We start from the raw sequence: 55,490 nt of genomic DNA on the forward strand, positions 1-55,490 counted from the left end.
GTAGGAGATGCGGGACGTGGCGGTGGTGTAGATCAGGCCCGTGCCGCCGGGAGAGATGATCGCGTCGGCGTACAGCACCCAGGCCAGCCAGCCCAGACCGACCAGCGAGGCGAGACCCGCCCAGGGGCCGCTGATGCCGGCGTAGGCCAGGTGCGCCCAGCCCTTGGCGAAGGAGGCGTGCGGCAGGGCGCCGATGAACACGATCTGGAGCAGCAGGTAGATCACGGCGCCGATCGCGACCGAGCCGAGCGTGGCGCGCGGCAGGTCACGCTTCGGGTTGCGGCTCTCACCGGCCAGCTGGATGGCCTGCTCGAAGCCGAGCAGGGCGAAGATGATGCCGCTGGAGCTGATCGCGGTGAGGACACCCTTGGCGCCGAACGGAGCGAAGCCCTCGGAGGTGAAGTTGCCCGGGTGGAAGTTGCCGATCGCGATGATGAAGATCGCCGCGAGCGGGACCGCGATCTTCCACCAGGTGGCGGCGCTGTTGGTGTGCGCCAGGATGCGGACGCCGAGGAAGTTGACCGCCACGAACACGGCCATGAGGAGCACCGCGACGACGATGCCGCTGGTCGTCAGCGTGCCGTTGGCGTTCTGCAGCCCGTCGGCGAAGTGCCAGTGCTTGGCATAGCCGATCATGGCCTCGACCTCGATCGGCGCGACCGTCGCGGCCTGCAGCCAGGAGAACCAGCCGAAGGACATGCCGGCCAGGCCGCCGAAGGCGTAGTGCGGGTAGCGGGCGGTACCACCCGCCACCGGGAACATGCCGCCGAGCTCGGCGTGCACGAGGGCGAGCAGCACGATCGCCACCGCACCGATCATCCACGAGATGATCGCCGCGGGGCCGGCCGCCACGACGGCCTTCTCGGCACCGAAGAGCCAGCCGGAGCCGATGATGGAACCCACCGAAGCCCACATCAGGCCGATGAGCCCCACATCGCGGCGCAGGCCGCCGCCGGTGTCGCTTGTGGCTACCGGCGTAGCAGCCTGGTCGACTTTCGCCATGTCTAGTGGCCTCTCAGATCTATACGCAGCGTTAACGAGCAAGGAGGCCACAGGCTAGGGAGCCTTTCCAAGTGAGCAAAAGACTGTTAACCAAAATTTGACCCGGGATCTTCGGTGTCTTGGGCCCACACTCGGTCACGGGGTTGTCACAGGTCAGAAGCGTGGCCGGAATGTCAATATTCAACCGCCAATTGTGAGTAGAAGGAGAGATTCACTAGCCCAGAAGGGGAATTTCGATCGCCGGACACCGGTCCATGACCATGTCCAGCCCCGCCGCCCGGGTCCGCTCGTAGGCGGCCTCGTCCACGACGTCGAGCTGGAACCACACCGCCCGCGCACCCGTGGTCACGGCCTCGTCGGCCACCGCGCCGGCCAGCTCGCTGTTGACGAAGACGTCGACCACGTCGACCTCGAAGGGGATGTCCGCGAGGGACGCGTACCCCTGCTCCCCGTGCACGGTCTCGGCCTTCGGGTGCACCGGCACGATCCGCTTGCCGAACCGCTGCAGCACCTGCGCCACCCCGTACGCGGCCCTCCTCCGGTTGGTGGACAGGCCGACCACCGCCCAGGTGTCGCCCAGCTCGGTCAGGATCCTGCGGATCGTCGCTTCGTCGCCGTACACGGCCGCCTCCTCGGGGCTGCGGGAAACTGTTCCCCTGGGCAACAGCACCCCCGCGGCTCGGGATTCCCGGCCCGCCACCTCGCCACCATGTCCGAAATGGACACGAGATGCCTGCGTACGACCGTCCGCCCGCCTACGCTCAGCCCGTGCTGCGCATCCTCGACGCCCGAACCGGTGAGCCCGTCCCCGCCGCGCCCGCCCGCCGCGGCCTGACCCGCATCGAGGCACACGCCTGCGGCCTCGACCCCACGGTCCTGCGCGTGCTGCTCACCGCCGACGTCCTGGTCCGCGCCCTGGAACTGGGCGGCACCCCGGTCTGGGCGGCCCTCGCAGCACCCCATCACCCCGACGACCTCCGCACCGCCGCGACCACCCTCGCCATCCGCCCGTTCGAGGACGCCCACGACCTCGCGTCCGGTCTGGGGGAGGCGCAGGTGATCCACGTGACGGCCGAGACACCGGGTTCCTCCGGCGGGGGGCCGGTGGTGTGGGTCGCCCCGGTGGAGTGGACGGGGGAGCCGATGAGCGGGCGGGGAGTGGATGCTGCCGGCCACGCCCCCGAGGCCACCTCCGGCTCCGAGCCTCCTGCGCACCCCGCGTTCCCGATCCTCCTCTCCGACCCCTGTGCCTTCAGGCTGGCTCTGCTCTCCGTCCCGCGCGGTGAGCCCGTCCGGGTGGACCCGGGTGTGCTGGAGGAGGCCGCCGGGCGGCTGGGGCGGTGGCGGCGGGCCGTGGCCGGGTGGGCGCGGCGGCCTTCGCGGCCCGTGCCGGACGAGGTGCGGGGGCGGCTGCGCTCCGCGTGGGAGGACGACCTCGATCTGCCCGGAGTGCTGGAGGTGCTGCGGGACGTGGAGAGCGCCCCGGACCTGCCCGACGGAGCCCGCTTCGAGACGTATGTCTACGCCGACCGCCTGCTGGCCCTCGACCTGGCCCGCGACCTCGGGAGCCTGGTGTGATCGCGCGGGCGGGCACGGGGCCGCTGCGCCGGCTGGTGGTCCTGCGGCACGCCAAGTCCGCCTGGCCCGAGGGCGTCGAGGACCACCGCAGGCCGCTCGCGCCGCGCGGCCTGCGGGACGCCCCGGCCGCCGGACGCGCACTGGCCGAGGCCGACTCCCTGCCCGATCTGGCTCTGTGTTCCCCGGCCGTACGCGCCCGCCGCACCTGGGAGCTGGCCTCCGCCGAGTGGGGCACCCCGCCGCCGGTGCGCTACGACCGGCGGTTGTACGCGGCCGGCGTACCGGAGCTGCTGGAGGTGGTCCGCGAGACACCGCCCGAGGTCGAGACGCTGCTGCTGGTCGGGCACAACCCCGGTCTCGAGGAGCTCGTCCTGGAACTGGCGCGGGACGGTCTCGAGGACACGCTGGAGCGGGTGCGGACGAAGTTCCCCACCTCCGCGATCGCCGTCCTCTCCTGGCACGGCACCGGCTGGGCCGCCCTCGGCCCCGGCACGGCCCTCCTGACGTCGTTCACCGTGCCACGCGGACGAAAGGAGTAGCGCCCCGAAGGGGCGCGGCGGTATCGACATGCGGCTCCGCCGCGCGGGCGCGACCAGCCATGACGACCCCGCAGACGAACCACGCCATCAGCGGCACCACCCGTCCCGGCGCCCCCAAGGGAGCGCATACGCTTACGGGATGCAGGACGAGTACCGCACAGTCGCCCACGCGGGCGTGCACGAGATCGAGATCAACCGCTCCCGCTTCCTGTGCGCCCTCGCCCCGGCCGGCACCGAGCAGGAGGCGCAGGACTTCATCGCCTCCGTACGCAAGGAGCACGCCGACGCCACCCACAACTGCTGGGCGTACGTCATCGGCGCCGACGCCTCCGTGCAGAAGGCCAGCGACGACGGCGAACCGGGCGGCACGGCCGGCGTCCCCATGCTCCAGATGCTGCTGCGCCGTGAGATGCGCTACGTCGTCGCGGTCGTCACCCGCTACTACGGCGGCGTCAAGCTCGGCGCCGGCGGGCTGATCAGGGCTTACGGCGGCGCGGTCGGCGAGGCCCTCGACACGCTCGGCACGATCACCAGGCGCCGCTTCCGGCTGGCCACGGTGACCGTCGACCACCAGCGCGCGGGGAAGGTCCAGAACGACCTGCGCGCCACCGGACGCGAGGTGCGGGACGTCCGCTACGCCGAGGCGGTCACCATCGAGATCGGCCTGCCGGACGCGGACGTGGACGCCTTCCGCGCCTGGCTCGCCGATGCGACGGCGGGCACGGCGGGGTTCGAACTGGGCGGCGAAGCCTACGGAGATGCCTGACATACCAGACATCCCGCCCCAATTCGGGCGAATATTGCCAATGTTGACCGATCGTGCCGGCCGATACGGGAGTAACCGCCCGTGATGTCAGACCCGGCCGTTAGTCTCGGGGATCATGAGACTCCTGCACACGTCCGACTGGCATCTCGGCCGGGCCTTCCACCGGGTGAACATGCTCGGGGCCCAGGCCGAGTTCATCGGTCACCTCGTCACCACCGTGCGCGAGCGCGCGGTGGACGCGGTGGTCGTGTCGGGCGACGTGTACGACCGGGCGGTGCCCCCGCTCGCCGCGGTCGAGCTGTTCGACGACGCCCTGCACCGCCTCGCGGATCTCGGTGTGCCCACGGTGATGATCTCCGGCAACCACGACTCGGCCCGCCGACTCGGCGTCGGCGCCGGGCTCATCGGCCGCGCGGGCATCCATCTGCGCACCGAGCCGTCGGCCGCCGGCACCCCGGTCGTGCTGACCGACGCACACGGGGACGTCGCGTTCTACGGGCTGCCCTATCTCGAACCCGCCCTGGTGAAGGACGAGTTCGCGGTGGAGAAGGCCGGCCACGAGGCCGTACTGTCGGCCGCCATGGACCGCGTCCGCGCCGACCTCGCCACCCGCGCGCCGGGGACCCGTTCGGTCGTCCTCGCCCACGCCTTCGTCACCGGTGGCGAGGCCAGCGACAGCGAGCGGGACATCACCGTCGGCGGGGTCGCCGCCGTACCGGCCGGGGTCTTCGACGGCGTCGACTATGTGGCGCTCGGCCATCTGCACGGCTGCCAGACCATCACCGAGCGCGTGCGCTACTCGGGCTCCCCGCTCGCGTACTCCTTCTCCGAGGCCGGCCACCGCAAGAGCATGTGGCTGGTCGACCTCGGCGGCGACGGGTCCGTCTCCGCCGAGCGCCTCGACTGCCCGGTGCCGCGCCCGCTGGCCCGTATCAAGGGCACGCTGGACGGCCTCCTCACCGATCCGGCGCCGGCCCGTCACGAGGAAGCCTGGGTCGAAGCCACCCTCACCGACGCGGTCCGCCCCGCCGACCCCATGGCCCGGCTCACCGAGCGCTTCCCGCACATCCTCAGCCTCGTCTTCGCCCCGGAACGCGCTCCGGACGACCCCCAGGTGTCGTACGCCCGGCGCCTCGCGGGCCGCGGCGACCAGCAGATCGCCCAGGACTTCGTCGCCCATGTGCGCGGCGCCGGGCCCGACGAGGAGGAGGCGGCCGTGCTGCGCGCGGCCTTCGACGCCGTGCGCGCCGACGCCGCCGTGCGTGAGGTGGCCCGGTGAGGCTGCACCGGCTCGACCTCACCGCCTTCGGGCCCTTCGGCGGCTCCCAGAGCGTCGACTTCGACGCCCTGTCCGCCGCCGGGCTGTTCCTGCTGCACGGACCCACCGGCGCCGGCAAGACCTCCGTCCTGGACGCCGTCTGCTACGCCCTGTACGGCTCCGTTCCCGGCGCCCGGCAGAGCGGCCAGGGCATGCACCTGCGCAGTGACCACGCCGAGCCGAGCACCCGCACCGAGGTCCGCCTCGACCTGACCGTCGCCGGCCGCCGCCTGGAGATCACCCGGCAGCCGCCCTGGGAGCGGCCCAAACTGCGGGGCACCGGCACGACCGTCGACAAGGCCCAGACCTGGCTGCGCGAGTACGACAGTGCGGTCGGCGCCTGGAAGGACCGCAGCCGTTCCCACCAGGAGATCGGCGAGGAGGTCACCCAGCTGCTCGGCATGAGCCGCGAGCAGTTCTGCCAGGTCGTCCTGCTGCCCCAGGGCGACTTCGCCCGCTTCCTGCGCGCCGACGCCGAGGCCCGCGGCAGGCTGCTGGGCCGCCTCTTCGACACCCAGCGCTTCGCGGACGTCGAAAAACGCCTCGCCGAGCGCCGCCGCGCCACCGAGGCACGTGTGCGGGAAGGCGACGCGGCACTGCTGGCCGACGCCCACCGCATGCAACAGGCGGCCGGCGACGCCATGGAGCTGCCCGAGCTGGCCCCCGGCGACCCGGGGCTGGCCGGCGCCGTCCTCGGCGCCGCCGCCGTCGCCCGCTCCACCGCCCGCGAACGCCTCACCGTCGCCCACTGCCGGCTCGCCGCCGCCGAGTCCGCCCATGCCGAGACCCGACGCGCCCTGGACGACGTACGCGAACTCGGCCGCCTGCAGAACCGGTTCACCGAGGCCCGGCAGCGCGCCGAGCGGCTCCAGGAGGGGGCCGGCGCCCATCACGAGGCCCAGCGGCGGATGGAGCGGTCCCGCAAGGCGGAGTCGGTCGCGCCCGCGCTGGAGCTGCGCGAGGCCGCCGAGGAGGAGCACCGCAGGGCGGCCGCGGCCGAGGCACGCACGCGTGGCCTGCTCCCCGACTCCCACGCCGACGCGGGCGCGGCCGGACTCGCAGCCGCCGCCCGCCGGACCGCCGAGGAACTGGGCGGCCTGGACGCGGCCCGGCGCGCCGAGCGGCGGGTCGCCGAGCTGGCCGAGGAGCGGTCCGGGCTCGACCGCCAGGAGCGCGCCGACGAGGACGTGCTCCGTGAGGCCGAGACCTGGCTCGCCGCATGGGACGCCACCCGGGCGGCGCTGCAGTCCCGCGTCGACTCCGCGCAGGAGGCGGCCACCCGCGCCGAACAGCTCGCCGTCCAGCGGGAACCGATGCGCGGCCGCCTCGACGCGGCCCGTACCCGGGACCAGCTGGCCGCCGACCTGGAGGACGCACAGCACCGGGCACGCGCCTCCGAGCAGCGCGCCCTCGACGCCCGCGCCCACTGGCTCGACCTCAAGGAACAGCGCCTGAACGGCATCGCCGCCGAACTGGCCGCCCACCTCACCGACGGCGAACCCTGCGCCGTGTGCGGAGCCACCGAACACCCGGCGCCGGCCCGCAAGGTCGCCGGACACGTCGACCGCGAGACCGAGGAGCAGGCCCATCAGGCCTGGCAGCAGGCAGCTGCCCGGCACACCGAGGACGAGCGGCGCCTCGGCGTCGTCCGCGAGGCCCTGGCCGCCGCCACCGCCGAGGCCGGCGACACAGCCACCGCGCAACTCGAAGAGGCTGCTGCCGAGTTGGAGGACGCGTACGCCCGCGCACGCCGGGACGCCTCCGCGCTGCACGCCGCCCACGAGGAGCTGCGGCGTGCCGAACACGAGCGCGAGCGACGCCTCGCCGACCGCCAGCAGGCCGCCGTCCGGGCCGCCTCCCGGCTCACCCGACGCGAGGCCCTGGAGCACGAACAGGCCCAGCTGGAAATGGAGTTGACCAAGGCGCGCGGCGGCTCCGGCAGCGTGGCCGCCCGTGCCGCGCAACTGGAGCGGCAGGCCGCGCTGCTCACCGACGCCGCCGACGCCGTACGCGCCGCCGAGGACGCCGCCCAGCGCCTGAAGGACGCCGACGCGCGGCTCGCCGACGCGGCCTACCGGGCCGGTTTCGACACCCCGCAGGCCGCGGCCGCCGCCCTGCTGGACGCCGCGGCCCACCGCGAGCTGCAGCGCCGGCTGGACGCCTGGCAGGCGGAGGAGGCCGCCGTACGCGCGGTGCTGGCCGAGGCCGACACCGCGGCCGCGGCACAGCGCCCGCCCGCCGACCTGGCCACGGCAGAGCGCACGGCCGCCGCGGCCGAGCACCGGCTGCGCGAGGCGGCGTCCGCGCGCGACGCGGCGGCCCGCTGCTGCGCCGAGCTGGACCGCCTTTCCACGCACGCCACCGGTGCTGTACGGCACCTCGCCCCACTGCGCGAGGAGTACGACCGGGTCGCCCGCCTCGCGTCCCTCACCGCGGGCACCTCCGCCGACAACGAACGCAAGATGCGCCTGGAGTCCTATGTGCTCGCGGCCCGGCTGGAACAGGTCGCCGCCGCCGCGACCGCACGGCTGCAGCGCATGTCGTCGGGCCGCTACACCCTCGTCCACTCCGACGACCGCACCGGGCGCGGCCGCAGCGGGCTCGGACTGCACGTGGTCGACGCCTGGACCGGACGCGAGCGCGACACCGCCACCCTGTCCGGCGGCGAGACCTTCTTCGCCTCCCTCGCCCTCGCCCTCGGCCTCGCGGACGTCGTCACCGACGAGGCCGGCGGCGTCCGCCTCGACACCCTCTTCATCGACGAGGGCTTCGGCAGCCTCGACGACCAGACCCTGGACGAGGTCCTGGACGTCCTCGACTCCCTGCGCGAACGCGACCGCAGCGTCGGCATCGTCAGCCACGTCCCCGACCTGCGGCGACGGATCCACGCCCAACTGGAGGTCACCAAGGGCAGATCGGGGTCGGCGCTGCGGCAGCGGGGCGTCTGACAGGGCACGACCCTGGCTGGTCCCCCGGTTCCCCCGGTCCCTCCGGTTGTCACTCGGCGGGGCGTTGTCCCCGTCACCGTCTGTGGTCAAGGCCCGCTGATCTCCGCACGTGTTGCCTCCCCCGGCCGACGAACGGCAACCACCCGGGTCCATACCCCAGGACGGCGCTCGAAAGCTCAGCGGCCCAGCGCGCGCCGGGGGAGCGGAGAGGAGTACACGACGCTCGTGGTCACCGAGCCCAGCGCGCCGATCTTTCCGGAGATCTCCTCCAGGTGCGCCATGGACCGGGCGGTGACCTTGATGACGAAGCAGTCGTCGCCCGTCACATGGTGCGCCTCCAGGATCTCGGGCGTCGCGGCCACCAGGTCGTGGAACGGCTTGTAGTTGCCGTTCGGATAGCGCAGCCGTACGAACGCCAGGATCGGCAGCCCGAGTCGCTCGGGGTCCACGACCGCCGCGTACCCCTGGATCACGCCCGCCTCCTCCAGCCGCCGCACCCGCTCCGTGACGGCGCTCGGCGACATGGAGACGGCCCGCGCCAGCTCGGCGTAACTGGCCCGGCCCTCCCGCTGCAGGACCTCGAGAATGCGCCAGTCGGTGGCGTCCGGGGAATACACGGTCATCAGGGATGGATAGCAGGGAAATCCCGGCCTGGGCAAGGGTGAGGCCGTGGATTGTCACTTCAGGGAGCGCATCCGGGGCCGTAGATTTCTGGTCATGACCACCACGTCTTCCCAGAACCCCGTCCTGCGCGTCGCCCCCGCCGCCCCCGCCGAGGCGGCCGCCTACTTCCGGGCGAGCCTCGCATTCCACGCCGATGTCTCCGACGTGGCCGCAGCGCTCGCCGCCGGCGGCGACCCCGGCTTCGTGGTCATGGACTCGCGCTCGACCGAGTCCTGGGACCAGGGCCACATCCCCGGCGCCGTCCACCTGCCCACCGCGCTCGTCCCCGAGCAGGCCGAGCAGCTCCTGGACAAGTCCGTGCCCGTGGTGACGTACTGCTGGGGCCCGGGCTGCAACGGCGCCACCCGAGCCGCCCTCGCCCTCGCCGAACTCGGCTACCAGGTCAAGGAGATGCTCGGCGGATTCGAGTACTGGGCGCGCGAGGGCTTCGCCTACGAGACCTGGCAGGGGGGTGCACAGCGCGAAACCGACCCGCTGACCGGGCCCGTCGAAGGCGACTGCGGCTGCTGACCGGCACCCGTGTAGTTTCTCTGCCCATGGCTCGATACGCGGATCCAGGCGCGCTGGAGTGGGTGGAATCGGGCGGCGGCCCGCTGATAGCCGTTCCGGAGACGGTGCTGCCGTTCTGGGCGGGCGCCGACAGCGAGGAACTCGACACGGACTACGACCGGGCCTGCGAAGTCGACGGTTACGTCGGCCTGCTGCCCGTCGGCGACAGCGCGGCCCTGGTGTTCGGCGACGAACCCGCCTCCACCTCGTACCTGCCGGACCACGCCACCTTCGTACGGTGGTCCGCCGCGAACTCGGAGGCCGAACTCCTGGCCGGGGTCCCTGCCGCCCTGGACGCGGCGGTGTGGGGGAGCGAGGTCAGGTGGCGGGTGCCCGGGCCGGTGCTGCTGTTCGACTCGGCGTGGCCGGGCCGGGCGGCCGACCGCAACGAGCACCTTAGGGTGCCGCTGGAGGCGGGCACGTACACGGTGCGGGCCGCGTATGTGCAGCCCGGGCCGGAGACCTGGATCGGGCTGGTGCAGCTCAGGCGTGTCGCGCACTGACCGAGATCAACGCAGGCCGTCGAAGGCGATGGTGAGATGGCGCGGGCCGCGCAGCACCGGGTTCTGCCGGTACGGCGGCGGGTCCTCGACCAGGCGGGGGTTCTCCAGCCGCCGGGCCAGTTCGGAGAGCGCGATCTGGGCCTCCAGCCGGGCCAGCGGGGCGCCGAAGCAGCTGTGGATGCCGCTGCCGAAGCCGAGGTGCTGGATGTCCTGACGGTCCGGGTCGAAACGGTCGGGGTCCTTGAAACGCTCCGGGTCGCGGTTGCCCGCGGCCAGGACGAGCCAGATGCGTGAGCCCTTGGGAATGGTCACCCCGTGCACCTCGATGTCGGTGATGCAGGTGCGCTGCGGCAGGAGCTGGACCGGCGGCTCGTAGCGCAGCAGTTCCTCCACGATCCTGACCGACAGGCCGGGGTCGGTGCGCAGCCGCTCCAGGACCTCCGGGTGGCGCAGCAGCGTGAGCATGCCGTTGGTGATGAGGTTGACGGTCGTCTCGTGGCCGGCGATGAGCAGCAGCACCGCCGTGCTGAGCACTTCCATCGTCGTCATGGAGCCGTCCGGACCCTTGCTGTCCACCAGGTCGGACAGCATGTCGTCGCGAGGCTCCTTGGCACGCTGCTCGACCAGCCCGTTCAGATACATGCCGAGCTGCAGCCGCGCCTCCTGCGCGGTCCGCTGGGAGTCGGCGCTGGTGCGGGTGTCGGGGTCCAGGCCGGCGACGATCGGGTCGACCCAGGCACGGAAGCGGGGCTCGTCCTCACGCGGCACGCCGAGCAGCCGGCAGATCACGGTCACCGGGAAGGGGTAGGCGAACTGGTCGACCAGGTCGATCTGCCGCGCGTCCCCGAAGCCGTCGATCAGCCCGGTGACGATCTGCTCCAGGTCGCCCCGCAGATTCTCGATCCGCCGTGGCCGGTGTGGTGGCCCGAAGGAGCTGTTGGCGATCCTCCGCAGCCGGTCGTGCTCCGGCGGGTCGAGCCGGATGAAGCTCGGGGGCAGCCCCGTGGCCTCCTGCCCGGACAGCTCGTCCTCCCCGCCGGCGCTCACGTTGGCGGCGTCGGAGCTGATCCGCGGGTCGTGGAGCAGGGCCTCGATGTCGTAGTACGTGCTGACGACGTAGGGGCCGTCCTCCTCGTGGAGAACCGGTGTCCTGCGGAGTTCCTCGTAGATCGGATACGGGTTGGCGCGGTTCGCGAAGTCGGTGATCTGGCGCAACATCGACGGCATGACAGGTCCTTGGAGCGTCGGAGCCGGGCGGTGGTCAGTGGCGGGCGGGGTGGAAGAGCAGCTGCTGGTCGGAGGGCGAGTAGCCGCTGAGGGTCACCATGGGGCCGTGCGTCGGCAGGGCCGGGTCGGGGAAGTCGGCATCCACCGGCTGCCGGCCCTCGGGGCGCCGGTCCACCGTCGGGAACTCCACCGGGAACGGCGCGCCCCGCTCGATCTGCCGCTGGTAGAACTCCAGCCATCGCGTGTTGTCGAAGGCCACGGCGGCCACGATCCGGCCCTGGTAGCCGTAGACGCCGACGAACCGGCGCTCGGTCGGCGAACCCTGTGTGATCATGAGCTGCTCGCCCATGGGCGGTACGCCGACCGACTTGATGTTCACCCCGAACATCGAGGACCAGAAGGCGGGCATCCACAGGTGCGGGCGCCGGTCGGCGCCGTGGCAGATCATGTTGTGCGCGGCCGTCTCCGCCTGGGCGACGGCGTTGCCCCAGTGCTCGAGCGCGAGGAACTGGTAGCCGAACAGCGCGTGCGGGGAGCGTGCGACGTCACCGGCCACGAAGACGTCGTCGGTGACGATGCCCCGGAAGTCGAAGGCCCGGCAGCCGGCGTCACAGGCGATGCCCCGGGGTCCGGCGCCCAGCCCCGACCCGGCCAGCCAGTCGGTGTTGCGCAGCGAGCCCAGCGAGACGACCACGACATCCGCCTCGACGCGGCTCTCGTCGGACAGATGGACGGCCCGGACCCGGCCGGCCGAGTCGCCCTCCAGGCCCGTCACCGTGACGCGGGTGCGCAGATCGACGCCGTTCTCGATCTGCAGGTCGGCGGCGACCGCGCCGATCACCCCGCCGAGGGCGCCCACCAGCGGCGCACCCGCACGCTCCGCCACGGTGACGGGCAGGCCCATCTCCCGGCAGGCCGAGGCGATCTCCGAACCGGCGAAGCCCGCGCCGACGACGAACACCCGGCGCGGCCGCGCCTTCAGCCGCTGGTACAGGTCGGCCGCGTCGTCCCGGGTCCGCAGCAGGCAGACGCCGTCCAGCCGGGCCTCCTCCTCGTTCGGCCAGGGCCGGGCGCGGACGCCGGTCGCGATGAGCAGCCGGTCGTACTCCACCTCGTCCCCGTCGGCCAGCCGTACCCGCTTGGCCGTCAGGTCCAGGCCGGTCGCCGCGACGCCGAGCCGCCACTTGGCGTCGATCTCCCGGCGGCGCGGCAGCTCGGTGCGGTGCGGGGCCGCCATGCCCAGCAGGACGGACTTGGACAGCGGCGGCCGGTCGTACGGCTCGTACGGCTCGTCACCGATCAGGGTCAGCTCGCCGGCGAAGCCCTCGCCGCGCAGGGTCTCGGCGGCCCGCAGGCCCGCCAGCTGGGCGCCGACGATGACGATCCGGCCCTCGCGCCGGAGCCAGTCGACGTGGTCAGCGGGCATCGGACGCCTCCCGGGCGTCTCCCGTGTCGTCCAGCCCGTCCGCGGTGATCGCCTGCACCGGGCAGGCGGCGACAGCGCGGGCCAGGCGTTCCCGCTGTTCCTCGGGGGCGTGCGGGTTGTAGATCAGCGCCTCTTCGCCGTGCAGGGCGAAGATGTCGGGTGCGAGGAACGCGCACTGGGCGTACCCCTGGCATTTGTTGAGATCGACGACGAGCCGCATCGACGCTCCGCCCCTTCCGGTGGCCAGGTCCGGTGCGGGCCGGCCGATTCGCGCGGCATCCCCGGACGGCGGTCATGTCCCGTTTGTCAGCATGGGTCCGGTGCGCAGAGATCGCCCGTCGGGGAACCCCGTCCGGGTCGTCTGCCGCGCCGGGGCGCGCGTCTTCGCCCCATGGTGATCCCTCACGTTCGATCCCTCACGCCCGGGGCGCGGGACGTGACCGGGGACGACCGCTCGCCACCAGGATGTAGAGACTGAGCACCAGCGACCAGCCCGGGAAGACCAGCTCCGACCAGGGCACATTGCTCGCGGCGAAGAGCAGCGTCAGGGCGGTGAGGAGGCCCAGGGCGGTGAGGAAGCGGGGCAGGACCCCGAGACGGTGGCCGATCGCCGACACGACCGACACGAAGACGGCCGCCATCCGCATCCCGTACCCCACCATCATCGTGTACGCGAAATGGCGGCCGAAGTCCCAGTACGCGGGCGCGGGCGCCGTGCCGGCCGGGTGCGGGACCGAGAGCACGGCACCGGCCGCCGCTGCCGCGCCGAACAGCGTGGCCGTGAAGACCAGGCCGCTGCCCAGGAACACGGTGGCCAGGAACCTGTCCTCGGCCGCACCCACATGTGCCCGGATCGTGGCCATGAACCACAGGAAGAAGATGCCGGCGAACGGCACGAGCGCGAGGGCCGACTGCAGCGAGTCGCGCCGCTCGGAGTTCGTGAACGCCTGGGCGGTGACCGCGCCGGCTCCCTGGGGCATCCCCAGTCGGATCAGGACGATCGCCGCGGCCAGCAACAGGGCGAACACGACTCCGGCCAGCCCGGCGGCCCGCGGCGTCTCCAGCGCCCGCTGCGCCGCCCTCTTCCGCCGCATGCCGGCCCGCCTCCTCCACATCGCCCCCGGCACCAGCTAGCCCCCGCCCACCCGCCCACGCCACCGGAGACACCCGGACGGCCGAGCGCCGTGCGGCACGAGACGGGATGCCCGCGACCACGGTCGCCGGGACCTACGGCGCCGCCGGCGGCCGGGGGTCTGAATGTGGCCGGTGCGGCAGGCCGTGCTGTGGTGCTGTGGTCGGTGGTTGGTGCCTGGGGTCGGGGCGGGGCCTGGTTCCGCAGGTCGTGCCCGCCTGCCCCGGCCTGCGGAGGCTGCCTCGGTGACGTGTCGTGGCGTGCGGTGGTGCCGCCGTCGGCTGTCGGGGCGCCGGCGTCCGGTGTCAGGGTGCCGCTCGGCGGGCGACCGGCAGCCGCGCTCCGAAAGGGGCCGCATCCGCTTGTGCCGGGAGCCGACCCCCACGCGAGTGTGCCTTGTCGTCGGCCTCGGCTCGTGCCTCGGCGGGTGGTCCGATGCGGTTGCGTGCGGCGCCTGCCCCCACATCCGGAACGCCCCCACCACCCACGGCGAGGCCAGGTGTTCCCGCCCCCTGCCCCAAATTCGCTCGCGCTCCGTCCCCCTGACGCCTACGGTGTTCCGCCATGCCTGCGAATCATCTCCCCGCCCCGGAAGACCTGCGCCGCGACCCGTTGCCGCTGCGCGGCCGTACCGCCCTGGTCACCGGGGCGAGTCGGCGGGCGGGGATCGGGCACGCTGTGGCGCGGCGGTTGGCGGCGTACGGGGCGAGTGTGTATCTGCATCACCATGTGCCGCACGACGCCGCCATGCCGTGGGGCGCCGACCGTCCCGAGTCCGTCGCCGGCTCCGTGCGCGCCGCGCAGGGGGACCCCGGCGCCCGCGTCGTCTGCGGACCCGGCGACCTCGCCGACCCGGCGGAACCGGCTCGCCTGATCGACACGGTCGTCGGTGAGTTCGGCCGCCTGGACATCCTCGTCGCCAACCACGCCCTCAGCGGCTCGGACGGCACCCTGGACGAGATCGACGGCGCGATGCTCGACGCGCACTGGGCGGTCGACACCCGCTCGGTCCTGCTGCTCGTCCAGGCCTACGCCCGCTCGCGCGCCCGGCCGGCCGGCGGTGCTCCCGGCGGGCGGGTGGTGCTGATGACCTCGGGACAGGACCTCGGCGGCGGCATGCCCGGCGAGATCGCCTACGCCCTCCAGAAGGGCGCCCTCGCCTCGATCACCCGCTCCCTGGCCGGCCCGCTGGCCGAGCACGGCACCACGGTGAACGCCGTCAACCCCGGCCCGGTGGACACCGGTTACGCCACCGGCGAGGCCCATGCCGCCGTCGCCGCCCGATTTCCCGGCGGACGCTGGGGGCTCCCCGACGATCCGGCCCGCCTCATCGCGTGGCTTGCCACCGACGAGGCCGGCTGGATCACCGGGGAGGTCATCAACTCGCAGGGCGGCTTCCGGAGCTGACGCCGGCCGATCAGAGCCGGGACAGCTCGTCCACCAGGTCGTCCAGGCCCAGCGAACCCTGCGACAGCGCCGCCATGTGCCAGGCCTTCAGGTCGAACGCGTCGCCGTGCCGCTCACGCGCCTTCTCCCGGCCCAGCAGCCACGCCCGCTCACCGAGCTTGTAGCCGATCGCCTGGCCCGGAATCGTCAGATACCGGGTCAGCTCGCTCTCCACGAAGTCCGCCGGCCGGCTGCTGTGCGCACCGAAGAACTCCTGCGCCAGCTCCGGCGTCCACCGCTCACCGGGGTGGAACGGCGAGTCGGCGGGAATCTCCAGCTCCAGGTGCATGCCGATGTCCACGATCACCCGGGCCGCCCGCATCATCTGCGCGTCCAGGTAGCCGAGCCGCTCCTCGGGATCCGTCAGATAGCCCAGTTCGTCCATCAGCCGCTCCGCGTACAGCGCCCAGCCCTCCGCGTTGGCGCTCACCCCGCCGATCGTCGCCTGGTAGCGGGAGAGGCTCTCGGCCACGTGCACCCACTGCGCGAGCTGGAGGTGATGCCCCGGCACACCCTCGTGGTACCAGGTGGAGACCAGGTCGTAGACCGGGAAGCGGGTCTGTCCCATGGTGGGCAGCCACGTGCAGCCGGGCCGGGAGAAGTCCTCCGACGGAGGCGTGTAGTAGGGGGCCGCCGCACCGCCGGGCGGGGCGATGCGCGACTCCACCTTCCGCACCCGGTCGGCGAGTTCGAAGTGCGTGCCGTCCAGGTCCTCGATGGCCTTGTCCATCAGGCCCTGCAGCCACTCCCGCACCTCCTCCACACCCTCGATGTGCCGGCCGTGCTCGTCGAGGTGCGCGAGCGCCACCCACGGGGTCTCGGCGCCGGGCAGGATCTTCTCCGCCTCCTGCCTCATCTCGCCGAGGATCCGGTGGAACTCCGCCCAGCCGTACGCGTACGCCTCGTCCAGGTCGAGATCGGTGCCGTTGAAGTAGCGGGACCAGCGCGCGTACCGCTCCCGGCCCACCGTGTTCGGCCCGCCCTCGGTCGCCGGCGCGTACACGTCCCGCAGCCAGTCCCGCAGCTCCACCAGGGCGACGGTCGCCGCGCGGGCCGCCTCGTCCAGTTCCGCGCGCAGCGCCTGCGGCCCGGCGGCGGCGAAGTCCTCGTACCAGCCCCGGCCCTTGCCGTCCGTGTCCGTCCACTCGGTGAGCTGCTCAATGTACGTCGCGGTCGGCCGTGGCGCCGCGAACAGCTTGCGGTCCAGGCCGAGTTGCAGTGACTCACGGTAGCCCGCGAGCGCCCCCGGGACCGCGCGCAGCCGCTCGGCGATCGCCGCCCAGTCCTCGTCCGTCTGCGCCGGAGTGACCGTGAAGACGTCCCGCACCGAGTGGCCCGGCGTGGCCATGTTGCCGACCGCGCGCAGGTACTCGTCCGCCTCGTGCACGGCGAGTTCGGCGGTCAGCCGCTCCCGCAGCAGCCGCCCGCAGCGCCGCTCCGCGTCACTGTCCGCCCCCGGCTGCCGCTCCGCCTCGTCCAGCTTCGCGAGCGTGGTCCGGGCCAGCTCCGCGAGGGCCGCCTGGCCCGCGGGCGAGTAGTCGGGCAGCCGGCTCGAACTCTCCTTCACACCGAGGTAGGTACCGGTGACCGGGTCGAGGGCGATGAGGTCGTCCACGTACGCGTCTGCCACCTGGCGGGGCAGCGGGCTCTTGGTCTCAGACATGGACCCATCCTCGTACGAGAAGGATCATCCCGTCACCCACGTACGGGGGGATTCAGCTCTGGGCGTGGTCGGGCGGCAGCAGCGGGCCGCAGTCCCACTGCTGGAAGATCAACCGGGTCTCGACCCGCGCCACCTCGCGCCGCGCGGTGAACTCGTCGAGCACCAGCCGCTGCAGATCGGCCATGTCCGCGACGGCCACATGCACCAGATAGTCGTCCGGCCCGGTCAGATGGAACACCGTCCGAGCCTCGGGCAGTGCCCGGATGCGCTCCACGAACGGCCCGACCAGCTCCCGCCGGTGCGGCCGTACCTGCACCGACAGCAGCGCCTGGAGCCCGCGACCCAGCTTGGCCGGATCCAGTCGCAGCTGGTGGCCCAGGATCACGCCCGAGCGGCGCAGCCGGGTCACCCGGTCCAGACAGGTCGACGGCGCCACGCCCACCTGCGTGGCGAGATCTCGGTAGGTGGTCCGGGCGTCGTTCTGCAGCAGCCGCAGCAGATGGAGATCCACCGGATCCAGTACGACAGATTCGGCCATGGCCCGAACGTAGCACGGTGTTCGAAGAGACTGAACCGTTCACTGTTCACCCTTCCGCGCATGGACACAGCGAGCACCGGTGCCTACGACGGCGTACGCACCGCATCGAGAGCCCTGGCCACGGAAGCCGTGCACGCCGGCCGCGACGATCTCGCCCGCCAGGGCCTGCACGCCCCGCCGATCGACCTGTCGACCACCTACCCCTCGTACGACAGCCGCGGTGAGGCCGCGCGCATCGACGCCTTCGCCACCGACGGCGCCGACCCGGCCGGTCCGCCGGTCTACGGCCGTCTCGGCAACCCGACGGTCGCCCGCTTCGAGACCGCCCTGGCCCGCCTGGAGGGCACCGAGTCCGCGGTAGCCTTCGCCAGCGGGATGGCGGCGCTCAGCGCGGTCCTCCTCGCCCGGTCCGCGATGGGCCTGCGGCATGTCGTCGCGGTACGGCCCCTGTACGGCTGCAGCGACCATCTGCTGACCGCCGGGCTGCTCGGCACCGAGGTAACCTGGACCGACCCGGCCGGCATCGCCGACGCGCTGCGCCCGGACACCGGCCTGGTGATGGTGGAGTCCCCGGCCAACCCGACCCTCGCCGAGATCGACCTGCGGGCCGTCGCGCACGCCTGCGGTTCGGTCCCGCTGCTCGCCGACAACACCTTCGCCACGCCCGTCCTGCAACGCCCGGCCGAGCACGGCGCCCGCCTGGTGCTGCACAGCGCCACCAAGTACCTCGGCGGGCACGGCGACGTGCTGGCCGGAGTGGTCGCCTGCGACGAGGAGTTCGCGGGCCGGCTACGGCAGATACGGTTCGCCACCGGTGGCGTCCTGCATCCGCTGGCCGGCTATCTGCTGCTGAGGGGACTGTCCACGCTCCCCGTGCGAGTGCGGGCCGCCTCCGCCAACGCCGCCGAACTGGCCGGCCGGCTCGCCGCCGACCCGCGGGTGGCCCGCGTCCACTATCCGCGCATCGGCGGCGCGATGATCGCCTTCGAGGTGCACGGCGATCCGCACGAGGTCATCCCCCGGGTCCGGCTCGTCACCCCGGCGGTGAGCCTCGGCAGCGTCGACACGCTCATCCAGCACCCGGCATCCATCAGCCACCGCATCGTCGACGCGGAGGATCGCAGGGGTGCCGGAGTGAGCGACCGGTTGCTTCGCCTGTCGGTGGGGCTGGAGGACGTCGGCGATCTGTGGACGGACCTCGACCAGGCGCTCGGGGAGCCCACCCGGACACCGGTACCGCTGCGGGAGGCGGTGCGCTGAGTGGTGACGGGCGGTGGTGGGTGCGGGTGGTGGGTGCCGGTGGCGGGTCCGGTGAGTTGGGCACCCCCGGACACCGCCGTCGTGGCTGAGCGTCGTTGCGGCGCATTCATGGTGCGGCTGTCTCTAAAGGGCACCCTGGGCCCGGCCGCCGACCGTGACGCCGACCGCAGGCCCGGCCGCAGACCCGGGCTCGGTCAGCCGGTCCGGCCTCGGTTGTCGGTCTCGGGTCTGGGCCCGGTCCGGGCCGTGGACCTTGGGTGCAGCCGCAGACCTGGGCTCGGCCGCCGGTCCGGACCCCGGCGGTGGCCCGTGGCTCCAGCTGGCGACCCGGGCTCGGATGTCGGTCCCGGCTCAGCCGCCGGGGCGCTCGCTCCAAGGCCTTTCCCGGCACCGGGCCTTCCCCGGCACCGGGCCGGGGCAGGCTCGGGCGCGTAGAAGGGCCGTCGTGGGTCAGTCGCGGTGGGCCGGGTTGCCCAGGTGGCGGAGGGCGGGGTCGTAGGGGCGCCGGGCGGGGGCCGGTGCGGCGTTCAGGCGGGCGGTGATGACGAGCGTGCCCTCCTCGATCTGGTAGTCCAGGGGCAGCTCGAGGCCGCGCATCGCGGCGACCATGCCGGTGTTGGACGCCTGTGTCACGGCGTACACGCTCGCGCAGCCGGCCTCCACGGCCATCGCCACCAGCCGGCCGAGCAGTTCACCTCCGATGCCGCGCTGCTGCCAGTCGTCCTCGATCAGCAGCGCGACCTCCGTCTCGTCGCCGTCCCACAGCAGATGCCCGAGTCCGACGATGCGGCCGGAGGTGGTCTGCGCGGCCAGTGTCCGGCCGAAACGGGGACTGAGCAGGTGGTTCAGATAGCGGTCCGCGTCGCCGACCGGGCCGTGGTAGCGCATGGCGAGGGTGCGCGGCGAGCACCGCTCGTGCATCGCCCTCGCCGCGGCCAGGTCTCCGGTGTCCACCCGGCGGACGGTGATGTCGTTGCCCTCGGGCAGCGTCAGCACGTCCTTGCCGCCCGGGATCCGCGGACCGAGCCGGTTGTCGAGGTCCACCAGCGCCCTGGCCCGGGCGAACTCGGTGGGCGTGAACGGCAGATAGGGCCGCTCCACGGTCAGCACCCCGCCCTCCGGCGCCGGCAGCCGCATCACGGTGTCCTCCAGCACACCCTCGACCGGCACCGGCTCGGGCCCGCGGCCCCCGCCGGCCGGTGTCCCGGGCAGTGAGCGGATCGTGCACCGGCCGAGCAACTGCCGCAGCGCCAACGGCAGTTCGGCGGCGTCCAGCGCGGTGCGCGCGGCCAGTCCGAGCACTCGGGTGGGGGCGTCGACCAGATCGTGGGCGTCCGCCCGCTCGATCCAGGTGGACGCGCCGCCGGCCTGCGAGACCGCCCGGGTGATCTCGGCCGCCTCCAGCACGCCAGGCGCCCGCAGCAGGAACTCGTCCACCGTGCCGTCGGCGAGCGGGTGCGTCTGGAGGCTCAGGATGTCGACGCGCCGTACGGCCAGCGCCGTGCACAGCGCCGCCAGCGAGCCCGGCTCGTCCTTCACCGTGGTCCGCATCCGCCACAGCGCACCCGTGTCGGTCACGTCGTCCGTGTCGTCGCCCTGCTGCCCGGAGGGCCCGGCCGACCGCGTCCCGGCGGCCGGCCGGGCGCCGGTATGGCTGGTCGGCGGTGCGTGTCCGTGGCGCCGTGCCCACCAGGTGTGGAAGCCGGCCGTCGCGGCGAGCACGAGCGCCGAGATCACCAGCAGAGTGGGACCGCCGGGACCGTGTCCGATCAGGTTCGCCACTCCGTCGGCCACGGCGACGGCCGTGAACAGCGCGGCGAGCTCGACGACGTCCCGTCGCCAGTGGTGCACGGGGCGTCCGTGCTTCGCTCGGGTCACATCAGACATCTCTGGAGTCATGCAGCCACTGTGAAGGAACGGTGTTGCGTGATCACGAACTGATTGTGACCGATGGGTAAAGCATGCTCCGTCCGTTTTGTTGGATTTTCTACGGCCGCTCGGTCCCGTGCCGTCCGGCCCCAGATCGTGGCGTTGTCGTCATCCGGTCCTCGCGTCATACGAAAACCGTAGAGGCGGCCACTGACAATCGGCCTGACCTGTGAAAAGGGCCGTAGAGCAGAGGAGTTGGCCGTGCCGCGCCCCGTGGGATGACGCCGGCGCGCGGCACGGATCAAGGGTACGGGACCAGCCGCCCGGTCGCGCCTACTGGCCGACCCGGCCCGGCTGGAGCGTCTGCGTGAACAGCACGGTGCCGTCGTACTCGCGCAGCCGTACCGTCAGTTCTCCGCTGCCGCCGTCGATGTCGACCTCGCCGAAGAACTGGTAGCCCTGGGCGGGCGACACATTGGACGCGGTGGGCGCCTTGACGAACACCCGGTCCGGGCCGAACGTGCCGTCCAGCGCGTTGGCCGGGAAGGCACCGGCGTTCAGCGGGCCGGAGACGAACTCCCAGAACGGCTCGAAGTCCTTGAACGCGGCCCGCGAGGGGGCGTAGTGCTGCGCGGAGGTGTGGTGCACGTCGGCCGTCAGCCACACCGTGCCGGTGATCTTCCGGTGCTTGATGAAGCGCAGCAGCTCGGCGATCTGCAGCTCGCGGCCGAGCGGAGCGCCCGGGTCGCCCTGCGCGACGGCCTCGAAGTTCGGCTTGCCCTCGACCGGGTCGGGCACCACAAGGCCGAGCGGCATGTCGTTGGCGATCACCTTCCACACCGCGCGGGACGTGGCGAGCTCCCGCTTGAGCCACTCCAGCTGCTCAGGGCCGAGGATGCCCACCGGGTCCGTGGTCTGGTCGTCGGGGGAGTTCGCGTTGCGGTAGGTGCGCATGTCGAGCACGAACACGTCGAGCAGCGGACCGTGGTGGACGACCCGGTAGATCCGGCCGTCGGGGCGCTCGCTGACGGTCGAGATCGGGAAGTACTCGGAGAACGCCTGCCGGGAGCGCAGCGCCAGGTCGTCGAGCCTGGTGCCGGCCGGGTAGGGGGTGCCGGTGCCGATGACCTCGCCCGGGTACCAGTTGTTGCGGACCTCGTGGTCGTCCCACTGGATGATGTTCGGCACCTGGGCGTTGAACCGGCGCAGTGCCGAGTCCAGCAGGTTGTAGCGGAAGTTGCCCCGGTAGTCGGCCAGGGTGGTCGCGACGTGCGACTTCTCCTCGGTCGTGACGTTCCGGTAGACACTGCCGTCGGGCAGGGTCGCGGTCGCCGCGATGGGGCCGTCGGCGTAGATGTTGTCGCCGCTGCACAGGAAGAAGTCGGGGTCGACCTTCGCCATCGCGTCGAAGATGCGGTAACCGCCGATGGACTCGTTGATGCCCCAGCCCTGTCCGGCCAGGTCACCGGACCACACGAACCGCACGCCCTGGCGGCGCCGGGCGGGAGCGGTACGGAAGGTGCCGGTGACCGGCTCGCTCGTGCGGCGCGGGTCGTCCGGATCGGTGAGCAGCACGCGGTAGTGGATCTGCTCGCCCGACGGCAGGCCGTGCAGCCGGGTGGTGCCGGTGAAGTCCGTGCCGGAGCCCAGCAGCGGACCGTGCCATCTGCGCGGGTTGCGGAACGACTCGGTGGCCGAGGTCTCCACGATCATCCGGGCCGGCCGGTCCGAACGCACCCATACCAGGCCGGAGTCGGTGGTCACATCGCCCGCCTGTACGCCCCAGCTCGCCTGGGGGCGCCCGGAGCGGGCGAACGCGGGGGCCGCGCCGAGACCGACGGGCAGGGTGAGCGCCGCCGAGGCGACGAGGGAGCCGCGCAGAACGCTGCGGCGGCCAGGGAGCGGACGGTCTGACATGGCTGCGCCTCCAGGAACGGGATCCGGCCAGTGTGCAGAGCCACACCTACTGGGACGCTGCGGCGCGCGCGGAAACCCGAAGTGAACAACGGGGCTTGGGCAGGGTCCACCGAGGGGTCGCCGCGGCGGAATGGCCCGTCAGCCGTACGGCGGACCACGCGTGCACGGGAAGCCGGCCTACACGCCGGGGACCAGGATCGGCGGCACCCCCGGCGTGACCGCGACCGCGCGGTCCACCTGGCCGTGTCGTCCGTCGGCCACGGCCGAGTGGCACCGATGGCCCGGACACGTCACTCAGCGGGGGCTTGAACCGGCGGCTGCCACCCCCTGCAGCGCGGCAACAGTTGCGCCCGGCCCGCCCCACCATTAGGGCCCGACGCCGTCCGCGAGTCCCGCCGGCGGCCGAAGGCCGGCGCCCGTTGCCCGCGGCCGGCGCCGGCCCCTTCACCGAGCCAGGGCCGGTCGAGCCGCCGCCGGTGCCGACCGCGTCGGTCGGTTCAGCGGCTGCCGTCCAGGATGACCCGCGCGACCAGTGCCGGGTCGTCGTTCATGGGGCAGTGGCCGCAGCCGGGCAGCCGTACCAGCCGGGCGTGCGGGATCAGCTGCTTGGCGCGCACGCCCTGGCGGCGCACGAGGAGCCGGTCCCGGGTTCCCCAGGCCACCGTGACCGGCAGTCCCGGCAGGGCGTCGGTGAACCGGACGGCGGTGCCCGCCTGCAGCGTCGCGTCGAACCCGGTGGCCCCCACCAGCGCGAGGGTCTCGGCGACCACGGCCTCCGGGGCGCGGCGCGCGGGCCGCGCGTAGATGGTGCTCGTCAGCGCGGTACGGCCGGCCGCGGTGCGCGACAGCCGCTCCACCAGCGGCAGCGGGAGCCGCTGGGCGATGCCCCGCATCGCGAGCAGCACCGTGAAGGCGTACCGGCGCTCGGCCTCCGTCCAGAACCCGGCGGGGGAGAGGGCCGTGACGGACCGCACGAGCTTCTCCCGGCCGAGCTCCAGGGCGAGCAGGCCGCCCAGCGAGTTGCCCGCTATGTGCGGCCGGTCCAGGTCCAGCGCCTCGAACAGGGCGCCGAGCACGGAATTGGTGGTGGGCAGGTCGTAGGTGAGGCCGTCCGGCAGGCCGGGGGACGCGCCGAACCCCGGCAGGTCGACGGCGATGACGTCGCGCTCGGTGGCGAGGATGTCCACGACCGGGTCCCAGGCCTGCCGGTGATGTCCGATGCCGTGCAGCAGTACCAGCGGTTCGCCGTGTCCTACGCGCGCGTAGGACACGGTCACGTCCTTCGGGCCGTGCGAAGTGGTGACCTTGAAGGAGGCGGTGGCGGACATGGGGTGCTCCTCGTCTGGGTGCTGACGGACGCCGTAGACAGCTTGTCAGCAATTGCTACCGGCTGGTAGCCCCCGGCGAGGGTACGTCCGCGCTCCGGCGGTGGTCAGCCCGCCCGGCGCACCTCGATGTTGAAGTCCGCGGTCCCCAACTGCCGCATCATGGTGAGCCACAGCGGCAGATACATCTCCGTCGCCCGCGCGGCCTGGATCCCGCCCAGGTCCAGCACCCGCTCGGCCGGCCATCCGAACTCCCCCAGCAGCGCCGTCACCTGCTCCTTGGCCCCGGCGTCCTCACCGCACACGAACAGGTGGTGCGCACCCGGCACCCGGCCCGGATCCACCATCACCTGACAGTTGACCGTGTTCAGCGTCTTCACCACGCGCGCGTGCGGAAAGGCCCGCTGGATCTGTTCGCCCACACTGTCCGACTCCACCGGGTCCAGCCGCGGTTGGCCGTCCTCGAAGGCCAGCGGATTGGAGACGTCCACCAGGACCTTGCCGTCCAGGTGCTCCGCGCGGGCCGCCCGCAGGGCGTCGAGCGCCACCCGGCCGCCCACCGCGTTGATGACCACCTCGGCCGCCGCGGCCGCCTCCGCGAACGTGCCCGCACGGGCCCGCTCCGCCGAAGCCGTGGCCCACTCCAGCGCCGCCGGGTTGTCCTTGACGCGCGATCCCAGGGTCACCTCGTGCCCCAGCTCCACCAGTCTGCCGCCCAGCGTGCGGCCCACCTCGCCCGTGCCCAGCACCGCGTACCGCATCGGCCACCTCCCGTTGCCGGCCGCCGGCTTCCGGCGGTCCGCGGTCATTGTGAGCCGGTCCTGCGCCGGACGGGCCGATTCCGGGTGGACAGCCCCGACGCGTGTCGGATCGGATGGCACGATGACGACCGAGACCGCGACCGATGTCTTCGAAGAGCACCGCCCCCTGCTCGTGGGTGTCGCCTATCGCATGCTCGGCCGCGTGGCCGATGCCGAGGACGTGGTCCAGGACGCCTGGCTGCGCTGGTCCCGCGCCGACCGCGCGGAGGTCCGCGAACCGCGCGCCTACCTGGTGCGCGTCACCACCCGGCTGGCCATCGACCGGCTGCGCCAGGTGCAGACGCGCGGCGAGACGTACGTCGGGCCGTGGCTGCCGGAGCCGTATGTCACCGAGTTCGGCGACGCCGCCCCGGACGCGGCCGAGCAGGCCGTGCTCGCCGACAGCGTGTCCCTCGCCCTGCTGGTCGTCCTGGAGTCGCTGTCGCCGCTGGAGCGGGCCGTCTTCGTGCTCAGGGAGGCGTTCGGCTACCCGTACGCCGAGATCGCCGCCCTGCTCGACCGCGGCGAGGCGGCGGTACGGCAACTGGCCGGACGGGCGCGCCGGCACGTCGACGAACGGCGGCCGCGCTACGACGTGGACCCCGCCCAGCGACGCGAGCTGACCGAGCGTTTCCTCGCCGCCGCGGTCGACGGTGACCTGGACGGGCTCATGTCCCTGCTCGCCCCGGACGTGCGCCTGGTCGGCGACAGCGGTGGCAAGGCCCAGGCGCCCCTGCGGATCCTGCACACCGCCGACAAGGTCGGCCGGTTCCTCGTCGCCGTCGCGCTGCAGTCCGCGGTGGCCCTGTCCTTCCGCTTCCTGCAGGCCAACGGCGGCCCGGCGCTGCTGGTGCTGTTCGACGGCAGGCCCGAGAGCCTGGTCCAGGTGGACATCGCCGACGGCCGCGTCACGACCGTGTACATCGTCCGCAACCCGGACAAGCTGCGGCACCTCGCCGACCGCTGAACCCGTCGAACCACACACGCCTCGTGAGCCCCGTCCCGTGACGGGGGCTTTGCCGCGATGTCACACACCCCGCCGCGTACGAACGCCCCATGAACGCTCCGCGGCAGGACGGCTGTGCATGGCCCAGGGGATCGAGGATTGGTCTTGACCAAGGGTGAAGGCCGCCTTATGGTCGCAGAGAAGTGCAACAACCTTTAATAAACAAGGGCGCTAAAAATCGCCGGACCACGGCTCTTGCGGAGGACAGGGTGGGGACCACGCAGCTGGAATCGGTGCCGGAACCGAAGTACTGGCATCTCAGGACCGTGCTCAGCGAGGCACTGGACTCCGAGTTCTCGGTCGGTGAGATTCTGCCCAACGAACGCGACCTCGCCGCCCGGTTCGGCGTGGCCCGCGCCACGCTCCGCCAGGCCCTCGAACAGCTCGAGCTGGAGGGCCGGCTGCAGCGCCGCCGCGGAGTCGGTACGACCGTCGCGCCCCCGCGGGTCGGCCTGGCCGTCGGCACCGAGCAGCACGTGTGGCCGGGCGCCGCCTCGGACGCCTGGCAGCTCGTCGACTGCGACCAGGCCGTGCCGCCCGCCGCGGTCGCCGCGGCCCTGGAGACCGGCGCGGAGGAGCCCGTGCACACCGTGCGCCGCTCCCGGATGTCCCACGGCCAGCGGGTCGCCACCGAACTCCTCTACATCCCGGCGGCCTCGGTTCCCGACCTCACCGCGATCGACGCCCCGTCCGGCCCGGCACGCGCGCGTGCGGTGCTGCGCGAGCTCCAGCACCTGACGCTCGAGGGCCAGGACCGCGCCGTCGAACTCGGCTCCGCCCGCGCCGACGACGCCAAGGACCTCGACCGGCTCCCCGGCTCCCCGGTCCTCGTCGTCACCACCCGCTTCTTCGCCGCGGGCCGCACCACCGCCCTGTCCGTCGCCACCTACCGCGCCGACACCTGCCGCCTGACCTTCGGCGACTCCCCGGACGTGGAAATACACCACGACCCAGAACGCCAGGCGTCCTGACCACCGGCCACCTCGTCGGCGCCGAGCGGCGCCGCCAACCCCAGGGGCGCGGGGAACTGCGCGACCAGCCATAACGGCGCCGCAGCGGCGCGACGACCGCGCCTGGCATCACGTGCGCAGATCCCCGTATCTCCAGGTGGGGCCGCCGACCCCAGGGGCGCGGGGAACTGCGCGACCAGCCACGACGGCGCCGCAGCAGCAAGACGGGACCGTACCCGGCACCCGCGGCTCCCCAAGGCGCACCGCTCAGCGCCGCGCCGTCACCGAGCCGTCCACCGCGAACAGCTGTTCCTCCACGTGGTCCAAGGCCAAGCGCAGCGCCCCCGTGGCCACGACCGCCTCGCCCAGCACGGACAATGCCACCTCCGGCGGCCGCAGACAGTAGCGGGCCAGTTCGCGGCGCAGGGGCTCCAGGACGCCGTCGAGACCGGCCGCCCACCCGCCGATCACCACCAGCTCGGGATCCAGCGCCAGCACCAGCGCGGCCACGTCGTGCACCAGCCGCTGGATGAACCGCTCCACGGCCGCCCGCGCCCGCTGGTCGCCCTCCCGGGCCAGCGCGAACACCTCGGCGACCGCCTGCTCGTCCAGCGGGTGCAGCGGCTGGTCGGTGGTGGACAGCAGCGTCTCCGGGGTGGCCTCCCGGCCCAGCAGATGCAACGCGCCGATCTCCCCGGCAGCCCCGCCGTAGCCCCGGTGCAGCCGCCCGCCGATCAACGAACCCGCACCCGGGCTCAGTCCGGCCAGCACGAACACCACGTCGTCAGACTCGGCCGCCGCGCCCTTCCAGTGCTCGGCGACGGCCGCCGCGTTGGCGTCGTTCTCCACCAGCACCGGGCACTTGAAGGAGCGGCTGAGCCGCTCACCCAGCTTCAGGCCCGTCCACTGCGGCAGCGCCGTGCTCAGCCGTACCGTGCCGTCGGCCTCCACGATCCCCGGCGTGCCCACGCCCACCGCCCGCAGCGAGCCGCGCGCCACCCCGGCCCGGCGCAGCAGCTCGGCGACCGCGCCGCGCAGCCTCTCGAGCCGCTCGTCCGCCGGCGCCGTCTCGTCGACCTCCTTGGCCTGCGAGCCCAGCACCCGCCCGTCCAGGTCGGACAGCAGCGCGGCGACCCGGTGCGGCCCGATCTCCAGGCCCAGCAGATGCCCCGCCTCGGCCCGGAACCGGAACCGGCGTGCGGGCCGCCCCTGACGGCGCGCCGTGCCCTCGTCGGCCGCGGTCTCCACGACGAGCCCGCCCTCGATGAGCCCTTCGACGACACCCTCGACGGTCGGCCGGGACAGTCCGGTGACCCGGGTGATCTCGGTGAGCGTCGCGCAGTCCGTGGCCCGCAGCGCGTGCAGCACCACCGCGGAATTGATCCTTCGCAGCAGCGAGGGATCGCCGCCGGTCAGCTGCCCCACCGTCCGTCCTTCCAGCTCGCGGCCGTGTTGGGCGGATCGTACTCGGCCCGGCGCGCCCCGGCGAGTGCCGGCTTCCGCACGGCCGGCCGGCTCACCCCGGTTCCACGAACCCCGACTCGTACGCCACGATCACCGCCTGGGTGCGGTCGCGCGCCCCGAGCTTGGCCAGCACGGCGCTCACATGCGACTTGACCGTCTCCGTGCCCACGACCAGCCGGGCGGCGATCTCCGCGTTCGACAGCCCGCGCGCCATGAGCCGCAGCACCTCCGCCTCCCGCTCGGTCAGCCGGGCCCGCTCCAGCGCGGCACGGGCCGGCCGGTCGCCGTCGCCGTACCGGGCGGCGAGGCGGCGTACGGACGCCGGGAACAGCAGCGACTCGCCAGCCGCGACCAGTCGCACCGCGTGCACGATCTCGGCCGGACGGGCCCGCTTCAGCAGGAACCCGTCGGCTCCCGCGCGCAACGCCTCGTACACGTACTCGTCGTCCTCGAAGGTCGTCACCACGAGGATCTTCGGCGGGTCGGCCACCGTGCGCAGCACCGCCTGCGTGGCCTCGATGCCGTCCATCAGCGGCATACGCACGTCCATGGCGACCACGTCCGGTCGCAGTTGCCGCACCAGCGGGATGACCGCCGCGCCGTCGGCCGCCTCGCCGACCACCTCGATGTCGGGCTGTGCCTCGAGTACGGCGCGCAGACCGGCGCGGACCAGGGGTTCGTCGTCCACGAGGAGTACGGTGACCGGCATCCGGCCAGCCTAGATCAGTTGATCGGCAGCTCCGCGCGCACCTCCCAGTCGCCCGCGTCGGGACCGGTCCGGGCGGTGCCGCCGAGCAGCGCGGCCCGCTCCCGTATGCCCCGCAGGCCACTGCCCCGGCCCGCCCCTGACATCGGCCCAGACAGGGGGTTGCGCACCTCCAGGGCGAGCGTGCCGTCGCCGACCGCGACCCGGACCCGCACCGGCACGGCTCCGGCGTGCCGCAGCACATTGGTGAGCGCCTCCTGGAGGATCCGGTAGCCCTCGCGGGACACCGGCCCCGGCACGGCGTCGACCGCTCCGGTCACCTCCGCGTCGACCTTCGCCCCGGAGGCGCGCGCCGACTCCAGCAGGCGGCCGGCGTCCGCCAGCGTGGGCCGGGCGCTCACCGGCCGTTCCGTCTCGCGCAGCACCCCCAGCACGCGCTCCAGATCCGCCAGAGCGGCCCGGCCGGTCTCCTCGATCGCGTCCAGCGCCCGATCGGTGAAGTCCGGGTCGCCCGCCGCCCGCGCCGCACCGGCCTGCACCACGGCCACCGTGAGCGCGTGCCCGATCGAGTCGTGCAACTCCCGTGCGATGCGGGTGCGTTCCAGCAGTTGTTCGGTGCGCTCCTCCAGAGCCGCCAGCCGCTCGGCGGCCGACGGGCCGAGCAGCCGGCGCGCGCAGAGCGTGACGAGCTCGCCCAGGCCGACGGCCACGCCGTACAGGGCGAGCAGCGGGAGCGGCGTCAGCAACGCCCACGCGCGGTCGGGCGGCAGCCCGTCGAGCAGCGGCATCCCGGACGGCGCCCGTCCCCACGCGCAGCGTGCCAGCTCGACCGCCACGACAGGCAGCCACACCGTGGCGAAACCCGCGGGCCAGGCAAGGACCCACCGCACCTCCAGCCACAGCACCGTACGCAGCCGGTCCCGCCACGTCCGCGACGGAGCCTCGGAGATGCCCGGCCTCTGCTCACCGGGAGTCAGCAGCAGCCGCGCCTGCACTCCTTCGCCCACCCGTACGGCGGGCACGAACCCCACGGGGACGAGCACCAGCGCCGGCACCCAGGGCTTCGACATGTCGATGAACAGCCACACGCTCTCCATCAGCATGGGCACCCACAGATGCAGCAGCCGCGTGTACGTCGTCCCGCGCCGCAGCGGGCGCAGGAAGCGGAGCATGTGGACCATGACGACATCGTCGCAGGCGGCACCGACAACAGACCTCCCCCGCACGGGGGAGACGATCTCCACCGGTGGGGGAGGAGCCAACTCCCGGACCACGGCAGCCTGGAGCCATGACCACCATCGACGTACGTGACCTCACCAAGGAGTACGGTGCCCGCCGGGCCGTGGACCACCTGACCTTCAGCGTCCGCCCAGGCCGCGTCACCGGATTCCTCGGCCCGAACGGCGCCGGCAAGTCCACCACCATGCGGCTCGTCCTCGGCCTGGACCGGCCCACCTCCGGCACCGCCACCATCGGCGGCCGGGCCTACGCCGAATTCAGCGAGCCGCTCCGCCGGGTGGGCGCCCTGCTGGACGCGGGGGCCGCGCACGGCTCCCGCAGCGCGCACGACCATCTGCGGGCCCTGGCGGCGAGCAACCGCATCCCAGGCCACCGGGTCGACACGGTCCTGGAGCAGACCGGCCTCGCCGAGGTGGCCCGGCGCCGGGTGAAGACCTACTCCCTCGGTATGCGCCAACGGCTCGGCATCGCCGCGGCCCTGCTCGGCGACCCCGAGGTGATCCTGCTCGACGAGCCCGCCAACGGCCTCGACCCCGAAGGCATCGCCTGGATCCGCACGCTGCTGCGCGGGCTCGCCGCGGACGGCCGTACGGTCCTGGTCTCCAGCCATCTGATGCACGAGACCGCGGCCTTCGCCGACCACCTCGTGATCCTCGGACGTGGCCGGCTCCTCGCCGACACCCCCGTCCAGGAGTTCATCCACGCGCGGGTACGGCCTCAGGTCAGGATCCGCACCACCGACGCCGTCGCGCTCGGCGATCTGCTCGCCCGGCACGGCCACGACGCCACCCGGCACGAGGACGGGACATGGCTCGTGCGGCACGCGCGCGTGGACGACCTCGGCCGTCTGATGTCCGAGGCGGGCGTACCCGTACTGGAGCTGGCCGCTCAGGAGGGCACCTTGGAGCAGGCCTACTTCGATCTGACCGCCGCCGAAGCCGAGTTCACCGCCCAGCCCCAGGAGGCCTGACCATGCCGTTCACCCCGGTCCTGCACGCCGAGTGGATCAAGATCCGGACACTGCGGTCGCTCGTCGGCTCCCTGGCCGCCGTCCTCCTCGCCACCGCCGCGTTCTCCGCGCTCGCCTCCGCCTCCCCCGACGCCGGTGACACGGACCCGTTGTTCTCGGCGTTCTTCGGCATCAGCTTCGGACAGATCGCCGCGATCGCCTTCGGTACGACGGCCCTGTCCTCGGAGTTCCGGGGCGGCGGCCTGCGGCTGACGCTGGCTGCCGCGCCCGACCGGCGGCGCTGGTTCGCCGCGAAGGCGACCGCGATCGCGCTGCCCGTCCTCGCCGTCGGACTGCTCACGGGCGGGGTGACGCTGCTGGTGGCCAAGTCCGCCCTCGGCGCCTCCGGCCCGACCTGGGCCGAGGGACTGCGCGGCGCCGTCGGCTGCGGCCTGCAGCTCACCCTGATGGCGCTGTTCGCGACCGGCCTCGCCGCCGTGCTGCGCAGCGGCGTCGCGACCCTCTCCCTCCTCATCCCGTTCCTGCTGATCGTGTCCTTCGTGATCGGAGACATGTCCTCGGGCGTCGCCGACTTCCTTCCCGACCGGGCCGGTCAAGTGGTCCTGCACAGCAGCTACGACGGCCCCCTGGGCCCCTGGAGCGGGCTCGCGGTCAGCGCTCTGTGGGCGGCGGCGGCCCTCCTCGCCGGCGCGTGGACCATCGAGCGCCGGGACGCCTGACGGCCCGCCAATTGTCAGTGGTGCCCGCTTTACTGGATCTCATGGACATCGCTACGTGCCTGACCGTCATCGACCTGCTGTGCGCCCGGGAGTTCCCCGCGGAGCACAGCAGGACGGAGCACGGCGAGAGCGGGCCCGGATTCCACATAGCCGCCTTACAGACGAGCGGAGAGTCCTGGGACGGCGACGGCAGCGAACGGGAGGAGACGGCGGCGCAAGTTGACGCCGACCGCGTCGGACTCGCCGAGCGGCTCATCGAGCGGTGGGGGCTGCCACAGCACTTCAGCCTGTACAGCGTGCTCGAGCGGGGCACGGACGGCGAGGACATCGAGGAGCCGTGGGCCGGGCTCAGTGGTCATGTCCCGGATGTGCAGCTGTGGCGGGCGCCGGACGCGGGCCGGTGGGTCGGTCTCGGCGTTTCCCAGTGGGACGAGGAGCTGCCGTTTCAGCTGCTCGGGATAGTCACGGAGACCGACCCGCCATGACCGGTGGAGCCCGCCGCCTCGCGCAGCCGGGCGAACTCCTCCGCCATGGTCGCCGCTGTCCAGTGCGCGTTCAGCCCGCTGGGATTGGGCAGTACCCAGACCCGGCTGTCCCCGACGGTCCGTTCCTGCGGGCCCACCCGGGCCGTGCGGTCGCCGAAGGCGGCCCGGTACGCGGTCACCCCGACCACGGCCAGCCACCTCGGCCTGAGCCGGGTCACCTTCGCGGTGAGCAGCCGTCCGCCCTCGATGTACTCCTCGGCGCTCAGCTCGTCGGCCCGCGCGGTCGCCCGCGCCACGACGTTCGTGATGCCCAGTCCGTACGACAGCAGCTCCTGCTGCTCGGGCGGCTTCAGCAGCCTCGGGGTGAAGCCCGACAGATGCAGCACGGGCCAGAACCGGTTGCCGGGGCGGGCGAAGTGGTGACCGGTCGCCGCCGTCATGAGCCCAGGGTTGATGCCGCAGAAGAGCACGCGGAGGCCGTCCGCGACGACGTCCGGTACGAGACGGTCACGGGCGGCCTCCAGGTCCGCCTTCGTGAAGCGGGGAGAGCGGGGCGTGCCGGTCAGAGGATCGCCCCGGGGGTGTAACCGGCCGCCTCCGGGTGCTGCTTGACGATCTCCTCGATCCGGCCGACGACGACACCGACCTGGTCGGCGGCGGCACCGGTGAAGGACAGCTTGTCGGCCATCAGCGCGGCGAGCTGCTCGCGGTCGAGGGGCAGCCGCTCGTCGGCGGCGAGCTTGTCGAGCAGGTCGTTGCGCTCGGCGCCCTGCTCGCGCATCGCGAGCGCCGTAGCGACGGCGTTCTCCTTGATCGCCTCGTGCGCGACCTCGCGGCCGACCCCGGCGCGCACGGCGCCCATGAGGACCTTGGTGGTGGCCAGGAACGGCAGGTAGCGGTCCAGTTCGCGGGCGACGACGGCCGGGAAGGCGCCGAACTCGTCGAGGACCGTCAGGAAGGTCTCCAGCAGACCGTCGAGGGCGAAGAACGCGTCCGGGAGCGCGACGCGGCGCACCACCGAGCAGGACACGTCGCCCTCGTTCCACTGGTCGCCCGCCAGCTCGCCGGTCATCGAGGCGTAGCCCCGCAGGATGACCATCAGGCCGTTGACGCGCTCGCAGGAGCGGGTGTTCATCTTGTGCGGCATGGCGGAGGAGCCGACCTGGCCCGGCTTGAAGCCCTCGGTGACCAGCTCGTGCCCGGCCATCAGCCGGATCGTCTTGGCCAGCGAGGACGGTGCCGCCGCCAGCTGCACCAGCGCGGTGACGACCTCGTAGTCCAGCGAACGCGGGTAGACCTGGCCGACGGAGGTGAACGCCTGCGAGAAGCCCAGGTGCCCGGCGATCCGGTGCTCCAGCTCGGCGAGCTTCGCCGCGTCGCCGCCCAGCAGGTCCAGCATGTCCTGCGCGGTGCCGACGGGGCCCTTGATGCCGCGCAGCGGGTAGCGGCCCAGCAGCTCCTCGACTCGGCCGTGGGCGACGATCAGCTCGTCGGCGGCGGTCGCGAACCGCTTGCCGAGCGTGGTGGCCTGCGCGGCCACGTTGTGCGAGCGGCCGGCCATGACCAGCTCGGCGTACTCGCCGGCCAGCTTGCCCAGGCGCGCCAGCACGGCCACCGTACGGTCGCGCATCAGCTCCAGCGAGAGCCGGATCTGCAGCTGCTCGACGTTCTCGGTGAGGTCGCGGGAGGTCATGCCCTTGTGCACGTGCTCGTGCCCGGCGAGGTCGTTGAACTCCTCGATCCGCGCCTTCACGTCGTGCCGCGTGACCTTCTCGCGCTCGGCGATCGAGGCCAGGTCGACGGTGTCGAGGACGCGCTCGTAGTCGGCGATCGCCTCGTCCGGCACCTCGATGCCGAGGTCCTTCTGGGCGCGCAGCACGGCGAGCCAGAGCTGCCGCTCCAGCTTCACCTTCTGCTCGGGGGACCAGAGCGTGGCGAGCTCGGCGGAGGCGTAGCGTCCGGCGAGGACGTTCGGAATGCGGGGCTTGGCGGGCGCGGCGGAAGTCACGTGTCCAGATTCTACTGGTGATTTGTGCAGGCCAACGCCATGCCCCTGTTCGGCGGAAGCTACGAGAGGCCAGTCACATGGTCATGGCCGCGGCGCTACGCCTGAGCCTCGTACGGCAGCAGATCCGGACGCGTCGCCGGGCGGCCGTCACCGGACGGTGTGACACCCATGGCCGTCGAGCCACTCACGCTATCGAGCACCCAAGACGTCCTTTCCCGCGGGTCGTGAGGCGTGGATGTACTGGTCGGCCCAGGCGCTGATGATGTGGGCGGCTCGCTGCGCCTGCCCTCGTGCGGTCATGAGGTGGTCCGCTCCTTCGAGCGAGACGAAGCTTCGCGGGTGCCGCGCCATGCGGAAGATCTCCCCGGCGTTGGCGACGTCCACGGTGTCGTCGGTGGGCGAGTGCATCACGAGCAGCGGCCGGTCCAACTCACGGACCCGGTCGTGCAGACGGGCACGGCGGACGTCCTCGACGAAGGCGCGCTTGAGGACCAGGGTCCGCCCGCCGACGAACCACTCGTGCTGCCCGTCACTGAGCACGCGATCCACGACCGCGTCGTACTGGTGCTCCACGTGGCTGGGGTCGGCGGGCGCCCCGATCGTGGCGACGGCGCGGACGCCGGTCGCCTCGGCCGCCGCGGCGATGGCGGCGGCGCCTCCCCACGAGTGACCCACCAGCAGATCCGCCGGAGTCCCCCGCTCTGCCATCAGGTTTGCCGCGCGGACGGTGTCCTGGACCTTGACTGTGAAGGAACCGTCACCCCAGTCGCCGTCGGAATCGCCGATCCCGAGGTTGTCGTAGCGCAGCATGCCGATCCCCTCGCGGGCCAACTGCTTGCTGACCCGCGCCGCGGCCGGCGAGTCCTTGCCGAGCGTGAATCCGTGGACGAAGATCCCCCAGCCCCGGACCTCGCCCTCCGGCAGGTCGATCGACCCGGCCAGCTCGGGGCCGACGACGCTCTTGAATCTCACTTCTTCGGACACGTTGCGATCACTCCGGCCGGCTGTTCGTGGAGGTCGGCGTGGTGACGAGCAGCTCGGTGATCTCCTTGGCAAGGTGCGGGCCGAGCTCGCCCCAGCCGTCCTTGTAGCCGTAGACGCCGGCCAGGGTGCGGGCCTCGTAGTCGCCGTTCATGATCTCGATGTCATCCGCGGTGATGAGTCCCGGGTGGGCGACGCCGACAGCCGACGAGACCTTCATCAGCTCCCTGCGCAGGGTGCGCAGGTAGACAGCGGCCCGGGTGGCCTTCGAGGTCGGGTCCAGGCCGCGGGCCAGCCACTGGTTCTGGGTGGCGATGCCGGTGGGGCACTTGTCGGTGTGGCACTTCTGCGACTGGATGCAGCCGATCGACAGCATCGCCTCACGGGCCACGTTGATCATGTCGGCGCCCAGGGCGAAGGCGACCGCGGCGTTCTCGGGCAGGCCGAGCTTGCCGGAGCCGATGAAGGTCAGCTCGTCGGTGAGCCCGAGCTCGGCGAAGGTGCCGTAGACCCGGGAGAAGCCCATCCGGAACGGCAGCGACACCGAGTCGGCGAAGATCCGCGGCGCCGCCCCGGTGCCGCCCTCGCTGCCGTCGACGGTCACGAAGTCGACGCCACGGTCACCACGTGCCATCAGCGTGGCCAGCTCCTGCCAGAAGCCCAGCTCGCCCACCGCGCTCTTGACCCCGACCGGCAGACCGGTCTCGGTGGCGAGCAGCTCGACGAAGTCGAGCATGGAGTCGACGTCGCTGAACGCGGTGTGCCGCGACGGGGAGGCGCAGTCCTTACCGACGGGGATGCCGCGGATTTCGGCGATCTCCGGTGTCACCTTGGCGCCCGGCAGCATCCCGCCCAGCCCCGGCTTGGCACCCTGGGAGAGCTTGATCTCGATTGCTTTGACGGGGGCGCTCGCGACCACGTCCTTGAGCTTGTCGAGGTTGAAGCTGCCGTCCTCGTTGCGGCAGCCGAAGTACGAGGTGCCGATCTGCAGCACCAAGTCGCCGCCGCTGCGGTGGTACGGCGACAGGCCGCCCTCGCCGGTGTTGTGCATCGTGCCCGCCAGCGCCGCTCCCTTGTTGAGCGCCGTGATGGCCGCGCCGGAGAGCGAGCCGAAGCTCATCGCCGAGATGTTCACGACGCTCGCGGGCCGGAAGGCCTTGGCACGCCCGCGCGGACCGCCCAGCACCTTGGCCGAGGGCAGCGGGACCTGCGGGTCGTGCGCGTCGGGCAGAGCGCCGGCGAAGGTGCGCTGCTTCAGGTAGGCGTGCCCCTGGACGTGCTCGACGTCGACCTCGGTGCCGAACGCGAAGTAGTTGTTCTCTTCCTTCGCCGACGCGTAGATCCAGGTGCGCTGGTCACGGCTGAATGGGCGCTCCTCCTCGTTGGAGGTCACGATGTACTGCCGCAGCTCCGGCCCTATCGTCTCCAGCAGGTACCTGGCGTGCCCGATCACCGGGAAGTTCCGCAGCAGTGCGTGCCGCTTCTGGACAAGGTCGCGGGCTGCCACCAGCGCCATTGCCGTTGCGGCGACGGCGCCGATCCTTCGGGCCTTCATGAACGTTCCTCCTCGAGGCACGACTCCATCGCCATGCGGTGGAGCCCGCTTGTGTCGCATCGGGCGCCAGACGGCGCACACGGTCAAGGGCGCGCCAGCGCCATCGAAGAAAGGCGAGCCGACTCTAGAAGGCCACACGAATATGCACAGCGACGGCGATCACACCACCCAGACGACCGGGCCCAGGCCTCGCCCGCGAAACAGTGCCGGACATCGGCTTGTTGTTGAACCTCGCCGGATCTTGGTTCGTTCCTGCAGCAGGACGGCCGTTCTCCACGCTTCGAGGTGTCGGGCAACGTCGCGTCGAAGAACGACCGTTGGTGAAGAGTCTCGCGTTAGGGCCCCACCTGTCGCCAGTCCGTCACAGAGCGGGGGTTTGTGTGGTCAGCAGGGGTGACCCAGAAGGCTTTGCCCAGCTCAGCGCTAAAGTGGGCGCCTGTCCGGCCGTCACCGGAGGAGCGGCCGGTCAGGCGCCGCCCGATCCACGGCAGCAGATGCTCCCGGGCGAACCGCACGTCCGCCACCCGGCGCGTCACCCAGCCCGGCGGCACCGTGGCCGGCATCGGCACATGCCACTCGGTGTCCTCCGGCTCGTACCCGAGCGTCTGCCAGACCGCCTCGGCGACCCGGCGGTGCCCCTCCGCCGTCAGATGCAGCCGGTCCACGTCCCACAACCGGGGGTCGCCCAGCGCGGGCGCCCCGTACAGGTCGACGACGACCGCGCCGTGCTTGCCGGCCAGCTCCTCCACGCAGGAGAACAGCTCCTCCATGCGGGGCCGGAACCGCTCCAGCACCGGGCCCTGACGGCCGGGGCTGCGCATCAGCACCAGTTGTCCGCAGGACGGGGCCAGGCGCTCCACGGCCTCGGTCAGCAGACCCTTCACCCGGCCCATGTCGCACTTGGGCCGCAGGGTGTCGTTGAGCCCGCCGACCAGTGTGATCACATCGGCGTTCATGGCTGCGGCCACGCCCACCTGCTCGTCGACGATCTGCGCGATCAGCTTCCCGCGCACGGCCAGGTTGGCGTACCGGAAGCCCGGCGTGCGGGCGGCCATCCGCGCGGCGAGCAGGTCGGCCCAGCCCCGGTAGGAGCCGTCGGGCAGCAGGTCCGACATGCCCTCGGTGAAGGAGTCACCGACCGCGACCAGGCTGCTGTAAGGAGGAGGTGTGGGATTCGTCTGCATGGCGTGAGCGATGGTATCCCGGCTCCATACCCGCCGGTCGGTCACCCCCGAGACGTCCAGGACCGCACCCGGGTCCGGCGGGTTGTCCGCGAGTCACTTGTGGTCGGCTCTCGGGTTCGGCTCGTCGCCGGGAGTCGCCGCGTGTGGCTGGCTCTCGGCTCCGGCTGGGCGCCGGGAGCCGCCGGCGGCCGGCTTCCGGGCCCGATGGGTCGCCGAGAGCCACGGGTGGCCCGCTCTCGGGTTCGCCTGGTCGCCGAGAGCCACCGGTGGCCCGCTCTCGGGTTCGGCGGATGGTCCGCGAGTCACCTGTGGTCGGCTCTCGGGTTCGGCTCGTCGCCGGGGTCACTTGTGGTCGGCCCTCGGCTCGTCGCCGGTAGTCACCTTGGCCGGCGCCGGGTCCGGCTGGTCGCCCCGGAATCACCCGGATCGGACGCCGGGTCCGGCTGGTCGACCCGGAGTCGCCAGGGCCGGCTCCGACTCGGGGCAGTTCGCCCGGGGACGGCCGGCCCCGGGGGCCGGACCCGGCCGGCAACCCCGCGGGATCCGCCGGAGGCTCACGCGGGCTGACCGAACAGTTCCCGCAGCACGTCCTCCATGGTCACGAGGCCGGCCAGCCGGCCGTCGTCGCCGAGTACCGCCGCGAGATGCGTACGGCTGCCACGCATCGCGGTGAGCACGTCGTCCAGCGGGGTCCGCTCCCGTACGCGCGCGATGGGCCGCATGTCCCGCAGCCGGAACGGCACGTCCCGCGGCGAGGCGTCCAGCGCGTCCTTGACGTGCAGATACCCCACGATCCGACGGCCCACGTCGACCACCGGGAACCGGGAGAAGCCCGAGTCGGCCGACAGCCGCTCCAACTGATCCGGGGTGACGCCCATGTGCGCGTACACCACCCGCTTCAGCGGCACCACGACGTCCCGCACCGGCCGGCGGCCCAGCTCCAGGGCGTCGTGCAGCCGTTCCTGCGCCCGGTTGTCGATCAGGCCCGCCTGGCTGGCGTCCTTGACGATCTCGGCGAGTTCGGCGTCCGTGAAGGTGGCCGCGACCTCGTCCCTCGCCTCCACCCTGAGCAGCTTCAGCAGCCCGTTGGCGAACGCGTTGACCGTGAAGATCACCGGGCGCAGGGTCCGGGACAGCGCGACCAGCGGCGGGCCGAGCAGCAGCACGCTGCGCACCGGTTCGGCGAGCGCGATGTTCTTCGGGACCATCTCGCCCAGCAGCATGTGCAGATAGGTCGCCAGGGCCAGCGCGATCACGAAGGACACCGCGTGCCCCGCGCTCACGGGCACACCGAGCGCGTGGAACACCGGCTCCAGCAGATGCGCGATCGCCGGCTCGGCGACGACACCCAGGACCAGCGTGCACAGCGTGATGCCAAGCTGGGCCGCGGCCAGCAGCGCGGAGACGTGCTCCAGACCCCACAGCACGCTCTTCGCGCGCCGGTCGCCCTCCTGGGCCAGCGGCTCGACCTGCGAGCGGCGCACGGAGATCAGCGCGAACTCGGCGCCGACGAAGAAGGCGTTGACGACGAGGGTCGCCAGCCCGATGAGCAGCTGTACGGCGGTCATCGCGCCCCCTCCGGTGTCTCGTGGGCCCGCTCGTCGTCCAGCGGCGCGTGCAGCAGCACCCGCGCCGCGCGGCGGCCCGTGGCGTCCACCACGTCCAGCCGCCAGCCCGCGACCTCGACCGTGTCACCGCTCACCGGTATCCGGCCGAGCAGGGTCGCGACCAGGCCGGCCAGGGTCTCGTACGGCCCCTCGGGCACGCGCAGACCCACGCGGGCCAGCTGGTCGGTGCGGGCGGCGCCGTCGGCCGAGTACAGGGCCCGGCCCTGCTCGTCCGCCCCGGCGGGGGCGAGGTCGGGCGTCTCGTGCGGGTCGTGCTCGTCGCGTACCTCGCCGACGACCTCCTCGACGATGTCCTCCAGGGTCGCCACGCCGGCCGTGCCGCCGTACTCGTCGATGACGACGGCCATGGTGCGCTTGCCTCCCAGCCGGTCCAGCAGCCGGTCGACGGTCAGGGACTCGGGCACCAGCAGCGGCTCGCGCATCACCTGGGAGACGCGGCGGTGGCGGCGCTGGTCGGCGGGCACGGCCAGGACGTCCTTGATGTGGGCGACGCCGACGACCGAGTCCAGGCTGCCCCGGTAGACCGGGAACCGGGACAGACCGGTGGCCCGGGTCGCGTTCGCCACGTCCGCACAGGTCGCCTGCGCGTCGAGGGCGATGACCTGGACCCGCGGGGTCATCACGTTCTCCGCCGTCAGGTCGGCCAGGTTCAGCGTCCGCACGAACAGCTCGGCGGTGTCCGCCGCCAGCGCGCCCGCCTTGGCGGAGTGCCGGGCGAGCGCCGCCAGCTCCTGCGGGCCGCGCGCCGAGGCCAGCTCCTCGGCGGGCTCGATGCCGAACCGGCGCACGACGTGGTTGGCCGTGCTGTTCAGGTGCGTGATGAAGGGCCGGAAGACCGCGCTGAACCAGCGCTGCGGATTGCCCACCCGCTTGGCCATGGCCAGCGGCGCGGAGATCGCCCAGTTCTTCGGCACCAGCTCGCCGACGACCATCAGGAACACCGTGGACAGCGCCGTACCCAGCACCAGCGCCACCGAACTCGCCGTACCGCCGGACAGGCCCATGGCCCGGAACGGACCGGCGAGCAGCTTGGCGATCGAGGGTTCGGCGAGCATACCGACGACCAGGTTGGTCACGGTGATGCCGAGCTGGGCGCCGGAGAGCTGGAAGGTCAGGTTCCGTACGGCCTTCAGGGCACCCGGGGCGCCGCGCTCGCCGCGTTCGGCCGCCCGCTCCAGCTCGCCGCGCTCCACCGTGGTCAGCGAGAACTCCGCCGCCACGAAGGCGCCGCAGGCCAGCGACAGCAGGATGGCCACCAGAAGGAGCAGCACTTCGGTCATCGGGTCACCCCCGTCCCATGATCGGACAGGGCGCGACGGGACGCGCGGTGGCGTGGACCGGGAGGCTCGCCCATGGGCGGACGCTCACAACCTTTCACAGAGGGCCGAGTGCTCCCTCCATGGTAAAGGATGAGCAAAGAAAGCTCTGTGTCTCAGTCGGTGAGCGGCTTGACCCAGCGCCGCCACTGCTCCTGCGGGCCGAAACCGGCGGCGCCCCAGGCGTGGTGGGCCGTCTCGTTGCGGACCAGCACCATCGCGTCAGCGCGCCGCCCGCCGAGCCGGACGAACCGCTCCTCGGCGGCGGCCAGCAGTGCCGACCCGATGCCCTGCCGGCGCCGCTCCGGATGCACCGCGAGCCGGTACAGATGGCAGCGCCAGCCGTCGAAGCCCGCGATCACCGTGCCCACCAGTTCGCCGCCCTGCTCGGCGAGGATCAGCGCCTCGGGATCACGGTCGACCAGCCGCTCCACCCCGTCCCGGTCGTCGCTGATACTGGTGCCCTCGGCGGCCGTCTTCCAGAAGGCGAGCACCGCGTCGAGGTCGGCGCGGGCCGCGGGGCGCAGACGCAGATCAGTCATGGGGTCATCGGATCACGGGTGTGTGTCCCGCGGGGGGACTTTCCATCATGCGGACTCGGCACGCAGTCGCTCCATGACCGGCGCGAAGGCCTCCATGTACGGCTCCAGCACGGTCAGATAGGAGAAACCGAACCGCTCGCGCTGGGCCCGCACCCGCGCCACGATGTCCTCCAGCGGGCCGGCCAGCACGATGGGCAGGGCCAGTGCGGCGTCCAGGGCCAGCTGCGACTGCCGCTCCAGCAGCGGCTTGAGTACGGGCTCCGGATCGTCGGTGACCGCCACGAGCTGGATGAGCAGGTTCAGCTCCGCCGCCTCCGCCCGCTCCTGCGCCAGGACCTGGTAGCGCGCCACCCGCTCGTCCAGTTCCTCGGCGCTGAGCGGTTCCAGCGATCCCGGAGCGGAGCCCGGCCGGGCGCCGGTGAAGGCCGCGATGTCCGCGTGCTCTGCGGTCAGCCGCAGCATCCGGTCACCGTTGGCGCCGATCAGCAGCGGCACCCGGGACTGGACGGGGTGGGGCTCGTGTGCTTCGGAGCCGAGCAGCCGGTCCAGTTCCTCGACCGTGCACCGCAGATGATCCACCCGCTCGCGCGGTGAGCCGTACGGCAGCCCCGCCGTCTCGTGCTCGGCCGGCACATAGCCGGTGCCCAGGCCGAGTTCGAGGCGTCCGCCGGTGAGCGCGTCCGTGGTCGCCACCTCACGAGCCAGCAGGGCCGGGTTGTAGAAGCCCGCGTTGAGCACGAATGTGCCGAGCCGCGGCCGTCGCGTCGCCTCGGCCGCCGCGACCAGCGCCGGGAACGGAGCGGGCATCCCGAGGTGATCGGGGACGAGGATCACGTCGTAGCCCAGCTCCTCGGCGCGCCGGCACTTCGCGCGCCACTCGGCGGCGGGCGCGGGCGTGAGCAGATTGACCCCGAAGCGGAACGGACGTGACATCAACTCTCCTGGCTGGAAGGTGACTTGGGTTACCGTCGCGATTCCATCACTCGTGCGCGATCGCCGCCAGCACGTTCATCCGCGACGCCCGCAACGCCGGCAGCAGCGCGGCCACCACGCCCACCACCGCCGAGCCGATCACGACACCGACGATCGTGCTCCAGGGGAACGCCAGCGCCGTCAGCCCGCGCAGCGCCAGCACCTGCTGCATGCACACGCCCCACACGAGCCCCAGCGCCAGCCCGAGGACCGCGCCGAACACCGCGATCACCACCGACTCCAGCCGGATCATCCGGCGCAACTGCCGGCGCCCCAGCCCGATCGCGCGCAGCAGCCCGATCTCCCGGGTGCGCTCCACCACCGACAGCGCGAGGGTGTTGACCACACCGAGCACGGCGATGACGATCGCCAGTGCGAGCAGCGCGTACACCAGGTAGAGCAGGACGGCGATCTGGTCGTGCACGAGTTGCTTGTAGTCGGTCTGGTTGCGCACCTGGACCTGCGGGAACGGCCTGAGCGACCGTTCCAGGCGGGGCCGCAGGTCCTTCGGTGCGGTGCCGGAGGACGCGTTGACGTAGAGGGCGGAGTCCTGGGCGCCCGGCGCGTACTTCTCGAGCGTGGCGAGGCCGAAGTAGAGGCCGCCCTGGGCGCCGAATCCCTCGGCAGACTCCTGTTTGGTGAGTGCGGCGACGGTCAGCTCGGTGTGCCCCCCGCCCGGGAAGTCGACCGGGAGGACGCTGCCGACGCGCACGCCGTGGTCCCGGGCGTAGCCGGCGTCCATGGCGAGGTGCCCGTCCGCGAGGGCGGCCCGTGAACCGCCCTGTGCGTAGGTGATGTGCACGACGTCGTCGAGCCGGGCGCCGTACGCGGCGGCGGCCGTCGTGACCCGGGCGCCGTTCGGCAGCCGTACGGCGACCTGGGTGAGCCGCTGCTGCACGACGAGCCCGACGCCACGGGTACGGGCCAGGGTGTCCCGCACCTGCTTGGTGAACGGGGTGAAGTTGGTGTTCTGGACGATGAAGTCGGCGCCGAGCGTCTTGTCGATCTGCCGGTCGAACGACGCGGACATCGAGGCGCTCGCCACCGACATCCCGCCGACCAGGGCCAGGCCCACCATGAGCGCGGCGGCGGTGGCGCCCGTACGGCGCGGGTTGCGCAGGGCGTTGCGCTGGCTCATCCGGCCCACCGGGCCGAACAGCGCGGGGAAGGCCGCGCCCAGCACCCGGATCACCGGCCGCACCAGCAGCGGACCGGCGACCACGGTCGCGATCAGGGTCAGGGCCACACCGAGCCCGAGCAGCGAGGCCGCCTGCGCGGTCTTGGTGGCCGCCGCGCATCCGGCCAGCGCCGCCGCGCCGACCGCCCCGACCACCGCACCGACGGCGGCCCGCACCTTCAACGGCTTGCCCACGCCGGCGACTTCGGCGTCCACCAGCGCCGCCATCGGTGAGACGGCCGCCGCGCGCCGCGCGGGCAGATAGGCGGCCACGAGCGTGACGCCGAGGCCGACGACGTACGCCGCGAGGGGCGTGCCCCAGCCGATGACCATCTCGGTGGCCTTCAGGTTCATCCCGAAGGCGCTCATCAGCCGGATCAGCCCCAGCGCCAGCCCGATCCCGGCCGCGAGGCCGAGCGTGGAACCGACCAGGCCGAGCAGCAGCGCCTCCGTGAGCACCGAGCGCCGCACCTGCCGCCGGTCCGCGCCGAGGGCCCGCAGCAGACCCAGTTCCCGGGTGCGCTGGGCGATCAGCATGGAGAAGGTGTTGACGATGAGGAACACGCCGACGAGGAGGGCGACACCGGCGAAGCCCAGCATCACGTACTTGATCACGTCCAGGAACGTGCCGAGGCTGGCCGCCGCGGACTTGGCCTGCTCGTTCGCGGTCTTCAGGTCGTAGGTGCCCGTGCCGATCGCCCGGCCCACCCGATGCTTGAGCTCCGCGTCGGACACGCCCTTGGCCGCGTCCACCGCGATGCTGGTCGCCTTCGCGGCCGAGCCGAGCAGTTCGCGGCCCGCCACCGCCGGATCCAGGAAGACCAGGGCTGCGCCGGGGTTGGTGGTGGTGAACGTGGCGATGCCGACGACCCGCACCCGGAACGTGCCCGGCTGCGCCTGCACGGTCAGCGGGTCACCGATCCGTACGTGCTTCTTGCCGGCCGTGTCGGCGTCCAGCAGCGCCTCACCGGCCCCGTGCGGAGCATGGCCGGCGGTCAGCTTCACCGGGCTGCGGTGGGTGACGTACCAGGCCATCGCTATGGTCGGGGCGCCGGTGGTCGGGCCGACGGACCGGTTGTGGCCGTCGACCACGACGGCGTTCTGCACCGACACCTCGGCGCGGGCCGCCGCGACCCCGTCGACCCCCGCCACGCGGTCCCGCAGCGCGGCAGGCAGCGTCTGCACCGAACCGCTGACCCGGGCCGACCTCAGGTCCAGCTGTCGCGGCTGGACCGTCACATCGGCGGCGGTGGAGGCGAACAGCCGGTCGAACGTGCGGGTGACGGTGTCGGAGAAGATCAGGCTGCCCGCGACGAACGCCACGGACAGGATCACCGCCAGCGCCGACAGCGCGAGCCGCCCCTTGTGCGCGAGGAAACTCCTCAGGGTCGCCTTGAGCACCCGGTCAGTCCTCTCGGACGGTGTCGTCGTCGCCGAGCCGGCCCCGGACCACGTCGAACTGCTTCATCCGTTCCAGTACGGCGTCCGCCGTCGGCCGTTCCATGTCGTCCACGATGCGTCCGTCGGCCAGGAACAGCACCAGATCGGAGTGGGCGGCCGCGCCGGGGTCGTGCGTGACCATGACCACCGTCTGCCCGAGATCGTCCACCGCCTCGCGCAGAAAGCCCAGCACCTCCAGACCGGCCCGCGAGTCGAGGTTGCCGGTCGGCTCGTCGGCGAAGATCAGCTCCGGCCGGGAGGCCAGCGCCCGCGCGCACGCGACCCGCTGCTGCTGACCGCCGGAGAGCTGCGCGGGCCGGTGCGTGAGGCGGTCGCGCAGGCCGAGCGTGTCGATGACCTGGTCCAGCCACAGCGGGTCGGGCTTCCGGCCCGCGATGTCCATGGGCAGGGTGATGTTCTCGGCCGCCGTCAGCGTCGGGATGAGGTTGAACGACTGGAACATGAACCCGACCCGGTCCCGCCGCAGCCGGGTCAGCTCCCGGTCCCGCAGCCCGGTGATCTCGGTGTCGCCCAGCCACACCTGACCCGCCGACACCGTGTCGAGCCCCGCCAGACAGTGCATCAGCGTGGACTTCCCGGACCCCGACGGCCCCATCACGGCGGTGAAACGGCCCCGCGTGATGTCCACGTCCACCGAGTCCAGGGCCAGGACGGCCGTTTCGCCGGAGCCGTACGCCTTGGTCAGTGCGCGGGCGCGGGCCGCGACGGCGCCGCCCGGCGCGTGCTGCGCAGCAGGTGTGGTCAAGACTGCCTCCCGGTCGCCTGAACCGCCCGTCCCGGGCGAGCGTAGGGGACAAGCCGGTCCGGCGCACCGATCCCGCGCGCCCTTGCTTTGCTAGCGTCTCGGCGCTAGCGTCGAGGCATGGCGAAGACTCAGCTGAACGTGCGCGTGGACGAGGGCACCGCCCGCGCGGCCCGCGAACGCGCCCTGGCCCGCGGTATCAGCGTGAACCGCTACATCGAAGAGCTGGTCAGACAGGACGCCGGGGAGGCCGGCCGTACGTTCGTCGAGGCCGCCGCCGACTTCATGAAGCAGTACGAGTCCGTGTTCACCGAGGAGTTCACCGAGACCCGCGGCACCGGTTCCGGCGTCGGGGACGGCCGCTGATCCCTTGAACGAGCTCAGCATCGACCTCCCCTGGCTCCTCATGCTCGCCGAACAGAGAACCCCCGGGGACCCGCAGGTCACCGACTGGGGCGCGCTGGTCGCCGCCGTCGCCCGGCATCGAGCCGAGATATTCGGCGTGCCCGTGTACGACGACGCGTACGCCCGTGCCGCCTCCCTGCTCCAGTTGCTGATCCACCTGCCGGCGCTGGAGCGGTCCAACGCGCTGTTCGCCTCGGCGGTCGCCTACGCCTACCTGGTCACCAGCGGCGTGAAGGTGGTCACCACGCCCGAGCAGGTGCGGGACCTCGCCCGGCTGGTGAAGGAGGGCGCGGCGGGCGTCGACGACATCGCGCGCGAACTGCGCCGCTGGAGCCTGTGAGGTCTGGTTCGTCGCGCCGGGACCCGACCCGCAACCGGAGCTGCCGGGCCGGGCCTGTGTTCAGCGCGTGTCCGGCTCGTCCGGCCGCCAGGCGACCCCGAGGGTGCAGTACGACGACGGCAGCGCCGGTCCGTTCTCCGGCATGAGTACCTGCCGCTGGGGGCCGAGTGCGAACCCGGCCTCGCGCAGCGCGGCCACCGGCTGCCGGGCCAGATGGCAGCCGCCGGTCAGGGTGGGCCACAGGGTCCGGTCCAGCGTGCGCTGGGTCAGCCGCATCGCCGGGCCGCCGCCCTGGCCGTGCTCGAAGAACCGCACCTGGCCGCCCGGTTTGAGCACCCGTCGGAGCTCGCTCAGCGCCCGTGGCACGTCCCGCACGCTGCACAGCACGAGGGACAGTACGGCCGCGTCGAAGGCCTCGCTCTTGACCGGCAGCGCCTCCGCCGCGCCCGGCACCACGTCGACCGGGATCTGGGCCCGCAGGGCCGACTCCAGCGCCAACTGCCTGAGCAGAGGCTCCGGTTCGATCGCGACGACCTCCGCGACGGTGCCGGGATAGTGCGCGAAGTTCAGTCCGTTGCCCGCGCCGATCTCGATGACGCGTCCGGACAGCCCGGTGAGCAGCCGCTCCCGTATGCCGGCCATGCCCAGCCGGGTCTCCGCGGTCACGCTGTACCGGGCGTAGAAACGGGCGAACAGCGGGTGGTGGACGGGGCTCTGCGCCACCTTGTCGGAGCCGGACAGCAGCCGCATGGTGAACCTCCCGGGGGACGGCCTAGGAGGAGTTTCCCCCGTATGGCGCTTTTCGCACCCTCGCTGCAGCGCACGTCACGGGGCTCCGCCCCGAACCCCGCCAGGGGCTCCGCCCCTGGACCCCGCCTTTGCCCACCCACCACCCGACTCGGTCGGCTGGAGGGCGGACCCGTCACTCGGCTCGGTCGGCTGGAGAGACGGCACCCGGTCCACGCGCCGTCCGGTCCCAGAAGCCGCGCCCGGGATACGGCTCCTGCCGGGCCGTGGGGGCCGGCGTCGCGTCGGCTACGGGTCTGCCGGGCCGGGGGTCCGGCGTCGCATCGGCTACGGGCCTGTCGGGCCCAGGGTCCGGAGTCGGGTCGGCTACGGGCCTGTCGGACCTGGGGGTCCCGCGTCGGGTCGGCTGCGGCCTGTCGGACCTGGGGCCCCGGGTCGGGTCGGCCGCGGGCCTGCCGGGCCGGGGCCCCGCGTTGCGTCGGCTACGGGTCTGACGGGCGGGGCGGCCCCCGTGTTGCGTCGGCTACGGGTCTGCCGGGCGGGGTGCCGTGTTTCGTGGGCTACGGGTCTGACGGGCGGGGCGGCCCCCGTGTTGCGTCGGCAACGGGTCTGCCGGGCGGGGTGCCGTGTTTCGTGGGCTACGGGTCTGCCGGGCGGGGGGTCCGGCGTTGCGTCGGCTACGGGCCTGCCTGGCCGGGGTCCCGTGTTGGGTTCGGCTACGGGGTCTGGCGTACCCGGAACGCCTCCGCGTTCCACGTCCCGTCCAGTCGGGGTGCCAGCCATGTCGGGGCCGTTGTGCGGAAGTGGGCCGGTGGGAGGGTCCCCGCTCCGGAGGGGATCGCGCCGAGCAGGGGGGCTTCCGCGACCTCCGGCAGGTCCGTCACGTTGCAGCGGGTGGCGAGGTCGGGGGAGTCGGGCCAGCTGCCGATCACCAGGCCGGCCAACTCCAGGCCCCGGCGCCGTAGTTCCAGCGCCGTCAGCTCGGTGGTGTTGAGCGTGCCCAGGCCTGCCTGCGCGACCACCAGCACCGGTGCGCCGAGCAGTCCCGCTGCGTCGGCCAGGGTGCCGCCGGCCGCGTCGAAGCGGACGAGCAGTCCGCCCGCCCCCTCGACCAGCACCAGATCGTGCTCGGCGGCCAGCTTGGCCGCCCGGTCGGCCACGTCCTGCGGGTGGACGGGGGCCATGCCCGCCCGTCGGGCAGCCGTGCCCGGCGCCAACGGCTCGGGGTAGCGGGCCAGTTCGGCGGTCGTGACCGGGCCCGCCAGCCGCGCGACCTCGTCGGCGTCCCCGCGCTCGTCCGGCCGTACACCCGTCTGCGCGGCCTTCAGCACGGCCACCGAACGCCCGGCCGCGAGCGCCGCGGCGGCGACGGCGGCGGTGGTGACGGTCTTGCCGACCTCCGTGCCCGTGCCCGTGATCACCAGTACCGGCATGTCATCCCTCCCGCGCCGCGGCGCACACCGCGCGCGCGATCCTCGCCACGTCCTCGTCCGAGGTGACGTACGGCGGCATCGTGTAGACCAGGTCGCGGAACGGGCGCAGCCACACGCCCTCGCGTACGGCCGCCCGGGTGGCCGCGGCCATGTCCACCTCGTGGTCGAGCTGGACGACGCCGATCGCGCCGAGGACGCGGACGTCACGGACGCCGGGCAGGTCGCGAGCGGGTGACAGACCGTCCCACAGGCCCGCCTCGATCCGCTTGACCTCCGCCCGCCAGTCCTGGCCCAGCAGCAGCTCGATCGACGCGCAGGCCACGGCCGCAGCCAGTGGGTTGCCCATGAACGTCGGTCCGTGCGCGAGCACCGGTACCTCGCCCCGCGAGATGCCGTCGGCGATCCGCGCGGTGCACAGCGTGGCGGCCAGCGTCAGATAGCCGCCGGTCAGCGCCTTGCCCACGCACATCACATCCGGGGTGACGCCCGCGTGCTCGGCCGCGAACAGCGCGCCGGTGCGGCCGAAGCCGGTGGCGATCTCGTCGAAGACGAGGAGCACGTCGTGCGCGTCGCATGCCTCGCGCAGCACCCGGAGATACGCGGGGGAGTGGAAGCGCATCCCGCCCGCGCCCTGCACCAGCGGCTCCACGATCACCGCGGCCAGCTCGTCCGCGTGGCGGGCGATCAGTTCGCGCAGCTGGTCGGCGTACGACTCCTCGTACTCGGTCGGCGGTGCGTCGGCGAACACCTGGCGCGGCAGCACGCCCGACCACAGCGCGTGCATCCCGCCCTCGGGGTCGCACACGGACATCGGGTTCCAGGTGTCGCCGTGGTAGCCGCCCCGCCAGGTCAGCAGTCGCTGCTTGCCGGGCCGGCCGAGCGAGCGCCAGTACTGCAGGCACATCTTGACCGCGACCTCGACCGACACCGAACCGGAGTCGGCGAGGAAGACATGCTCCAGGCCCTTCGGTGACATGTCGACAAGGTGCTTCGCGAGCCGTACGGCGGGCTCGTGCGTCAGCCCGCCGAACATCACATGGCTCATCCGCCCGAGCTGCTGGTGCGCCGCCTCGTTGAGGACCGGGTGGTTGTAGCCGTGGATCGCCGACCACCAGGACGACATGCCGTCCACCAGCTCGCCCGAGCCGTCCGCGAGCCGCAGCCGGACCCCGCTCGCCGACTCCACGACGAGCGGTTCGGCGCGTCCGGGCATCGGGCCGTACGGATGCCACACATGCCGTCGGTCCAGCTCCAGCAGCTCGGGCACGGTCAGGCCGGGCAGCTCAGGCATTGGGCGCGAGGTCCGTCCCGGCGCCCCGGCGGCGAACGGCGACGAGGTCGGTACGCGGCTCCTGCGTGGCCGGCGCGGCCGTCGTGGCGCACGCACCCGCCGTGCCGCACGCGTCGCCGCTCTCGTGCGCACCCTCGTGCGAGCCGCAGACCGATCCGCAGCCGACCGTGGTCGCGGCCCGGTGCTCCGGCAGCGTCACCTCGCCGGCGCCCTCCACCTCGAACCCGGCGTCCGCGATCATCTCCAGGTCGGCCTTGCCGGCCTGGCCCTCGCTGGTCAGGTAGTCGCCGAGGAAGATGGAGTTGGCGAGGTGCAGCGCGAGCGGCTGCATCGTGCGCAGGTGGACCTCGCGGCCGCCCGCGATCCGGACCTCCACGTCAGGGCAGACGAACCGCACCATCGCGAGGATCCGCAGACAGCGCTGCGGGGTGAGGTTCCACTCCTTGGCCAGCGGGGTGCCCTCGAACGGGATGAGGAAGTTCACCGGCACCGAGTCCGGGTCCAGTTCGCGCAGCGAGAAGACGACGTCGACCAGGTCCTCGTCGCTCTCGCCCATGCCCGCGATCAGACCGGAGCAGGCGGACAGACCGGCCGCGTGCGCCTTCTGCACCGTGTCCACCCGGTCGGCGTACGTGTGCGTGGTCGTGATGCCCGCGTACGTCCCCTCGGACGTGTTGAGGTTGTGGTTGTAGGCGTCCGCGCCCGCCTCGCGCAGCCGCTCGGCCTGGCCGTCGGAGAGCAGACCGAGGCAGGCGCACACCTCGACGGCCTCGTTCTGCTCCTTGATCGCCTTGATGGTGTCCGAGACCCGGTCCACGTCGCGGTCCGTCGGGCCGCGCCCGCTGGCCACCAGGCAGACCCGCTTGGCGCCTCCCGCGAGGCCCGCGGCTGCCGCTTGTGAGGCCTCGTCGGGCTTGAGCCAGGTGTACTTCAGGATGTCGGCCTTGGAGCCGAGCCGCTGGGAACAGTAGGAGCAGTCCTCCGGGCACAGGCCCGACTTGAGGTTCACCAGATAGTTGAGTTTCACCCGTCGCCCGAACCAGTGCCGGCGCACCTTTCCGGCCGCGGCCACCACATCGAGCAGGTCGTCGTCGGAGGTGGCCAGAACGGCGAGCGCTTCCTCGCGGGTCGGCAGCTCGCGCCGAAGCCCCTTGTCCACCAGCGTGTTCAGCAGGTCCATGAGGCCTGATCCTGTCCTACGGGACCGCCTCGGGCCAAGGAGAGTTTGCACAACGGAGACGGTTCACCGTGTGGGTATTGCCACACCCTGGGCGGCTGCCCGTGCCGCTAGGGTCTGTCCGCTACCTACAAAAGCCCCGGAGGACCCATGGCGTTCGGCTGGATCGACGAGCAGGCCGAGGCGCGCCGCCGCGCCGGACTGGTACGCACCCTGCGCCCGCGCCCCGCCGACTCGGCCCTGCTGGACCTGGCGAGCAACGACTACCTGGGCCTCGCCCACCACCCCGAGGTCACCGAGGGGGCCGTCCGGGCCGCCCGGACCTGGGGCGGCGGGTCCACCGGCTCCCGGCTCGTCACCGGCACCACCGAGCTGCACACCGAACTCGAACGCGAACTGGCCGACTTCTGCGGCTTCGAGGCGGCGCTGGTCTTCTCCTCCGGTTACGCCGCCAACCTGGCCGCGGTCACCACCCTCGGGCCGCACGGCTCGCTGATCGTCTCCGACGCGGGCAACCACGCCTCCCTCATCGACGGCTGCCGGCTCGCCCGCGGTGAGCGCCAGGTCGTCGGGCACGCCGACCCCGAGGCGGTGCGCAAGGCCCTGGCCACGCACCAGGGGCCGGCGATCGTCGTGTCCGACACCGTGTTCTCGGTGGACGGCGACCGGGCGCCGCTGGCCGAGCTCGCCGGGGCGTGCCGGGAGCACGGCGCGGGCCTGGTCGTGGACGACGCGCACGGGCTCGGGGTGCTGGGCGACGGCGGCCGGGGCGCGCCGTACGCGGCCGGTCTGGCGGGTGCCTCGGACGTGGTGGTCACGGCCACCCTGTCCAAGTCGCTCGGCAGTCAGGGCGGGGTGGTGCTCGGTCCGGCGCGGGTGATCGACCATCTGGTCAACGCGGCCCGGACCTTCATCTTCGACACGGGCCTGGCCCCGGCGGCGGCCGGGTCGGCGCTCGCGGCGCTGCGGCTGCTCGTCCGCGAACCGCAGCGCGCGGCGCGTGCCCGTGCGGTGGCCGCGGACCTGCACGCACGGCTGACCGCCGCGGGCCTGGCAGCGGTGCGTCCGGACGCCGCGGTGGTCTCCGTGCGGGCTCCGTCCCCGGAGCAGGCGGTGCGCTGGGCGGCCGACTGCCGTACCGCGGGGCTGGCCGTGGGCTGTTTCCGTCCTCCTTCCGTGCCCGACGGCATCTCACGGCTGCGGCTGACCGCCCGCGCGGACCTGTCCGGGGCCGAGATCGAACGCGCTGTACGGGTGATCGGCGAAACGCGACCATGAGTCGGCGTGACACGGCCGTGCTTCACCCTTGGGTGGTTAGGAGCGATCGGTTGCGATTGCTTCTGATCAGAGAGTGCTGAGTCAGAGGGTGCTGAGGAAACCGGCCCAGCTCTCGGCGGAGAAGAGCAGCGCGGGTCCGGCCGGGTTCTTCGAGTCGCGCACGGCGAGCAGTCCGGCTCCGGGGCCGGAGCGCGGCCGGGCCGTCTCCACGCAGTTGTTGGCTCCCGTGCTGTGGCTGCTGCGCAGCCAGCGCACGTCGTGCAGGTCGGTACTGGCAGGGACGTTCCGAGGCAGAGCTGACATGGTGCCTCCTTACGCGCCGTCACCTATCCCGGCGATGTAGTCCAACGTGTCCTCGGGTGAGAGAGCGTGCATCCGAAGGGTGTCGAAGGCCTCCGCATAGGCCATGAGGTCTTCTTTCCGCTCCAGGTAGAGGCTACTCGTCAACTGGTCGAGAACAACCACGTCCAGATCAGAAGTGCTCGGAAATGAGAAGATAACGAAAGGTCCAGTGAGGCCGACATGCGCTCCGGCGCCGAACGGCAGTACCTGGAGCCGGACTTGGGGCAGTCGCGCCGCCTCCATCAGCCGCTCCAGCTGCCGGGCCATCACCTCGGGGCCGCCGATCTCGCGCCGCAGCACCGCCTCGTCCAGCACCGCGCTCAGCACCAGCGGGGGGTCGGCGCGGAGCACGTCCTGTCTGGCCAGCCGCACCTCCACCAGTGTGTCCAGGCCTTCCTCGGGCAGGTCCGTCACGGCCGCCCGGGTCACCGCGCGGGCGTACTCCGGCGTCTGCAGCAGGCCGGGTACGACCGTGGTCTCCAGGGTGCGCATCGTGCTCGCCTGCGACTCCAGGCTGATGAAGTCCCGGTACGTGGGCGGCAGCACCCCGCGGTAGGCGTGCCACCAGCGGTGCCGGTCGCCCGTGTCGTCGGAGCCCGCCAGCATCAGCAGCAATTCGCGCAGTTGCGCGTCCCCTACCTCGTAGGCGTCGAGAAGTAACCGCACATCGACTGGTTTCACGCCGCTGGCACCGGTCTCGATACGGCTGATCTTCGACTGGTGCCAGCCGACCAGCCGGGCCGCCTCACCGCTCGTGAGCCCAGCACCGGTACGCAGCGTGCGCAGTTCGGCGCCCAGTTTGCGGCGGCGCACTGCCGGCCCGTTCTGCATGGGCTCCTCCTTACTCCTTCCGGGCCGCCCGAATACGGTCTCGCGTAGTAGAGTTCACCGCATTGGGCGACAGATATATGCATATCTTGGTGGATCGCTCCCCGTGACCGGCCCCGTGATGGCAGGCTGACGAGCGAGCACCAGTCCGGGACCGTACTCGAACCATCCGGCTCCGTGTCGGACTGCGGTCCCGTTGGGAAAGGGACGACGTCGCCATGGCAGACCACCTGGAAGCATCCGTCACTCTGCCGAGCGATCCCGCCTCGGTGTCCGCCGCCCGCACGTATGTCGTGGGCACGCTCGCGGAGTGGGGCCTGCCCTCGGACACCGACGTGGCCGACACCGTACGGCTCATCGTCTCCGAACTCGCCACGAACGCCGTACAGCACACCTTCGGTCAATCACCCACCTTCACGGTTGACATCGCCCTGGACCGCGACGAACACCTCCGCATCGGCGTGACGGACAGTCATCCACGCTTCCCGAAGAGACTGCCTGCCGCGGTCCAGCAGGACAACGGTCGCGGCATGGTCATCATCCGCTGGCTCACCGCGGAGTACGGCGGCAAACTCCGCGTCCGCCCCACGCGCGAGGGCGGCAAGACGGTCTCCATCGAACTCCCCTGGATCCTCCCGCCCGAGCCGGTCCCCGCAGCGGGCCAACAGGAGCCGTAGCCCTCCGGGCGGGAGCGGGCGGACCGGGCGGGGGATGACCGCTGCGGGACATCGGCTGCGGACACCGAAGGGCTGGTGGCGACGAGCCCGGAGGCGATGGACTTGGGGAGGCGCAGCCCGCCCGCACTGTCCCGCCACTGCCGATGCCCGCGCCGACCCGCCCCGGGCCGCCCGTTGGCTTCAGGCGGGCACCGGGGCGGTGCTGACGGTGCTGGGAGCGGCCCTGCTGCTGGAGTCGCTCCTGCGTTGACGTGGGGTCAGCCGACCAGCCACGGACGGCCGGTCTGCCCTGGCGACCGGTGTCGACCGGTCTGCCGTAGCGATCGGTCGGCCGACCCCGCCGATGCGGAACGGGTCAGCTGACCCGGCCGTACCAGACGCTCCTGGTCCAGATCTTCTGGAGCCGTACCACGTCCCCGGTCCTCGGCGCGTGCCAGATCTTCCCGTGCCCGGCGTAGATGCCGACGTGGTAGACGTAGGAGCCCGAGTGGAAGAACACCAGGTCACCTGCCCGGCGACGGCCGGCGGAGATGTGGTGCGTCCTGTTGTACTGCTGGGCGGCGGTGCGCGGCAGGCTCTTGCCCGCCTTCTTGAACGAGTAGAGCGTCAGCCCCGAGCAGTCGAAACTGCGCGGCCCGGTGGCCCCGTACCGGTACGGGGACCCCTTCTTGGAGGCCGCGACCTGCAGTGCTTTCGTCGCGAGCGTCGCGGCCGAGGCATCGGTGGCGAGGCCGGGGACCGCGATCGAGCCGCCGACGGCGGCCAGGGTGAGGGCCGAGGCCGTACCGGCCCGGGCCATGAGCGACGGGACACGATTGAGCGCAGTCATGCGCAACCCTTCGTCAGCCGCCTGTGAAGGATGACCTGTCGGATTCGGGCTGGCGAAGTTGCCCGGCCGCGTTGCCACGGCTTCACCCCAAGGATCGCCCGGAACCTCAGGCCGTCTGCGACGAGCAGACGAACATCCGTTCCGGGGACCCGTCTTGCTTGGGTCCTCCACTCCTGCCGATCCACTCCTGTCGACCGGTCGTCCGGGCGGCGGCAGGACTCGGCGTCCGCCCGGACCGCCCCGCCGCGGTGGCGGGGGCTTGTCGTCAGTCAGGGATCTTCACCTACGACTGTCCGAAAATCCCAATAAGACCGGGGATCTGTGGCGTTACTCACCACTCGGCCGTTCGGGTGGACAGGGGTCTGTTCGAGGCTCCGTCAGATCACCGCCGTACCCCCGGACCTGGGGCGGAGCAACTTCCTCCGGGCCGCGCACGCGCGCGCTGCGCAAGCCGGGAGGCCCGGAAAACGATCTGCATATACACCGGTCGGCGGTACGTCGTTCGGGCCGTTTCAAGTCCGTTCCGAGCGGCATCTGTCGACGCGGCG

The 55,490-nt window shown here is 72.5% G+C and carries 52 protein-coding genes and 1 riboswitch (1 of these 53 cut by a window edge); of the genes, 18 read left to right on the top strand and 34 right to left on the bottom strand.

Features of this window, described 5'->3' with window-relative positions; genetic code table 11:
* Positions 1-1,002: the 5' portion of an APC family permease gene (locus SRB17_RS25715; protein WP_153542531.1), read on the bottom strand. It extends 642 nt beyond the left edge of the window; 1,002 of the gene's 1,644 nt are visible here — the first part of the coding sequence; the start codon lies at positions 1,000-1,002; its stop codon lies off the left edge, out of view.
* 214 nt (positions 1,003-1,216) lie between these two features.
* Positions 1,217-1,624, bottom strand: coding sequence for a CoA-binding protein (locus tag SRB17_RS25720; RefSeq protein ID WP_323376238.1), 408 nt, complete (start codon positions 1,622-1,624; stop codon positions 1,217-1,219).
* 107 nt (positions 1,625-1,731) lie between these two features.
* On the opposite strand from SRB17_RS25720, the gene SRB17_RS25725 reads away from it, so the two are divergent.
* The 5 genes from SRB17_RS25725 (at position 1,732) to SRB17_RS25745 (ending at position 8,151) form a co-directional block, all read left to right on the top strand.
* Positions 1,732-2,580 (top strand): hypothetical protein, encoded by an 849-nt coding sequence (locus SRB17_RS25725; RefSeq protein ID WP_153542533.1) that lies wholly within the window; start codon positions 1,732-1,734, stop codon positions 2,578-2,580.
* Positions 2,577-3,119 (top strand): histidine phosphatase family protein, encoded by a 543-nt coding sequence (locus tag SRB17_RS25730; protein WP_323376239.1) that lies wholly within the window; start codon positions 2,577-2,579, stop codon positions 3,117-3,119. Before SRB17_RS25725 ends, SRB17_RS25730 begins: the two co-directional genes overlap by 4 nt.
* Before the next feature lie 139 nt (positions 3,120-3,258).
* Complete coding sequence (locus tag SRB17_RS25735; RefSeq protein WP_153542534.1) at positions 3,259-3,885, top strand: YigZ family protein; 627 nt, start codon at positions 3,259-3,261, stop codon at positions 3,883-3,885.
* Positions 3,886-4,000: 115 nt separating this feature from the next.
* Positions 4,001-5,164: an exonuclease SbcCD subunit D gene (locus SRB17_RS25740; protein WP_153542535.1), complete on the top strand. Its 1,164-nt coding sequence runs from the start codon at positions 4,001-4,003 to the stop codon at positions 5,162-5,164.
* Entirely contained in the window at positions 5,161-8,151 is a 2,991-nt protein-coding gene (locus SRB17_RS25745) for an SMC family ATPase (RefSeq protein ID WP_323376240.1), read from the top strand. Before SRB17_RS25740 ends, SRB17_RS25745 begins: the two co-directional genes overlap by 4 nt.
* Before the next feature lie 176 nt (positions 8,152-8,327).
* On the opposite strand, the gene SRB17_RS25750 is transcribed toward SRB17_RS25745, so the two are convergent.
* The gene (locus SRB17_RS25750; protein ID WP_153542536.1) at positions 8,328-8,774 is read right to left on the bottom strand and encodes an Lrp/AsnC family transcriptional regulator; all 447 of its coding nucleotides are present in this window, start codon (positions 8,772-8,774) and stop codon (positions 8,328-8,330) included.
* Between the two features lie 94 nt (positions 8,775-8,868).
* On the opposite strand from SRB17_RS25750, the gene SRB17_RS25755 reads away from it, so the two are divergent.
* Both SRB17_RS25755 and SRB17_RS25760 read left to right on the top strand, forming a co-directional pair.
* Positions 8,869-9,345, top strand: a complete 477-nt coding sequence (locus SRB17_RS25755) for a rhodanese-like domain-containing protein (protein ID WP_153542537.1) — start codon at positions 8,869-8,871, stop codon at positions 9,343-9,345.
* Positions 9,346-9,371: 26 nt separating this feature from the next.
* Positions 9,372-9,887: an immunity 21 family protein gene (locus tag SRB17_RS25760; protein WP_153542538.1), complete on the top strand. Its 516-nt coding sequence runs from the start codon at positions 9,372-9,374 to the stop codon at positions 9,885-9,887.
* A gap of 6 nt (positions 9,888-9,893) precedes the next feature.
* Here the strand turns inward: SRB17_RS25760 and SRB17_RS25765 are convergent, their stop codons facing one another.
* From SRB17_RS25765 to SRB17_RS25780, 4 genes are all read right to left on the bottom strand, one after another.
* Entirely contained in the window at positions 9,894-11,114 is a 1,221-nt protein-coding gene (locus tag SRB17_RS25765; RefSeq protein ID WP_153542539.1) for a cytochrome P450, read from the bottom strand.
* A gap of 34 nt (positions 11,115-11,148) precedes the next feature.
* Positions 11,149-12,540, bottom strand: coding sequence for an NAD(P)/FAD-dependent oxidoreductase (locus SRB17_RS25770; RefSeq protein ID WP_153542540.1), 1,392 nt, complete (start codon positions 12,538-12,540; stop codon positions 11,149-11,151).
* Positions 12,530-12,760 carry a ferredoxin gene (locus SRB17_RS25775; protein WP_153542541.1) on the bottom strand — a complete coding sequence of 77 codons (231 nt, stop codon included), beginning with the start codon at positions 12,758-12,760 and terminating at the stop codon, positions 12,530-12,532. Before SRB17_RS25775 ends, SRB17_RS25770 begins: the two co-directional genes overlap by 11 nt.
* A gap of 196 nt (positions 12,761-12,956) precedes the next feature.
* Positions 12,957-13,634, bottom strand: a complete 678-nt coding sequence (locus tag SRB17_RS25780) for a hypothetical protein (RefSeq protein WP_153542542.1) — start codon at positions 13,632-13,634, stop codon at positions 12,957-12,959.
* 602 nt (positions 13,635-14,236) lie between these two features.
* Between SRB17_RS25780 and SRB17_RS25785 the strand changes: the two genes are divergently transcribed.
* Positions 14,237-15,079, top strand: coding sequence for an SDR family oxidoreductase (locus SRB17_RS25785; protein WP_153542543.1), 843 nt, complete (start codon positions 14,237-14,239; stop codon positions 15,077-15,079).
* 10 nt (positions 15,080-15,089) lie between these two features.
* Here SRB17_RS25785 and SRB17_RS25790 read toward each other — a convergent pair whose 3' ends face one another.
* Both SRB17_RS25790 and SRB17_RS25795 read right to left on the bottom strand, forming a co-directional pair.
* Positions 15,090-16,781, bottom strand: a complete 1,692-nt coding sequence (locus SRB17_RS25790) for a DUF885 domain-containing protein (RefSeq protein ID WP_153542544.1) — start codon at positions 16,779-16,781, stop codon at positions 15,090-15,092.
* Positions 16,782-16,833: 52 nt separating this feature from the next.
* Positions 16,834-17,319 carry an Lrp/AsnC family transcriptional regulator gene (locus tag SRB17_RS25795; RefSeq protein WP_153542545.1) on the bottom strand — a complete coding sequence of 162 codons (486 nt, stop codon included), beginning with the start codon at positions 17,317-17,319 and terminating at the stop codon, positions 16,834-16,836.
* Between the two features lie 60 nt (positions 17,320-17,379).
* On the opposite strand from SRB17_RS25795, the gene SRB17_RS25800 reads away from it, so the two are divergent.
* Entirely contained in the window at positions 17,380-18,579 is a 1,200-nt protein-coding gene (locus tag SRB17_RS25800) for a trans-sulfuration enzyme family protein (RefSeq protein WP_153542546.1), read from the top strand.
* Positions 18,580-19,029: 450 nt separating this feature from the next.
* Here SRB17_RS25800 and SRB17_RS25805 read toward each other — a convergent pair whose 3' ends face one another.
* The 4 genes from SRB17_RS25805 to SRB17_RS25820 all read right to left on the bottom strand — a co-directional run bounded on the left by SRB17_RS25805 (position 19,030) and on the right by SRB17_RS25820 (position 24,451).
* Complete coding sequence (locus SRB17_RS25805) at positions 19,030-20,478, bottom strand: GNAT family N-acetyltransferase (protein ID WP_194294140.1); 1,449 nt, start codon at positions 20,476-20,478, stop codon at positions 19,030-19,032.
* A gap of 303 nt (positions 20,479-20,781) precedes the next feature.
* The gene (locus SRB17_RS25810) at positions 20,782-22,365 is read right to left on the bottom strand and encodes an alkaline phosphatase D family protein (RefSeq protein WP_153542547.1); all 1,584 of its coding nucleotides are present in this window, start codon (positions 22,363-22,365) and stop codon (positions 20,782-20,784) included.
* Positions 22,366-22,862: 497 nt separating this feature from the next.
* Positions 22,863-23,693, bottom strand: coding sequence for an alpha/beta fold hydrolase (locus SRB17_RS25815; protein WP_153542548.1), 831 nt, complete (start codon positions 23,691-23,693; stop codon positions 22,863-22,865).
* A gap of 104 nt (positions 23,694-23,797) precedes the next feature.
* Positions 23,798-24,451 (bottom strand): NADPH-dependent F420 reductase, encoded by a 654-nt coding sequence (locus SRB17_RS25820; protein WP_153542964.1) that lies wholly within the window; start codon positions 24,449-24,451, stop codon positions 23,798-23,800.
* A 121-nt stretch (positions 24,452-24,572) separates the two neighbouring features.
* Between SRB17_RS25820 and SRB17_RS25825 the strand changes: the two genes are divergently transcribed.
* Positions 24,573-25,457: an RNA polymerase sigma-70 factor gene (locus tag SRB17_RS25825; RefSeq protein ID WP_153542549.1), complete on the top strand. Its 885-nt coding sequence runs from the start codon at positions 24,573-24,575 to the stop codon at positions 25,455-25,457.
* Between the two features lie 248 nt (positions 25,458-25,705).
* Positions 25,706-26,467, top strand: coding sequence for a GntR family transcriptional regulator (locus tag SRB17_RS25830; protein WP_323376241.1), 762 nt, complete (start codon positions 25,706-25,708; stop codon positions 26,465-26,467).
* 246 nt (positions 26,468-26,713) lie between these two features.
* On the opposite strand, the gene SRB17_RS25835 is transcribed toward SRB17_RS25830, so the two are convergent.
* The 3 genes from SRB17_RS25835 to SRB17_RS25845 form a co-directional block, all read right to left on the bottom strand.
* Positions 26,714-27,871, bottom strand: a complete 1,158-nt coding sequence (locus tag SRB17_RS25835) for an ROK family transcriptional regulator (RefSeq protein ID WP_323376242.1) — start codon at positions 27,869-27,871, stop codon at positions 26,714-26,716.
* Between the two features lie 91 nt (positions 27,872-27,962).
* Positions 27,963-28,619 carry a response regulator gene (locus SRB17_RS25840; protein ID WP_153542551.1) on the bottom strand — a complete coding sequence of 219 codons (657 nt, stop codon included), beginning with the start codon at positions 28,617-28,619 and terminating at the stop codon, positions 27,963-27,965.
* A gap of 14 nt (positions 28,620-28,633) precedes the next feature.
* Positions 28,634-29,788, bottom strand: coding sequence for a sensor histidine kinase (locus SRB17_RS25845; RefSeq protein ID WP_153542966.1), 1,155 nt, complete (start codon positions 29,786-29,788; stop codon positions 28,634-28,636).
* Positions 29,789-29,904: 116 nt separating this feature from the next.
* On the opposite strand from SRB17_RS25845, the gene SRB17_RS25850 reads away from it, so the two are divergent.
* From SRB17_RS25850 to SRB17_RS25860, 3 genes are read left to right on the top strand one after another with little or no spacing between them, the layout of a single operon-like run.
* Positions 29,905-30,825: an ATP-binding cassette domain-containing protein gene (locus SRB17_RS25850; RefSeq protein ID WP_153542552.1), complete on the top strand. Its 921-nt coding sequence runs from the start codon at positions 29,905-29,907 to the stop codon at positions 30,823-30,825.
* 2 nt (positions 30,826-30,827) lie between these two features.
* Positions 30,828-31,544: an ABC transporter permease gene (locus SRB17_RS25855; RefSeq protein ID WP_153542553.1), complete on the top strand. Its 717-nt coding sequence runs from the start codon at positions 30,828-30,830 to the stop codon at positions 31,542-31,544.
* 41 nt (positions 31,545-31,585) lie between these two features.
* Positions 31,586-32,029: a hypothetical protein gene (locus SRB17_RS25860; RefSeq protein ID WP_153542554.1), complete on the top strand. Its 444-nt coding sequence runs from the start codon at positions 31,586-31,588 to the stop codon at positions 32,027-32,029.
* Here SRB17_RS25860 and mug read toward each other — a convergent pair.
* From mug to SRB17_RS25915, 11 genes are all read right to left on the bottom strand, one after another.
* Positions 31,990-32,553, bottom strand: a complete 564-nt coding sequence (mug, locus tag SRB17_RS25865) for a G/U mismatch-specific DNA glycosylase (protein ID WP_153542967.1) — start codon at positions 32,551-32,553, stop codon at positions 31,990-31,992. The genes SRB17_RS25860 and mug overlap by 40 nt on opposite strands.
* Positions 32,554-32,591: 38 nt before the next feature.
* Entirely contained in the window at positions 32,592-34,037 is a 1,446-nt protein-coding gene (purB, locus tag SRB17_RS25870) for an adenylosuccinate lyase (protein ID WP_323376243.1), read from the bottom strand.
* A 189-nt stretch (positions 34,038-34,226) separates the two neighbouring features.
* Complete coding sequence (locus SRB17_RS25875) at positions 34,227-35,021, bottom strand: alpha/beta hydrolase family protein (protein WP_323376244.1); 795 nt, start codon at positions 35,019-35,021, stop codon at positions 34,227-34,229.
* Positions 35,022-35,028: 7 nt separating this feature from the next.
* Positions 35,029-36,573, bottom strand: a complete 1,545-nt coding sequence (locus SRB17_RS25880; protein ID WP_153542556.1) for an FMN-binding glutamate synthase family protein — start codon at positions 36,571-36,573, stop codon at positions 35,029-35,031.
* 335 nt (positions 36,574-36,908) lie between these two features.
* Positions 36,909-37,757, bottom strand: coding sequence for an SGNH/GDSL hydrolase family protein (locus tag SRB17_RS25885; protein WP_153542557.1), 849 nt, complete (start codon positions 37,755-37,757; stop codon positions 36,909-36,911).
* A gap of 554 nt (positions 37,758-38,311) precedes the next feature.
* Complete coding sequence (locus tag SRB17_RS25890; RefSeq protein ID WP_153542558.1) at positions 38,312-39,325, bottom strand: hemolysin family protein; 1,014 nt, start codon at positions 39,323-39,325, stop codon at positions 38,312-38,314.
* Positions 39,322-40,665 carry a hemolysin family protein gene (locus SRB17_RS25895; protein ID WP_153542559.1) on the bottom strand — a complete coding sequence of 448 codons (1,344 nt, stop codon included), beginning with the start codon at positions 40,663-40,665 and terminating at the stop codon, positions 39,322-39,324. The genes SRB17_RS25890 and SRB17_RS25895 overlap by 4 nt, the downstream gene beginning before the upstream one ends.
* Positions 40,666-40,817: 152 nt before the next feature.
* Entirely contained in the window at positions 40,818-41,243 is a 426-nt protein-coding gene (locus SRB17_RS25900; protein WP_153542560.1) for a GNAT family N-acetyltransferase, read from the bottom strand.
* A gap of 45 nt (positions 41,244-41,288) precedes the next feature.
* Entirely contained in the window at positions 41,289-42,176 is an 888-nt protein-coding gene (locus tag SRB17_RS25905) for an LLM class F420-dependent oxidoreductase (protein WP_153542561.1), read from the bottom strand.
* A 46-nt stretch (positions 42,177-42,222) separates the two neighbouring features.
* Positions 42,223-44,793 carry an ABC transporter permease gene (locus tag SRB17_RS25910; RefSeq protein WP_323376245.1) on the bottom strand — a complete coding sequence of 857 codons (2,571 nt, stop codon included), beginning with the start codon at positions 44,791-44,793 and terminating at the stop codon, positions 42,223-42,225.
* Between the two features lie 4 nt (positions 44,794-44,797).
* Entirely contained in the window at positions 44,798-45,598 is an 801-nt protein-coding gene (locus tag SRB17_RS25915; protein WP_153542562.1) for an ABC transporter ATP-binding protein, read from the bottom strand.
* A 117-nt stretch (positions 45,599-45,715) separates the two neighbouring features.
* Between SRB17_RS25915 and SRB17_RS25920 the strand changes: the two genes are divergently transcribed.
* Together SRB17_RS25920 and SRB17_RS25925 are read left to right on the top strand one after the other, a co-directional pair.
* Positions 45,716-45,961 carry a toxin-antitoxin system HicB family antitoxin gene (locus SRB17_RS25920; RefSeq protein WP_153542563.1) on the top strand — a complete coding sequence of 82 codons (246 nt, stop codon included), beginning with the start codon at positions 45,716-45,718 and terminating at the stop codon, positions 45,959-45,961.
* Positions 45,962-45,965: 4 nt separating this feature from the next.
* Entirely contained in the window at positions 45,966-46,340 is a 375-nt protein-coding gene (locus SRB17_RS25925; protein WP_153542564.1) for a fic family toxin-antitoxin system, toxin component, read from the top strand.
* A gap of 60 nt (positions 46,341-46,400) precedes the next feature.
* Here SRB17_RS25925 and SRB17_RS25930 read toward each other — a convergent pair whose 3' ends face one another.
* From SRB17_RS25930 to bioB, 4 genes are all read right to left on the bottom strand, one after another.
* On the bottom strand, positions 46,401-47,090 hold the full coding sequence (locus tag SRB17_RS25930) for a class I SAM-dependent methyltransferase (RefSeq protein ID WP_153542565.1): 690 nt from the start codon (positions 47,088-47,090) through the stop codon (positions 46,401-46,403).
* Between the two features lie 713 nt (positions 47,091-47,803).
* Complete coding sequence (gene bioD, locus SRB17_RS25935) at positions 47,804-48,520, bottom strand: dethiobiotin synthase (RefSeq protein WP_153542566.1); 717 nt, start codon at positions 48,518-48,520, stop codon at positions 47,804-47,806.
* 1 nt (position 48,521) lies between these two features.
* Positions 48,522-49,811, bottom strand: coding sequence for an adenosylmethionine--8-amino-7-oxononanoate transaminase (locus tag SRB17_RS25940; RefSeq protein ID WP_153542567.1), 1,290 nt, complete (start codon positions 49,809-49,811; stop codon positions 48,522-48,524).
* A complete protein-coding gene (gene bioB, locus SRB17_RS25945; RefSeq protein WP_153542568.1) occupies positions 49,804-50,991 on the bottom strand; it encodes a biotin synthase BioB in 1,188 nt (395 codons plus the stop codon). Before bioB ends, SRB17_RS25940 begins: the two co-directional genes overlap by 8 nt.
* A gap of 147 nt (positions 50,992-51,138) precedes the next feature.
* Here bioB and SRB17_RS25950 point away from each other — a divergent pair, with 147 nt between their 5' ends.
* Complete coding sequence (locus tag SRB17_RS25950) at positions 51,139-52,266, top strand: 8-amino-7-oxononanoate synthase (protein ID WP_153542569.1); 1,128 nt, start codon at positions 51,139-51,141, stop codon at positions 52,264-52,266.
* A gap of 81 nt (positions 52,267-52,347) precedes the next feature.
* On the opposite strand, the gene SRB17_RS25955 is transcribed toward SRB17_RS25950, so the two are convergent.
* Both SRB17_RS25955 and SRB17_RS25960 read right to left on the bottom strand, forming a co-directional pair.
* Positions 52,348-52,569: a DUF397 domain-containing protein gene (locus SRB17_RS25955; RefSeq protein ID WP_153542570.1), complete on the bottom strand. Its 222-nt coding sequence runs from the start codon at positions 52,567-52,569 to the stop codon at positions 52,348-52,350.
* Positions 52,570-52,578: 9 nt separating this feature from the next.
* A complete protein-coding gene (locus SRB17_RS25960; RefSeq protein WP_153542571.1) occupies positions 52,579-53,439 on the bottom strand; it encodes a helix-turn-helix domain-containing protein in 861 nt (286 codons plus the stop codon).
* 215 nt (positions 53,440-53,654) lie between these two features.
* Here SRB17_RS25960 and SRB17_RS25965 point away from each other — a divergent pair, with 215 nt between their 5' ends.
* Entirely contained in the window at positions 53,655-54,113 is a 459-nt protein-coding gene (locus SRB17_RS25965; RefSeq protein ID WP_153542572.1) for an ATP-binding protein, read from the top strand.
* A gap of 355 nt (positions 54,114-54,468) precedes the next feature.
* Here the strand turns inward: SRB17_RS25965 and SRB17_RS25970 are convergent, their stop codons facing one another.
* Positions 54,469-54,942: a C40 family peptidase gene (locus tag SRB17_RS25970; protein WP_153542573.1), complete on the bottom strand. Its 474-nt coding sequence runs from the start codon at positions 54,940-54,942 to the stop codon at positions 54,469-54,471.
* A gap of 3 nt (positions 54,943-54,945) precedes the next feature.
* Positions 54,946-55,167: riboswitch (cyclic di-AMP (ydaO/yuaA leader) on the bottom strand.
* Between the last annotated feature and the right edge of the window lie 323 nt (positions 55,168-55,490).

Origin of the sequence: Streptomyces sp. RB17 (assembly GCF_009604455.1) — a bacterium.
Classification (GTDB): domain Bacteria; phylum Actinomycetota; class Actinomycetes; order Streptomycetales; family Streptomycetaceae; genus Streptomyces.

Coding starts and splice junctions, on each gene's coding strand:
- SRB17_RS25725 (WP_153542533.1), top strand. CDS start 1,732: ATGCCTGCGTACGACCGTCCGCCCGCCTACGCTCAGCCCGTGCTGCGC.
- SRB17_RS25735 (WP_153542534.1), top strand. CDS start 3,259: ATGCAGGACGAGTACCGCACAGTCGCCCACGCGGGCGTGCACGAGATC.
- SRB17_RS25740 (WP_153542535.1), top strand. CDS start 4,001: ATGAGACTCCTGCACACGTCCGACTGGCATCTCGGCCGGGCCTTCCAC.
- SRB17_RS25750 (WP_153542536.1), bottom strand. CDS start 8,774: ATGACCGTGTATTCCCCGGACGCCACCGACTGGCGCATTCTCGAGGTC.
- SRB17_RS25755 (WP_153542537.1), top strand. CDS start 8,869: ATGACCACCACGTCTTCCCAGAACCCCGTCCTGCGCGTCGCCCCCGCC.
- SRB17_RS25760 (WP_153542538.1), top strand. CDS start 9,372: ATGGCTCGATACGCGGATCCAGGCGCGCTGGAGTGGGTGGAATCGGGC.
- SRB17_RS25765 (WP_153542539.1), bottom strand. CDS start 11,114: ATGCCGTCGATGTTGCGCCAGATCACCGACTTCGCGAACCGCGCCAAC.
- SRB17_RS25770 (WP_153542540.1), bottom strand. CDS start 12,540: ATGCCCGCTGACCACGTCGACTGGCTCCGGCGCGAGGGCCGGATCGTC.
- SRB17_RS25775 (WP_153542541.1), bottom strand. CDS start 12,760: ATGCGGCTCGTCGTCGATCTCAACAAATGCCAGGGGTACGCCCAGTGC.
- SRB17_RS25780 (WP_153542542.1), bottom strand. CDS start 13,634: ATGCGGCGGAAGAGGGCGGCGCAGCGGGCGCTGGAGACGCCGCGGGCC.
- SRB17_RS25785 (WP_153542543.1), top strand. CDS start 14,237: ATGCCTGCGAATCATCTCCCCGCCCCGGAAGACCTGCGCCGCGACCCG.
- SRB17_RS25790 (WP_153542544.1), bottom strand. CDS start 16,781: ATGTCTGAGACCAAGAGCCCGCTGCCCCGCCAGGTGGCAGACGCGTAC.
- SRB17_RS25795 (WP_153542545.1), bottom strand. CDS start 17,319: ATGGCCGAATCTGTCGTACTGGATCCGGTGGATCTCCATCTGCTGCGG.
- SRB17_RS25800 (WP_153542546.1), top strand. CDS start 17,380: ATGGACACAGCGAGCACCGGTGCCTACGACGGCGTACGCACCGCATCG.
- SRB17_RS25805 (WP_194294140.1), bottom strand. CDS start 20,478: ATGACTCCAGAGATGTCTGATGTGACCCGAGCGAAGCACGGACGCCCC.
- SRB17_RS25810 (WP_153542547.1), bottom strand. CDS start 22,365: ATGTCAGACCGTCCGCTCCCTGGCCGCCGCAGCGTTCTGCGCGGCTCC.
- SRB17_RS25815 (WP_153542548.1), bottom strand. CDS start 23,693: ATGTCCGCCACCGCCTCCTTCAAGGTCACCACTTCGCACGGCCCGAAG.
- SRB17_RS25820 (WP_153542964.1), bottom strand. CDS start 24,451: ATGCGGTACGCGGTGCTGGGCACGGGCGAGGTGGGCCGCACGCTGGGC.
- SRB17_RS25825 (WP_153542549.1), top strand. CDS start 24,573: ATGACGACCGAGACCGCGACCGATGTCTTCGAAGAGCACCGCCCCCTG.
- SRB17_RS25840 (WP_153542551.1), bottom strand. CDS start 28,619: ATGCCGGTCACCGTACTCCTCGTGGACGACGAACCCCTGGTCCGCGCC.
- SRB17_RS25845 (WP_153542966.1), bottom strand. CDS start 29,788: ATGCTCCGCTTCCTGCGCCCGCTGCGGCGCGGGACGACGTACACGCGG.
- SRB17_RS25850 (WP_153542552.1), top strand. CDS start 29,905: ATGACCACCATCGACGTACGTGACCTCACCAAGGAGTACGGTGCCCGC.
- SRB17_RS25855 (WP_153542553.1), top strand. CDS start 30,828: ATGCCGTTCACCCCGGTCCTGCACGCCGAGTGGATCAAGATCCGGACA.
- SRB17_RS25860 (WP_153542554.1), top strand. CDS start 31,586: ATGGACATCGCTACGTGCCTGACCGTCATCGACCTGCTGTGCGCCCGG.
- SRB17_RS25880 (WP_153542556.1), bottom strand. CDS start 36,573: ATGAAGGCCCGAAGGATCGGCGCCGTCGCCGCAACGGCAATGGCGCTG.
- SRB17_RS25885 (WP_153542557.1), bottom strand. CDS start 37,757: ATGCAGACGAATCCCACACCTCCTCCTTACAGCAGCCTGGTCGCGGTC.
- SRB17_RS25890 (WP_153542558.1), bottom strand. CDS start 39,325: ATGACCGCCGTACAGCTGCTCATCGGGCTGGCGACCCTCGTCGTCAAC.
- SRB17_RS25895 (WP_153542559.1), bottom strand. CDS start 40,665: ATGACCGAAGTGCTGCTCCTTCTGGTGGCCATCCTGCTGTCGCTGGCC.
- SRB17_RS25900 (WP_153542560.1), bottom strand. CDS start 41,243: ATGACTGATCTGCGTCTGCGCCCCGCGGCCCGCGCCGACCTCGACGCG.
- SRB17_RS25905 (WP_153542561.1), bottom strand. CDS start 42,176: ATGTCACGTCCGTTCCGCTTCGGGGTCAATCTGCTCACGCCCGCGCCC.
- SRB17_RS25920 (WP_153542563.1), top strand. CDS start 45,716: ATGGCGAAGACTCAGCTGAACGTGCGCGTGGACGAGGGCACCGCCCGC.
- SRB17_RS25930 (WP_153542565.1), bottom strand. CDS start 47,090: ATGCGGCTGCTGTCCGGCTCCGACAAGGTGGCGCAGAGCCCCGTCCAC.
- bioD (WP_153542566.1), bottom strand. CDS start 48,520: ATGCCGGTACTGGTGATCACGGGCACGGGCACGGAGGTCGGCAAGACC.
- SRB17_RS25940 (WP_153542567.1), bottom strand. CDS start 49,811: ATGCCTGAGCTGCCCGGCCTGACCGTGCCCGAGCTGCTGGAGCTGGAC.
- bioB (WP_153542568.1), bottom strand. CDS start 50,991: ATGGACCTGCTGAACACGCTGGTGGACAAGGGGCTTCGGCGCGAGCTG.
- SRB17_RS25950 (WP_153542569.1), top strand. CDS start 51,139: ATGGCGTTCGGCTGGATCGACGAGCAGGCCGAGGCGCGCCGCCGCGCC.
- SRB17_RS25955 (WP_153542570.1), bottom strand. CDS start 52,569: ATGTCAGCTCTGCCTCGGAACGTCCCTGCCAGTACCGACCTGCACGAC.
- SRB17_RS25960 (WP_153542571.1), bottom strand. CDS start 53,439: ATGCAGAACGGGCCGGCAGTGCGCCGCCGCAAACTGGGCGCCGAACTG.
- SRB17_RS25965 (WP_153542572.1), top strand. CDS start 53,655: ATGGCAGACCACCTGGAAGCATCCGTCACTCTGCCGAGCGATCCCGCC.
- SRB17_RS25970 (WP_153542573.1), bottom strand. CDS start 54,942: ATGACTGCGCTCAATCGTGTCCCGTCGCTCATGGCCCGGGCCGGTACG.